Origin of the sequence: Methanolinea mesophila (assembly GCF_017873855.1) — an archaeon.
Classification (GTDB): Archaea; Halobacteriota; Methanomicrobia; order Methanomicrobiales; family Methanospirillaceae; genus Methanolinea_B; species Methanolinea_B mesophila.
In genome coordinates, this window is the sequence record NZ_JAGGKR010000001.1 from 1,092,502 (window position 1) to 1,146,256 (window position 53,755).

The 53,755-nt window shown below is 56.6% G+C and carries 71 protein-coding genes (1 of these 71 cut by a window edge); 37 read left to right on the forward strand and 34 right to left on the reverse strand.

What is annotated here, in order from left to right:
* Both J2741_RS05020 and fhcD read right to left on the reverse strand, forming a co-directional pair.
* Positions 1-849: the 5' portion of a tRNA(Ile2) 2-agmatinylcytidine synthetase gene (locus J2741_RS05020; RefSeq protein WP_342452231.1), read on the reverse strand. Its footprint begins 36 nt before the window's first position; the window shows 849 of its 885 coding nt (coding positions 1-849); the start codon lies at positions 847-849; the stop codon falls past the left edge of the window.
* Between the two features lie 164 nt (positions 850-1,013).
* Positions 1,014-1,898, reverse strand: a complete 885-nt coding sequence (gene fhcD / locus J2741_RS05025; RefSeq protein WP_209673920.1) for a formylmethanofuran--tetrahydromethanopterin N-formyltransferase — start codon at positions 1,896-1,898, stop codon at positions 1,014-1,016.
* 666 nt (positions 1,899-2,564) lie between these two features.
* On the opposite strand from fhcD, the gene J2741_RS05030 reads away from it, so the two are divergent.
* The 30 genes from J2741_RS05030 to J2741_RS05175 all read left to right on the forward strand — a co-directional run bounded on the left by J2741_RS05030 (position 2,565) and on the right by J2741_RS05175 (position 28,870).
* Complete coding sequence (locus J2741_RS05030) at positions 2,565-2,828, forward strand: 4Fe-4S binding protein (RefSeq protein ID WP_209673921.1); 264 nt, start codon at positions 2,565-2,567, stop codon at positions 2,826-2,828.
* Positions 2,829-2,864: 36 nt separating this feature from the next.
* The gene (locus J2741_RS05035; RefSeq protein ID WP_209673922.1) at positions 2,865-4,025 is read left to right on the forward strand and encodes a 4Fe-4S binding protein; all 1,161 of its coding nucleotides are present in this window, start codon (positions 2,865-2,867) and stop codon (positions 4,023-4,025) included.
* A 10-nt stretch (positions 4,026-4,035) separates the two neighbouring features.
* Positions 4,036-4,620, forward strand: coding sequence for a CoB--CoM heterodisulfide reductase subunit C (gene hdrC, locus J2741_RS05040; RefSeq protein ID WP_209673923.1), 585 nt, complete (start codon positions 4,036-4,038; stop codon positions 4,618-4,620).
* Positions 4,621-4,626: 6 nt separating this feature from the next.
* Positions 4,627-5,520: a CoB--CoM heterodisulfide reductase subunit B gene (gene hdrB, locus J2741_RS05045; protein WP_209673924.1), complete on the forward strand. Its 894-nt coding sequence runs from the start codon at positions 4,627-4,629 to the stop codon at positions 5,518-5,520.
* A gap of 12 nt (positions 5,521-5,532) precedes the next feature.
* Positions 5,533-7,626, forward strand: a complete 2,094-nt coding sequence (locus J2741_RS05050) for a CoB--CoM heterodisulfide reductase iron-sulfur subunit A family protein (RefSeq protein WP_209673925.1) — start codon at positions 5,533-5,535, stop codon at positions 7,624-7,626.
* Positions 7,626-8,048: a hydrogenase iron-sulfur subunit gene (locus J2741_RS05055; protein ID WP_209673926.1), complete on the forward strand. Its 423-nt coding sequence runs from the start codon at positions 7,626-7,628 to the stop codon at positions 8,046-8,048. The genes J2741_RS05050 and J2741_RS05055 overlap by 1 nt, the downstream gene beginning before the upstream one ends.
* A 16-nt stretch (positions 8,049-8,064) precedes the next feature.
* On the forward strand, positions 8,065-8,466 hold the full coding sequence (locus tag J2741_RS05060) for a molybdopterin dinucleotide binding domain-containing protein (RefSeq protein ID WP_209673927.1): 402 nt from the start codon (positions 8,065-8,067) through the stop codon (positions 8,464-8,466).
* Positions 8,466-9,785: a formylmethanofuran dehydrogenase subunit B gene (locus J2741_RS05065; RefSeq protein ID WP_209673928.1), complete on the forward strand. Its 1,320-nt coding sequence runs from the start codon at positions 8,466-8,468 to the stop codon at positions 9,783-9,785. The genes J2741_RS05060 and J2741_RS05065 overlap by 1 nt, the downstream gene beginning before the upstream one ends.
* Positions 9,785-11,494, forward strand: a complete 1,710-nt coding sequence (locus tag J2741_RS05070; RefSeq protein WP_209673929.1) for a formylmethanofuran dehydrogenase subunit A — start codon at positions 9,785-9,787, stop codon at positions 11,492-11,494. Before J2741_RS05065 ends, J2741_RS05070 begins: the two co-directional genes overlap by 1 nt.
* Positions 11,495-11,504: 10 nt before the next feature.
* A complete protein-coding gene (locus J2741_RS05075) occupies positions 11,505-12,305 on the forward strand; it encodes a formylmethanofuran dehydrogenase subunit C (RefSeq protein ID WP_209673930.1) in 801 nt (266 codons plus the stop codon).
* A 347-nt stretch (positions 12,306-12,652) separates the two neighbouring features.
* Positions 12,653-13,966, forward strand: coding sequence for a coenzyme-B sulfoethylthiotransferase subunit beta (gene mcrB, locus J2741_RS05080; RefSeq protein WP_209673931.1), 1,314 nt, complete (start codon positions 12,653-12,655; stop codon positions 13,964-13,966).
* Between the two features lie 16 nt (positions 13,967-13,982).
* The gene (mcrD, locus tag J2741_RS05085) at positions 13,983-14,456 is read left to right on the forward strand and encodes a methyl-coenzyme M reductase operon protein D (RefSeq protein ID WP_209673932.1); all 474 of its coding nucleotides are present in this window, start codon (positions 13,983-13,985) and stop codon (positions 14,454-14,456) included.
* 1 nt (position 14,457) lies between these two features.
* The gene (gene mcrC, locus J2741_RS05090; RefSeq protein WP_209673933.1) at positions 14,458-15,084 is read left to right on the forward strand and encodes a methyl-coenzyme M reductase I operon protein C; all 627 of its coding nucleotides are present in this window, start codon (positions 14,458-14,460) and stop codon (positions 15,082-15,084) included.
* 5 nt (positions 15,085-15,089) lie between these two features.
* Positions 15,090-15,854: a coenzyme-B sulfoethylthiotransferase subunit gamma gene (gene mcrG, locus J2741_RS05095; protein ID WP_209673934.1), complete on the forward strand. Its 765-nt coding sequence runs from the start codon at positions 15,090-15,092 to the stop codon at positions 15,852-15,854.
* Between the two features lie 5 nt (positions 15,855-15,859).
* Positions 15,860-17,566, forward strand: a complete 1,707-nt coding sequence (gene mcrA, locus J2741_RS05100; RefSeq protein WP_209673935.1) for a coenzyme-B sulfoethylthiotransferase subunit alpha — start codon at positions 15,860-15,862, stop codon at positions 17,564-17,566.
* A 162-nt stretch (positions 17,567-17,728) separates the two neighbouring features.
* Entirely contained in the window at positions 17,729-18,052 is a 324-nt protein-coding gene (locus J2741_RS05105) for a NifB/NifX family molybdenum-iron cluster-binding protein (RefSeq protein WP_209673936.1), read from the forward strand.
* An 81-nt stretch (positions 18,053-18,133) separates the two neighbouring features.
* Complete coding sequence (locus tag J2741_RS05110) at positions 18,134-19,018, forward strand: nucleotide-binding protein (RefSeq protein ID WP_245249411.1); 885 nt, start codon at positions 18,134-18,136, stop codon at positions 19,016-19,018.
* Entirely contained in the window at positions 19,015-19,884 is an 870-nt protein-coding gene (locus J2741_RS05115; RefSeq protein WP_209673937.1) for an ATP-binding protein, read from the forward strand. The genes J2741_RS05110 and J2741_RS05115 overlap by 4 nt, the downstream gene beginning before the upstream one ends.
* Positions 19,881-20,324, forward strand: a complete 444-nt coding sequence (locus J2741_RS05120; RefSeq protein WP_209673938.1) for a DUF134 domain-containing protein — start codon at positions 19,881-19,883, stop codon at positions 20,322-20,324. The genes J2741_RS05115 and J2741_RS05120 overlap by 4 nt, the downstream gene beginning before the upstream one ends.
* A 317-nt stretch (positions 20,325-20,641) precedes the next feature.
* The gene (locus J2741_RS05125; RefSeq protein ID WP_209673939.1) at positions 20,642-20,998 is read left to right on the forward strand and encodes a NifB/NifX family molybdenum-iron cluster-binding protein; all 357 of its coding nucleotides are present in this window, start codon (positions 20,642-20,644) and stop codon (positions 20,996-20,998) included.
* Positions 20,999-21,013: 15 nt separating this feature from the next.
* Positions 21,014-22,591, forward strand: a complete 1,578-nt coding sequence (gene atwA, locus J2741_RS05130; protein ID WP_209673940.1) for a methyl coenzyme M reductase system, component A2 — start codon at positions 21,014-21,016, stop codon at positions 22,589-22,591.
* A 310-nt stretch (positions 22,592-22,901) separates the two neighbouring features.
* Entirely contained in the window at positions 22,902-23,807 is a 906-nt protein-coding gene (gene mtrE / locus J2741_RS05135) for a tetrahydromethanopterin S-methyltransferase subunit E (protein WP_209673941.1), read from the forward strand.
* The gene (gene mtrD / locus J2741_RS05140) at positions 23,804-24,649 is read left to right on the forward strand and encodes a tetrahydromethanopterin S-methyltransferase subunit D (protein WP_209673942.1); all 846 of its coding nucleotides are present in this window, start codon (positions 23,804-23,806) and stop codon (positions 24,647-24,649) included. The genes mtrE and mtrD overlap by 4 nt, the downstream gene beginning before the upstream one ends.
* Before the next feature lie 10 nt (positions 24,650-24,659).
* Positions 24,660-25,508: a tetrahydromethanopterin S-methyltransferase subunit MtrC gene (mtrC, locus tag J2741_RS05145; protein ID WP_209673943.1), complete on the forward strand. Its 849-nt coding sequence runs from the start codon at positions 24,660-24,662 to the stop codon at positions 25,506-25,508.
* Positions 25,508-25,789: a tetrahydromethanopterin S-methyltransferase subunit MtrB gene (gene mtrB / locus J2741_RS05150; RefSeq protein ID WP_209673944.1), complete on the forward strand. Its 282-nt coding sequence runs from the start codon at positions 25,508-25,510 to the stop codon at positions 25,787-25,789. The genes mtrC and mtrB overlap by 1 nt, the downstream gene beginning before the upstream one ends.
* Positions 25,790-25,799: 10 nt before the next feature.
* Entirely contained in the window at positions 25,800-26,519 is a 720-nt protein-coding gene (mtrA, locus tag J2741_RS05155; protein WP_209673945.1) for a tetrahydromethanopterin S-methyltransferase subunit A, read from the forward strand.
* 7 nt (positions 26,520-26,526) lie between these two features.
* Positions 26,527-26,730 carry a tetrahydromethanopterin S-methyltransferase subunit F gene (locus tag J2741_RS05160; protein WP_209673946.1) on the forward strand — a complete coding sequence of 68 codons (204 nt, stop codon included), beginning with the start codon at positions 26,527-26,529 and terminating at the stop codon, positions 26,728-26,730.
* Positions 26,731-26,739: 9 nt separating this feature from the next.
* Positions 26,740-27,477 (forward strand): tetrahydromethanopterin S-methyltransferase subunit A, encoded by a 738-nt coding sequence (mtrA, locus tag J2741_RS05165; protein ID WP_209673947.1) that lies wholly within the window; start codon positions 26,740-26,742, stop codon positions 27,475-27,477.
* 16 nt (positions 27,478-27,493) lie between these two features.
* Positions 27,494-28,531, forward strand: a complete 1,038-nt coding sequence (mtrH, locus tag J2741_RS05170; RefSeq protein WP_209673948.1) for a tetrahydromethanopterin S-methyltransferase subunit H — start codon at positions 27,494-27,496, stop codon at positions 28,529-28,531.
* An 87-nt stretch (positions 28,532-28,618) separates the two neighbouring features.
* The gene (locus tag J2741_RS05175) at positions 28,619-28,870 is read left to right on the forward strand and encodes a hypothetical protein (protein WP_209673949.1); all 252 of its coding nucleotides are present in this window, start codon (positions 28,619-28,621) and stop codon (positions 28,868-28,870) included.
* A gap of 686 nt (positions 28,871-29,556) precedes the next feature.
* Here J2741_RS05175 and J2741_RS05180 read toward each other — a convergent pair.
* Positions 29,557-29,943, reverse strand: coding sequence for a rubredoxin (locus tag J2741_RS05180; protein ID WP_209673950.1), 387 nt, complete (start codon positions 29,941-29,943; stop codon positions 29,557-29,559).
* A gap of 150 nt (positions 29,944-30,093) precedes the next feature.
* On the opposite strand from J2741_RS05180, the gene J2741_RS05185 reads away from it, so the two are divergent.
* The 5 genes from J2741_RS05185 to J2741_RS05205 all read left to right on the forward strand — a co-directional run bounded on the left by J2741_RS05185 (position 30,094) and on the right by J2741_RS05205 (position 33,788).
* Positions 30,094-30,786: a molybdopterin-dependent oxidoreductase gene (locus tag J2741_RS05185; protein ID WP_209673951.1), complete on the forward strand. Its 693-nt coding sequence runs from the start codon at positions 30,094-30,096 to the stop codon at positions 30,784-30,786.
* Positions 30,783-31,070: a cytochrome b/b6 domain-containing protein gene (locus J2741_RS05190; RefSeq protein ID WP_342452232.1), complete on the forward strand. Its 288-nt coding sequence runs from the start codon at positions 30,783-30,785 to the stop codon at positions 31,068-31,070. The genes J2741_RS05185 and J2741_RS05190 overlap by 4 nt, the downstream gene beginning before the upstream one ends.
* A 30-nt stretch (positions 31,071-31,100) precedes the next feature.
* Entirely contained in the window at positions 31,101-32,462 is a 1,362-nt protein-coding gene (ftsA, locus tag J2741_RS05195) for a coenzyme F390 synthetase (protein WP_209673953.1), read from the forward strand.
* A gap of 265 nt (positions 32,463-32,727) precedes the next feature.
* On the forward strand, positions 32,728-33,315 hold the full coding sequence (locus tag J2741_RS05200) for a MarC family protein (RefSeq protein WP_209673954.1): 588 nt from the start codon (positions 32,728-32,730) through the stop codon (positions 33,313-33,315).
* A gap of 50 nt (positions 33,316-33,365) precedes the next feature.
* A complete protein-coding gene (locus J2741_RS05205; protein ID WP_209673955.1) occupies positions 33,366-33,788 on the forward strand; it encodes a ribonuclease III domain-containing protein in 423 nt (140 codons plus the stop codon).
* A 101-nt stretch (positions 33,789-33,889) separates the two neighbouring features.
* On the opposite strand, the gene speD is transcribed toward J2741_RS05205, so the two are convergent.
* The 4 genes from speD to J2741_RS05225 form a co-directional block, all read right to left on the reverse strand.
* Complete coding sequence (speD, locus tag J2741_RS05210; RefSeq protein WP_342452233.1) at positions 33,890-34,315, reverse strand: S-adenosylmethionine decarboxylase; 426 nt, start codon at positions 34,313-34,315, stop codon at positions 33,890-33,892.
* Positions 34,316-34,601: 286 nt separating this feature from the next.
* Entirely contained in the window at positions 34,602-35,510 is a 909-nt protein-coding gene (locus J2741_RS05215) for a DUF2156 domain-containing protein (RefSeq protein ID WP_209673956.1), read from the reverse strand.
* A 4-nt stretch (positions 35,511-35,514) separates the two neighbouring features.
* Positions 35,515-35,946, reverse strand: a complete 432-nt coding sequence (locus tag J2741_RS05220; RefSeq protein ID WP_209673957.1) for a GNAT family N-acetyltransferase — start codon at positions 35,944-35,946, stop codon at positions 35,515-35,517.
* 39 nt (positions 35,947-35,985) lie between these two features.
* Complete coding sequence (locus J2741_RS05225; protein WP_209673958.1) at positions 35,986-36,522, reverse strand: tetratricopeptide repeat protein; 537 nt, start codon at positions 36,520-36,522, stop codon at positions 35,986-35,988.
* 172 nt (positions 36,523-36,694) lie between these two features.
* On the opposite strand from J2741_RS05225, the gene J2741_RS05230 reads away from it, so the two are divergent.
* Together J2741_RS05230 and J2741_RS12915 are read left to right on the forward strand one after the other, a co-directional pair.
* Complete coding sequence (locus J2741_RS05230; protein WP_209673959.1) at positions 36,695-37,492, forward strand: ATP-binding response regulator; 798 nt, start codon at positions 36,695-36,697, stop codon at positions 37,490-37,492.
* Between the two features lie 798 nt (positions 37,493-38,290).
* Entirely contained in the window at positions 38,291-38,512 is a 222-nt protein-coding gene (locus J2741_RS12915) for a dockerin type I domain-containing protein (RefSeq protein ID WP_245249413.1), read from the forward strand.
* Between the two features lie 75 nt (positions 38,513-38,587).
* Here the strand turns inward: J2741_RS12915 and cmk are convergent, their stop codons facing one another.
* From cmk to J2741_RS05370, 27 genes are all read right to left on the reverse strand, one after another.
* Complete coding sequence (cmk, locus tag J2741_RS05240) at positions 38,588-39,118, reverse strand: (d)CMP kinase (RefSeq protein ID WP_209673961.1); 531 nt, start codon at positions 39,116-39,118, stop codon at positions 38,588-38,590.
* Positions 39,118-39,711, reverse strand: coding sequence for a DUF106 domain-containing protein (locus tag J2741_RS05245; protein ID WP_209673962.1), 594 nt, complete (start codon positions 39,709-39,711; stop codon positions 39,118-39,120). Before J2741_RS05245 ends, cmk begins: the two co-directional genes overlap by 1 nt.
* Positions 39,712-39,714: 3 nt before the next feature.
* Entirely contained in the window at positions 39,715-40,287 is a 573-nt protein-coding gene (locus J2741_RS05250) for an adenylate kinase (protein ID WP_209673963.1), read from the reverse strand.
* A gap of 231 nt (positions 40,288-40,518) precedes the next feature.
* The gene (secY, locus tag J2741_RS05255; RefSeq protein ID WP_209673964.1) at positions 40,519-41,952 is read right to left on the reverse strand and encodes a preprotein translocase subunit SecY; all 1,434 of its coding nucleotides are present in this window, start codon (positions 41,950-41,952) and stop codon (positions 40,519-40,521) included.
* 21 nt (positions 41,953-41,973) lie between these two features.
* Positions 41,974-42,399 carry an uL15m family ribosomal protein gene (locus tag J2741_RS05260; RefSeq protein ID WP_209673965.1) on the reverse strand — a complete coding sequence of 142 codons (426 nt, stop codon included), beginning with the start codon at positions 42,397-42,399 and terminating at the stop codon, positions 41,974-41,976.
* A gap of 4 nt (positions 42,400-42,403) precedes the next feature.
* Positions 42,404-42,865 (reverse strand): 50S ribosomal protein L30, encoded by a 462-nt coding sequence (locus tag J2741_RS05265; RefSeq protein ID WP_209673966.1) that lies wholly within the window; start codon positions 42,863-42,865, stop codon positions 42,404-42,406.
* Positions 42,865-43,482, reverse strand: a complete 618-nt coding sequence (locus J2741_RS05270) for a 30S ribosomal protein S5 (protein ID WP_209673967.1) — start codon at positions 43,480-43,482, stop codon at positions 42,865-42,867. Before J2741_RS05270 ends, J2741_RS05265 begins: the two co-directional genes overlap by 1 nt.
* Before the next feature lies 1 nt (position 43,483).
* Entirely contained in the window at positions 43,484-44,011 is a 528-nt protein-coding gene (locus J2741_RS05275; protein WP_209673968.1) for a 50S ribosomal protein L18, read from the reverse strand.
* Positions 44,012-44,464 carry a 50S ribosomal protein L19e gene (locus tag J2741_RS05280; protein WP_209673969.1) on the reverse strand — a complete coding sequence of 151 codons (453 nt, stop codon included), beginning with the start codon at positions 44,462-44,464 and terminating at the stop codon, positions 44,012-44,014.
* Positions 44,457-44,876, reverse strand: coding sequence for a 50S ribosomal protein L32e (locus J2741_RS05285; RefSeq protein WP_209673970.1), 420 nt, complete (start codon positions 44,874-44,876; stop codon positions 44,457-44,459). The genes J2741_RS05280 and J2741_RS05285 overlap by 8 nt, the downstream gene beginning before the upstream one ends.
* A 6-nt stretch (positions 44,877-44,882) precedes the next feature.
* Positions 44,883-45,407: a 50S ribosomal protein L6 gene (locus J2741_RS05290; protein ID WP_209673971.1), complete on the reverse strand. Its 525-nt coding sequence runs from the start codon at positions 45,405-45,407 to the stop codon at positions 44,883-44,885.
* A 9-nt stretch (positions 45,408-45,416) separates the two neighbouring features.
* On the reverse strand, positions 45,417-45,809 hold the full coding sequence (locus J2741_RS05295) for a 30S ribosomal protein S8 (RefSeq protein WP_209673972.1): 393 nt from the start codon (positions 45,807-45,809) through the stop codon (positions 45,417-45,419).
* Positions 45,810-45,822: 13 nt separating this feature from the next.
* A complete protein-coding gene (locus J2741_RS05300) occupies positions 45,823-45,978 on the reverse strand; it encodes a 30S ribosomal protein S14 (protein WP_209675525.1) in 156 nt (51 codons plus the stop codon).
* The gene (locus J2741_RS05305) at positions 45,978-46,484 is read right to left on the reverse strand and encodes a 50S ribosomal protein L5 (RefSeq protein ID WP_209673973.1); all 507 of its coding nucleotides are present in this window, start codon (positions 46,482-46,484) and stop codon (positions 45,978-45,980) included. The genes J2741_RS05300 and J2741_RS05305 overlap by 1 nt, the downstream gene beginning before the upstream one ends.
* On the reverse strand, positions 46,481-47,206 hold the full coding sequence (locus tag J2741_RS05310; RefSeq protein WP_209673974.1) for a 30S ribosomal protein S4e: 726 nt from the start codon (positions 47,204-47,206) through the stop codon (positions 46,481-46,483). The genes J2741_RS05305 and J2741_RS05310 overlap by 4 nt, the downstream gene beginning before the upstream one ends.
* Positions 47,206-47,571 carry a 50S ribosomal protein L24 gene (gene rplX / locus J2741_RS05315; RefSeq protein WP_209673975.1) on the reverse strand — a complete coding sequence of 122 codons (366 nt, stop codon included), beginning with the start codon at positions 47,569-47,571 and terminating at the stop codon, positions 47,206-47,208. Before rplX ends, J2741_RS05310 begins: the two co-directional genes overlap by 1 nt.
* Positions 47,572-47,581: 10 nt before the next feature.
* Positions 47,582-47,980 carry a 50S ribosomal protein L14 gene (locus J2741_RS05320; protein WP_209673976.1) on the reverse strand — a complete coding sequence of 133 codons (399 nt, stop codon included), beginning with the start codon at positions 47,978-47,980 and terminating at the stop codon, positions 47,582-47,584.
* Positions 47,977-48,303, reverse strand: a complete 327-nt coding sequence (locus tag J2741_RS05325; protein ID WP_209673977.1) for a 30S ribosomal protein S17 — start codon at positions 48,301-48,303, stop codon at positions 47,977-47,979. Before J2741_RS05325 ends, J2741_RS05320 begins: the two co-directional genes overlap by 4 nt.
* The gene (locus J2741_RS05330; RefSeq protein ID WP_209673978.1) at positions 48,303-48,587 is read right to left on the reverse strand and encodes a ribonuclease P protein component 1; all 285 of its coding nucleotides are present in this window, start codon (positions 48,585-48,587) and stop codon (positions 48,303-48,305) included. Before J2741_RS05330 ends, J2741_RS05325 begins: the two co-directional genes overlap by 1 nt.
* Positions 48,584-48,790: a 50S ribosomal protein L29 gene (rpmC, locus tag J2741_RS05335; protein ID WP_209673979.1), complete on the reverse strand. Its 207-nt coding sequence runs from the start codon at positions 48,788-48,790 to the stop codon at positions 48,584-48,586. The genes J2741_RS05330 and rpmC overlap by 4 nt, the downstream gene beginning before the upstream one ends.
* A complete protein-coding gene (locus J2741_RS05340; RefSeq protein WP_209673980.1) occupies positions 48,791-49,507 on the reverse strand; it encodes a 30S ribosomal protein S3 in 717 nt (238 codons plus the stop codon).
* Between the two features lies 1 nt (position 49,508).
* Entirely contained in the window at positions 49,509-49,970 is a 462-nt protein-coding gene (locus J2741_RS05345; RefSeq protein ID WP_209673981.1) for a 50S ribosomal protein L22, read from the reverse strand.
* A 5-nt stretch (positions 49,971-49,975) separates the two neighbouring features.
* Entirely contained in the window at positions 49,976-50,389 is a 414-nt protein-coding gene (locus J2741_RS05350) for a 30S ribosomal protein S19 (RefSeq protein WP_209673982.1), read from the reverse strand.
* Positions 50,390-50,397: 8 nt separating this feature from the next.
* Complete coding sequence (locus tag J2741_RS05355) at positions 50,398-51,114, reverse strand: 50S ribosomal protein L2 (RefSeq protein WP_209673983.1); 717 nt, start codon at positions 51,112-51,114, stop codon at positions 50,398-50,400.
* A gap of 9 nt (positions 51,115-51,123) precedes the next feature.
* On the reverse strand, positions 51,124-51,372 hold the full coding sequence (locus tag J2741_RS05360) for a 50S ribosomal protein L23 (protein WP_209673984.1): 249 nt from the start codon (positions 51,370-51,372) through the stop codon (positions 51,124-51,126).
* A 1-nt stretch (position 51,373) separates the two neighbouring features.
* Entirely contained in the window at positions 51,374-52,120 is a 747-nt protein-coding gene (gene rpl4p / locus J2741_RS05365; RefSeq protein ID WP_209673985.1) for a 50S ribosomal protein L4, read from the reverse strand.
* 7 nt (positions 52,121-52,127) lie between these two features.
* On the reverse strand, positions 52,128-53,141 hold the full coding sequence (locus J2741_RS05370) for a 50S ribosomal protein L3 (RefSeq protein ID WP_209673986.1): 1,014 nt from the start codon (positions 53,139-53,141) through the stop codon (positions 52,128-52,130).
* Between the last annotated feature and the right edge of the window lie 614 nt (positions 53,142-53,755).

Below are 53,755 nucleotides of genomic sequence, written 5' to 3' on the forward strand. Positions count from 1 at the left end.
ACCCCGGTTCGCCCAGAGCACCGCCCCGATCGCCCCTATTCTTCCTTTCCGCTGGAAATCGTCGATGAACCTGATACCAAGCCGCCGGGCCTCCTCCTCCGCATCCGCAAGAGAAAGGAGGTCTGTCTTAACCCTGCGGGCAAAGTCTGTTTCGGGAACCTCGATACCCCGGTACACCGCGATACCTGTATCCCCGGAGAACGTCCGCGCTTCCACATACTCCTTGACACAGGAGAGCAGTTCTTCAACCGCTCCCGGCCTCACCGCAAAGTTCAGTGCGGAAGAGACGCAGTTCGTGGTCTTCTTGGGGGCCTCCGGGTTGAGCTGGACAAGCCGCATATCAAGGAATTCCACGCCCGGGATGCGGCATTCCTTCCCGCAATTGAGGGCTGTCACCCACGTGGCCCCTTTCTCCTTCGTATCGGTGTCATCGATCCCGATGGTCACCTTCTCATAGAGGGGACTCACTATCCTGACCCGGTTCGCCCGGGCCCCGCCTACCGAGAGATCCTCCTCGTCCGGGTATTCCGCCCGGACTACTCCGGGGGCCTGGGGCAGGCAGGCGGCGACACCCACGCCTGCTCCTGCGATCCCGGCCCACGAGGTTATCACCTGATCTCCTTCCACCCCGACCCCTTCGAGGGCCTGGCCCCCTATATCCTTTGAGGCGGCCCCGAACCTTACCGGGTAACTCCCGAGTTTCGCCCGGAGGGTGAGCGTGGATCCTTCGACCCTGCATGACTGGGTGGCTCCCCCTGCTCTGAGACGGTTGGCCGCATCCCATTCCACCGGCCCGCGGGCCGAGCACTGCTCGATTATCTCGGCCACGCCGGCCCGTTCATCAACCATAACAAGAAAACGGCCGCAAAATAGAGTGCCGAAACGTTCCTTTACCTTATCGGGGGTGCAGGTGATCATGATATTTGTCACCGAAAATTTCGTTAACAGGATATTCGGCAATAACTCTATAAAAGAGGATCGATCCGATTAACGGGAGCGGAAAAAAAGGTGATTCAGAGGATCTTGTGCAGGTCGATCTTGTAGGGGCCGAGGGTCCCGCCAAAGTTCCCTGCACTGATGAATTTCACCCCGGGAACGTTGACCGCGGCCTTGATTCCTGCTGCCATGGCATCCGCCACGCACTTCTCGTCCAACCCGTCTATCACGATCTCGTAGAGCGCTTTGACACCGGCAGGAACCTTTGTATCGGGCACCTTCTCCCGGAGGGTTGGGCAGTACTTCTCGTTCGTGCTCGCAGGCATGAACTTGTACTTCTTGGACCCCACCTTCGAGCCGCTGGCCACTACTCCGCCGGGGAAACTGGTAATGACCCCGCACACGTCACGAATCGCGTCGACCGCAGCCTCGGCACCCATGAGGGCGGCCATCTGGTTCTCTCCCATCACGAAGAAGTTTCCTCCGGCTACACCTTTGACGATGCCGAATTCTTCTTCTCCCACGTATTCGCCCTCCATAATGGGGATCACCCAGCACTTCCTGCCGCCGACCTCCTTCTGGTATTCGTACCCGTCCCCGAAGAAATGCAGTTTGACCGCAATCTTCTCTTCCGCGTTCGGAAGACCGTCGAACACCGCGGTGGTCGCCGAAGTGAGGACGCACTCGGCGAGCCGCTCAACGACCTGCTCTTTCAATTTCTTTTTTCCGGCACATATGAGGATGGCCGCACCCGGTCTTCCGTCGGGAGTCGCCTCCGGAGGGAGGAGCCCCTCGATCCCGGCCTCGCATGGACAGCCTATCGCCGACGTCGCGAATCCGGTCGCTTCGGTTGCCGCTTTCAATGCCCATTCTTCCGTCACCGCGGTGATGATGATCCGCGAGATCCAGGTCGGGAACGCCTCTGCATAGGTATCCTCGATTGGTACGCCGTTTATCTCCATGGAACTACCTCGTTTGGAGAAATGTACCCAAAGCAGATAGAATAACTTTTCTAATTGGCTCGCTGGTCAGAATAAGCAGAATAATGAGTTTTATTCGTAAAAATGAGGAAGAATCCCGGAAGACTCCGGATCGACCAGGAAAAGTCCCCGTGCCGAACATTCTACATTGGATGTTATCCGGAATAATGCAGGTGTGAAAACCGGGAGCAGCCTGAATAATTACAGGGGGGTATGTCGCACGATATCCAAAGACTGATTGCGCTCCGGGATCAATTTTTCCATACTCATGGAAACTGCCCCCGGTACCCGGAGATGGTGTGATCCGAAAAACGAGATTTTCTATTTCCAATGTGGCGGAATCCGGAGCATCAAAGGTTTTTGGTGTCACCCACCAATAATCGCATGGTTATTTCCCCCCATTCTGCCTGGAAATAAACCTTTTTATGGTACTATTTAAAAAAAAAGGTTCAATCCGAAGCGCAGTGAATTACGGGGTTTTTTATGAAGTTATAATTAACTTAATTATTAATTAATTATTATGAGTTAACTATCACGGCCAAACTGCACACGTTTGCGGGTGAAAATCAGAAGAGTTTATGTATATCAGTTAACCATTCTTTTTTAGTCGATTTTTTAATCGATCGAGAAGCTGGTGCGTGATAAAAAATGGCATTTGCAGTGCACGTTAACATGGAACGTTGTACCGGCTGCAATAATTGTGTGGTCGCGTGCCCCGTGGATGCACTCGAATTATACACCGTGGATCCTGTCACAAAAGAGAAGATCTACAAGGTGCGCCATGGAAAAGCCATGGTGCTGGACTTCAAATCCGAGCTGTGTGCCGGGTGCGGAGTTTGTGTCGAGGCATGCCCCCATGATGTGATTCGGCTGGAAGGTCGTGGATCAGTGCCATCCGTGGCGAAGGTATGATCAGTTGAACATTTTAGAAGTAAGTGAGGTTACCGCATGACAATGTTTCCAAAATTCTCCAAGAAGCGGGAGGGCGTAAACGTCATCGGAGAGCAGAAGCTCCTCCAGCAGGTCTCAAACCTGATCCTCAATTCCGAAGTCTGTACCGGATGCGGGATCTGTGTGGAGTCCTGTCCTGAGGACGCGATCGTTCTCGGCCTGGTCGGAGCGACCCGCCGGGGTGCAGTGGAATACGCCGCACCCGTGGATATCGACGAGGTAAAGTGCTCCTATTGTGGCGTCTGCGTGGTTATGTGCCCCTTCAATGCTCTTACGCTCAAGATTGACGGCGAAGAGCGCCTGCCCATCGTAGAAAAGGAAGGATTCCCCCAGTATGATATGGTCGCAGACATCGACGACGAAAAGTGCGTCCGCTGCACCATCTGCAACGAGGTCTGCCCGAGAGACGCCATCGTCAGGGACGTCCCCGAGTTCGAGGGATCGAGCGAGACCGGCAAGGAACGCCAGGCCGCCATCCAGACCAAGACCACATTCAAGGTAGACGATGAGAAGTGCACGCTCTGCGGCATATGCGGATCGATCTGCCCCGCGATCACGGTAAAGCACAAAGAGTTTACTGCGGAGTCCGGGAAAGTCGAGGGAGAGGTCGTCTGGGACGAGAGCCGCTGCGACGCGTGCAAGGTGTGCGTCGAGGCATGCCCCGAGGAATGCATCACCGTCGAGCGCGAAATTGTAAGCGACAAGATCGCGGGAGAGGTGGATATCGACCAGAACCTGTGCTGCACCTGTACCTGGTGCTCCCGGAACTGTCCCACCGAGGCAATCACTGTCGAGAAGCTGTTCGAGGGCGACATCGAGTTCGCCGCCAGCAAGTGTCCCGGTGGGTGCTCCACCTGTGTGGATATCTGCCCGGCAAACGCGATCTACCTGCCTTCGGCCAAGCCCGCCAGTGAGATGAAAGGCGTTGTTGAGCCCACCATCGCGGTCAACAAGGACTACTGTATCCTGTGCGGCGCATGTGTCAACGCCTGTCCCGGTGAGGATATCATCAGGCTTTCCAGGACCGGTATCCGGATCAAAGGCGGTGAGACCGACCTCTTCAGGAAGATCAAGGAGAAGCTCTGCACCCCGAGGACTTCCAAGGTCAAGGAAGACACCCAGGGTTCCGTGCAGCTGAAGATGATGGAGAAGGCGTGAGGGATCAGCAATGGCAATAAGAACCAAAGGTTACCCGGATGCCCTTGATAAGAAACTCAGAGACACCCGGCTTTACAGCGAGGACTCCAACCCGGAGTTCACCAAGAAGGTCGAAAAAATCTCGATGACCATTCCCCACATGTGCTACCAGTGCGGTACATGTACGGCCTCATGCCCGTCCGCCCCGCGGAGTTCGTACCGGATCAGGAAGTTCGTCCGGCGTGCCCTGCTCGGTCTGGAAGAAGAGGCCCTTGTTGACCCCGACCTGTGGCTTTGCACCACCTGCTACAGCTGCACGGACCGTTGTCCCCGCGACATTGCGCCAACCGACGTCATCATGGCCATGAGAAACGTGGCTTTCACGAGGGACATCATCCCGGTCAATTTCTTAAAGACCGTGCAGGCCATCTACACCACCGGCCACGGGGTGCCGAACAACGACGTGAACCGGGCAGCCCGCGAGAAACTCGGCCTTCCCAGGGACCCGCCGACCACCCACGGCCACCCCAACTATATAAAGGGAATTCAGTACATGCTGGACTACTTCGAACTGAAGAAGAATGCAGACCGGATTGTAAAAGAGAGAGAAGGGTGAGGATCCATGAAGGAATACGCTTTTTACCTCGGATGTATCGCACCCAACCGTTACCCCGGTGCGGAAGCGGCATCGTACCGTACTTCCGAAAGGCTGGGCATCAAGCTGCTCGATCTTGAAGGAGCCAGCTGCTGTCCCGCACCCGGAGCATTCGGATCGATCGACCTGAACGTCTGGTACGCCATGGCTGCCAGGAACCTCGTGCTCGCCGAGCAGATGAAGAAGGACATCGCCCTGATCTGCAACGGCTGCTACAAGTCGATCTGGGAAGTCAACCACAAGCTTAAGCACAACGACGAACTCCGCGACGGGGTCAACGAGGTGCTGAAGGGCATCGACATGGAGTTCAAGGGGACGATCGATGTATTTCACCTGGCCGAGCTCTACTACGACCCCGAGATCGTCGGGGTCAAGAAGATCCGCGACAGTGTGAAGAACCCCCTTAACGGCACAAGGATCGCGGTGCACTACGGGTGCCACCTGATGAAGCCCAAGAAGGAGCGTCACTTCGGGACCACCGAGCACCCCGTCTGGATCGAAGAGATGGTTGCCGCACTCGGTGCCGAGCCGGTTGAATACAGGAACAAGATGCTCTGCTGCGGTGCCGGAGGCGGTGTGCGTGGGTATGACATCGTGCACTCGCTGGACATCACCAACGAGAAGCTGATCATCCTGCAGGAGGAGAAGGTGGACGCCCTTACCGAAATATGTCCATTCTGCCAGCTGCAGTTTGACCGCGGTCAGATCGAGATAGAGGAGAAATTCGGGGTCAAATACGGGCTGCCGGTTCTCCACTACATGGAACTGCTCGGGCTTGCCCAGGGAATGAGCCCCCAGGAACTTGCGCTGGACCTCCACGCAATCAGCTGCGAACCATTCCTGAAGAAGGTACTGTCCTAGGAGGATTGAACTATGGCAGAGAAGAAGACCAAGAAAGCAACTGCAAAGAAAGAGACCAAGAAGGAGACCACGGCACAGGCGTCGTCATTCGCTCCCGAAAGCAAGACGGCCCGCATCGGGGTTTTTGCCTGCCACTGCGGGACCAATATCGCAGGGTCCATAGATATCGAAGCGGTCCAGAACTATGCAAAGACCCTCCCGAACGTGGCCTTCGTGGACAACTACCAGTACATGTGCTCCACCCCGGGACAGAAGAAGATCGAGGACGCTATCAAGGAACACAACCTCACCGGTGTCGTCGTCGCAGCATGTTCTCCCCGTCTGCACGAACCCACATTCAGGACCGCGACCAAGGAAGGCGGCTTAAACCCCTTCAGGTTCGAGATGGCAAATATCCGGGAGCAGAACTCCTGGGTGCACATGCATGACCGCGAAGGTGCGACCGACAAGGCGAAGGATGCCGTGCGTATCGCCGTTGCCAAGGCAGCGCTGCTCCAGGACCTGATTCCCAAGAAGGTACCGGTGGAGAAGGCCGCGATGGTCGTTGGCGCAGGTGTCGCCGGTATGCAGGCAGCGCTCGACCTGGCAAATGCTGGGATCAAGACCTATCTGATCGAGAAGTCACCCACCATCGGGGGACGCATGTCCCAGCTGGACAAGACCTTCCCCACGCTGGACTGCTCGCAGTGTATTCTTACCCCGAAGATGGTGGATGTGGGCAGGAACCCCAACATCCAGCTGATGACCTGTGCGGAAGTCGAGCAGGTCGAGGGGTATATCGGGAACTTTGACATCACCGTGCGAAGGAAAGCCCGGGGGGTAATGACCCCCGCGGAAGCGGAGGCAAAGGGCATCGTGGGAGGCGGATGCAACGGGTGCGGAGACTGCGAAGCGGTCTGCCCGGTCATCAAGCCGAACCCGTTCGAGATGAACATGAAGCCCCGGAAGGCCATCTATATCTATCACCCGCAGGTCGTCCCGCTGATCTACACCATCGACTGGGACTCCTGTATCAAGTGCGGCCTCTGTGTGACCGCCTGCGGTGAAAAGAAGGCCATTGACCTCGAGATGCAGGACGAGCTCGTCAAGCTGAAAGTGGGGACCGCCATCCTCGCGACCGGGTACGAACTCTTCCCCATCGAGAAGAAGGACGAGTGGGGCTACAAGAAGTACGAGAACGTGGTGACCAGCCTGGAGTTCGAGCGTCTGATCTGCGCATCGGGTCCGACCGGCGGACACCTGGTCAGGCCGAGCGACGGGAAGACCCCGAAGAAGGTCGCATTCCTGCTCTGTGCCGGGTCGCGTGACAATACAGGGATCGGGAAGCCCTACTGCTCCAGGTTCTGCTGTATGTACTCCATCAAGCACGCCCACCAGATCATCGAAAAGATCCCCGGTGTGCAGCCGTATATCTTCTACATGGACATCCGTTCGTTCGGGAAGATGTACGAGGAGTTCTACTACCGTATCCAGGACGAAGGCGCCAAGTTCATCCGTGGCCGTGTCTCCAACGTGCTTGAGGACGCCGATACCAAGAACCTCTACGTCATGGCGGACGACACCCTGCTCGACCGGCCCATGAAACTCGAGGTCGACATGGTCGTCCTCGCGGCCGCAGTCCAGCCTACGGGCGGTGTGGACACCGTGCGCAAGATGTTCGGTGTATCATGCTCCCAGGACGGCTGGATGCTCGAGGCCCACCCCAAGCTGAACCCCTGCGGGACCACCACGGCAGGTGTCTACCTGGCGGGTGTGTGCCAGGGCCCGAAGGATATTCCTGACACGGTCGCCCAGGCCGAAGGAGCGGCATCGGCTGCCAGTATCCCCATCCATATGGGTGAAGTGGAGCTTGAACCCTACTTCGCCCAGTGCATCGAGGAGAAGTGCGCCGGATGCGGGATGTGCGTGAACCTCTGCCCATACTCTGCCCTCTCCCTGGTAGAAGGCGAGGGTGGCAAGAAGGTCATGAAAGTCACCGAAGCAAAGTGCAAGGGTTGCGGGACCTGCGGAGGATTCTGCCCCGGAGGAGCAATCTGGATGCAGCACTTCGCTACCCCGCAGATCGTGGCGCAAATCGATGCGTTCCTCACCGGAGGTGAGGAGTAATGGCAGAAGAATTCCAGCCGAAGATCCTCGGGATCATCTGCAACTGGTGTTCCTATGCCGGGGCCGACCTGGCGGGAAGTGCCCGTACCCAGTACCCCCCTGACATCAGGATTGTCCGTGTAATGTGCACCGGGAGGGTGGACCCCCTGTTCATCCTCAAGGCGTTCACCGACGGGGCGGACGGTGTGCTGGTGTCGGGATGTCACTTCGGGGACTGCCACTACCTGGAAGGCAACTACAAGGCGGCAAAACGCATGTTCATCCTCAAGAGCATGATCAAGAACATCGGGCTCGAGGACAAGAGACTGCGCATGACCTTCGTTTCAGCTTCAGAAGGCGCCAAGTGGGCCAAGGTGGTGGAAGACGTAGTGAAGACCATCCATGAGCTGGGGCCGAACCCCATCACCCAGCTTACCAAATAAGTAAGGGGTGTGTAGGTTGACCAAGTTAGTACTGAACCTGATTAGCGGCCGGACCATTCAGCAGGGCGTCGCCATGGAGCACGGCAAGGAGAAGGAGGAGTACCGCAAGGCCTGCGGCATTATCGAGCTCGATCCTTCCGACCTGAAGAAACTCGGTGCCTGGCGGAACACCAACGTGCGGGTAACCAGCCCGTACGGAACCGTGGTGGTCAAGGCAGTCGAGGCTACTCAGGGACCGCACCCGGGGCTGGGTTATATCCCCATGGGTCCCTGGGCCAACTCAGTCATCGACCCCAATACCTATTCCACGGGCATGCCTACCTTCAAGGGAGTCCCTGTGGAAGTAGATATCGCATTGAACGAGCCGGTTCTCTCTTCCATCGAACTGGTGCAGAAAAAATGCAGGGGTGAGGCCTGATGACCAAGACAGTTACCGATGTGATCTGTCCTTTCTGCGGGACACTGTGCGATGACCTGGAGGTCGAGGTATCCGACGACGGAAAGCAGATCGTAGACGTGTATAATGCGTGTGTGATCGGTGCGGCGAAGTTCCTCCACTCGCAGGCGTCGGACCGGGTGAAACGCCCGCGGATGCAGCAGCCTGACGGGAGTTACAAGGAAGTCTCGTATGACGAGGCCGTGGAATACACCGCGAAGATGCTCGCGAGCTCGAAGAAACCCCTGATGTACGGGTGGAGTTCGACCTCCTGCGAGGCCCAGAGCGTGGGCCACGAGATCGCGGAACAGGTCGGGGCGATCGTGGACAACACCGCGACGGTCTGCCACGGGTCGACGCTTATCGCCGTGCAGGACGTCGGGATCCCGAGCTGCACCCTCGGCGAGGTGAAGAACCGGGCCGACCGGATCATCTTCTGGGGCTGCAACCCGTGCCACGCCCACCCCCGGCACATGTCCCGGTACTCCATCTTCCCCCGCGGGTTCTTCGTGAACAAGGGGCACAAGAACCGCAAGGTCTTTGTGATCGACCCCCGGGTCACGGACACCGCCAAGATGGCGGACTACCATTTCCAGATCGAGCAGGGCAGGGACTACGAACTGCTCTCCGCGCTCCGCGTCGCGCTCCGGAACGAGTGGCTCCCGGACACTGTCGCAGGCATCCCCAAGGAGAAGATCTACGAGGCCGCCGAGGTCCTCAAGTCCGGAAGGTTCGGGATCATCTTCTTCGGGATGGGCGTGACCCAGTCACTCTCCAAGAACCACAACATCGACAACGCCATCATGCTCACCAAGGATTTGAACGAGTTCACGAAGTTCAGCATCATGGCCATGCGGGGTCACTACAACGTCACCGGGTCCGGACAGGTCCTCGGCTGGCAGTTCGGGTTCCCCTACTGCGTCGATCTCTCCCGCGGGTTCGCTCGCTACAACCCCGGTGAGACCAGCTCGAACGACCTCCTCCGCAGGGGCGAGGTCGATGCCGTCTTCGTGCTCGGGTCCGACCCGGGGGCGCACTTCCCCATATCCTCGGTGAAGAAGTTCTCTGAACTTCCCTCCGTCGCCGTCGACCCCCATATCACCCCCACCACCGAGGTCGCCAAACTTCACGTCCCGGTCGCCTTCGTCGGGGTCGAGGTCGGGGGCAACTGCTATCGTATGGATAACGTGCCCATCGAGGCGCGGAAAGTCGTCGATCCCCCGGAGGGTATGCTCACCGACGAGGAGTTCCTCTCACGGGTGAACAAGCGCGTCAAGGAGCTCATGGAGGCGAAGAAATAATGTCGGAATACCTGATCAAGAACGGTTTCGTCTTTGACCCGGTCCAGAAGATCAAGGGTGACAAGGCGGATATCGCGGTGAAGGACGGCAAGATCGTCAAGTCCACCGAGCTCTCATCCAAGGCAAAGACCATCGATGCCAAGGGCAAGACGGTGATGGCCGGGGCAGTTGAGGTTCACGCCCACATCGCCGGCCCCAAGGTGAACGAAGGGCGGAACTACCGGCCAGAAGACAAGTTGTTCACCTACTCCCCGAAGAGCGGCATGAAGCGGATGGCCGGAGGATTTTCCATCCCGACGACCTTCAAGACAGGGTACGAGTACGCCCGGATGGGGTACACCACCTGCATGGAGGCCGCAATGCCTCCGCTCTATGCACGGCACGTGCACGAGGAGATCAAGGACACCCCCATCATCGATGAGGGTGCCTATCCTGTGTTCGGAAACAACTGGTTCGTGATGGAGTACCTGAAGAACAAGGAGATCGAGAACACCGCGGCATACATCGCCTGGCTCCTGAACGTCTCCAAGGGATATGCGGTCAAGATCGTCAACCCCGGTGGCACGGAAGCCTGGGGCTGGGGCCTGAACTGCCTCACCATCCACGACCCGGTGCCCTACTTCGACATCACACCCGCGGAGATCGTAAGCGGTCTGATGGAAGCAAACGAGTACCTCGGTCTCCCCCACTCCATCCACGTGCACCAGAACAGCCTGGGCAACCCGGGTAACTATCCCGTTACCCTGGATACCCTGAAGCTTGCCGAGGGTGTGAAGGCAAAGAACAAGTTCGGACGTGAGACTGTCCTCCACTCGACACACCTGCAGTTCCATTCCTATGGCGGGGACAACTGGCTCAACTTCGAGTCCAAGTCCAAGGAAGTCATGGACTACGTGAACAAACAGAAGAACATCACCGTCGACACCGGGTGCGTGACCCTCGATGAGACCACCACCATGACCGCCGACGGCCCGTTCGAGCACCACCTGACCGAACTGAACCACCTGAAGTGGGCAAACATCGACGTGGAACTGGAGACAGGTTCCGGGGTCGTGCCCTATATCTACAGCCCGAATGTCAAGGTGAGCGGTATCCAGTGGGCAATTGGTCTTGAGATCGCCCTCCTTACCAAGGACCCGATGCGGACGTTCATCACCACCGACCACCCCAATGCAGGACCATTCACCAGGTACCCGCGGATCTTCAAGTGGCTGATGAGCCAGAAAGCACGGGAAGAGCAGATGGCCGCATTCAAATACAGCGACAAGGTCAGGGCGGCAACCATCCTGTCCGAGATGGACAAGGAACTTTCCCTGTACGAGCTGGCCCAGATGACCCGTGCGGGACCCGCGAAGTCTATCGGACTTGCACACCTCTACGGAGGCCTCGCACCGGGCATGGATGCGGATATCGCCATCTACGACCTCAACCCCGAGAAACCGTTCGAGCCGGAAGCGATCGAGCAGGCATTCTCGTCCGCGGCATACGTGATGAAGACCGGAACGCCGGTCGTCATCGACGGGGAGGTCGTTTCCAACGGCAACAAGCGCACCCTCTGGGTGAACGCCAAGGTCAACGAGAACCCGCAGGTCATGCGTGATATCCAGGACAAATTCCTGCGGTATTACAGTGTGAACCAGAACAACTACGACGTGTCGAAGCATTTCGTGCCGAACCCGTACGTGATCGAGGTTGATGCAACACAGTGAGGGGAGCAAGATGGAGACTGTCACACTCACAATGAAGAACCCGCCCGTGCTCATGCTCGAGGCGGATCATATCTCCCCCGATGCATTTGCCGGAAAGACGGCAGCCGAGATCGCGGCGCTTCATGCTTACGAGGGACGCGAGCAGTTCACCCTCGGCAAGTACTTCGATGTTGCCGGCAACGGAGGAAAAACCGCCGCTGAGACCAAGATCGTGGTCAAGGGCGACGTCAGCAGGGTGAAGTATATCGGGATGAAGATGACCGCCGGAGAAGTGGTCGTCGAGAACAATGCCGATATGTACACTGGTGCCTGGATGCAGGGAGGAAAGCTCCTTGTCAAAGGCAGCGTCGATGCCTTCACCGGCATCGGGATGATCGGTGGCGAGCTGACCATCGAGGGCAACGCAGGCAATTACCTCGGCGCAGCGTACCGCGGCGACTGGCGCGGAATGCAGGGCGGAGTAATCCGGGTAAAAGGCAATGCGGGAAGCGATATTGGTACCTTCATGAACGGGGGGACCATCATCGTTGAAGGCAACGCCGACGTCCACGTGGGCACCCACCAGGAAGGCGGAAAGATCATCGTCAAGGGCAACGGAAAGAGCAAGATCGGCGGCCAGATGGTGGAAGGCGAGATCTACGTCTTCGGGACCATCGACGTCATGATGCCGGGCTACAAGTATGTCCAGGACGAGGAGCTTGAAGTCGACGGATACAAGGGCAGATTTGCCCTGTATCATGGAGATCTCGGGGAGCGTCACCCCAAGAGAAAAGGCCAGATCGTTTACGGTAAGCTCTACCAGAAGATCTGACCAAACATTTTTTTGGAAGCGCACCGGATTTTCGAAAATTTACCCTAGTAAAATAACACTCAATAACATCTTTTTTAAAATTCGTAATACTGCGTAAAATAAAGAAACCAGAAATATATGTAATATTTGAATATTCCCCTAAAATTATTTATTATTTTAATAATATTATAATAAAATCATTCCGATTAAAATAGGAATACTTATATCACGGCGATACTGTATATCTGATTGTCCCGTGAGGGGACGTGCAGTAGTGATCAGCATTTATCGACAGTGACTACTATCAGCCATTTCAGCGTTCAGTTACCGTAGTGTATAGTGGCAAAAACTGATTTACGAGGAATATTATGGCGAAATACAAAGATACTATTGACCTCTATGATGATGAGGGTAAGCTGCTCAAGAGCGGCGTAGCGCTGGACAAGATCAGCCCCCTGACCAACAAGGGAGCATTGAAGGTCATCGACCTGACCAAGAGGACCGTGGCGGTCAACCTGGCAGGGATCGACAATGCAATCAAGACCGGTCAGATGGGAGGCAAGAACAACCAGATCCTGGGACGCTCGCTTAAGGTGGACTGCGTCAAGGACTGCGATGCACTCTCTGCAAAGATCAAGTCCATGGTCCAGGTGACCGATGGCGACGACACCAAGATCACCAAGGTCGGCGGCGGCAAGATGCTGCTGGTCGAAGTCCCCAGCGCCCGCCTGAACGCAGCGGCAACCTACGATGCAGCAAGCACCGCAGTTGCAGCGGCGACCACCTACGCACTCATCGAGCAGTACAAGGTTGGCATGTTTGACGGTGCCTACGTCAAGAGCGCAGTCTGGGGTTCCTACCCGGTAACCATGGACATGCAGGGCGGCAACATCGTCTCCATTATGTCCATCCCCCAGAACAACGAAGGTCTCGGGTACGCCCTTCGTAACATCCCCGCGAACCACGCGGCGATGATGACCCACCGGAACGCCATGCAGGCGGCCGCCCTCTCCTCCACCTTCGAACAGGCCGGAGAGTTCGAGATGGGAATGGCCATCGGACCCTTCGAGAGGGCCCAGCTCCTGCTCTACGCCTACCAGGGACTGAACGCGAACAACATCGTGTACGACCTGGTAAAGGCAAACGGCAAGAACGGAACCATCGGTACCGTAGTGCAGAGCCTCGTCGAGAGAGCAATCGAGGACAAGGTCATCAAGGCAGGAAAGAAGGGCAAGAGCGGGTACGTCTTCTACGACACCAAGGACCCCATGCTCTGGAACGCATACGCCGCAGCGGGTACTCTCGCCGCCACCATGGTCAACTGTGGTGCCGGACGGTTCGCCCAGGCAGTCTCCGCAACCCTGCTCTACTTCAACGACCTGCTCGAGCACGAGACCGGCCTGCCCGGTTGTGACTACGGCCGTGTAATGGGTGTGGCTGTCGGGTTCTCCTTCTTCAGCCACTCGATCTATGGTGGCGGTGGCCCCGGTGTGTTCAACGGGAACCACGTCGTGACCCGTCACGCTGCCGGTGTGGGTATCCCCTGTATCGTTGCCGCTTGTGCGCTTGATGCTGGAACCCAGATGTTCGGACCTGAGCAGACCTCCAAGATCTACCAGGACACCTTCGGACAGCTCGACGAGTTCAAGAAGCCTATGCAGGCAGTTGCGAAGGGAATATAAACTCCTCGAGATCTGAATGACCGACGCCACATATCCTCAGGTCAGGATTGTCACGGAACGTTTGATGTATCCGGAGACCGTCGAGCGGTTACTGAACCTGCTTGCGACCACGGAGGGGATCCGGAGGATGCTGTTAAACGGTCCCCGGCTCCCCAGCACCGTCCCCTATGGCCCTGCAAAGGGCCTTCCCAACCCTATCGCGATGAAAAGGGTCATCATGGTTGGAGACCAGGAGGTGGAGCTACAGGTGCAGGTAGGAACCGTGATACTCGAGCTGGAGAACCGCGACGTAATTCCTGTTATCCGTGCTGCATGCGATACTGCCTTTAAGGATTCGATGTCCTATTCGATCCAGGAAGGCAGGTTCATGAAGACGGAGCCGACCCTGAGCGATTATGCAAAATACGGCCCTGACGCAGACAAAATGCTTCTGGGCCTCGTTGATCCGAAAAGCAAGTCCGGTCCTGTAATCCTGCAAGGAACAAAATAACATGCCGATGGGAAGAGTCACCCAGGTTGTCGATTGCCGTGAGGCGATGGGCATGGGGAAAGGAGGAGGTATCGCCCAGCGCGGAACCATCTCCGAATGCCGTTACCCGGACGTGATCGTGGTCGGGATGTCCCCGGGACGCCGCCATGTCACGAAACCGGTCTGCGACATCACCTCAGCGCTCCGGCAGCAGGGTGTGGAGTACAGCATCAGCACGCTGGTCCTGAACGCAGGCAGCGGTGTTCCCCCCGATGCGAAAAATATCGGCGGTGCGGTACTCGGTGCATACTTCGGCCTGACAGATAAGGAAATAGAGCAGATAGAGAGGCATAAGATCGCCATTCTCCACCACGGGAACGTCCGTTCCCACGTGGTGCACAAGGTCAGGTATATCCTTGCGGCCTGTGACGTGAAGGCGATCGTAGTCTCGCAGGCACCGGTAGACTTCGAAGACTTTGCCAGGGAAGGGGTGAAGACCGCCCTGGTCATGCCTCCCCCCGATCGGGTAACCACGAAAGGGACGGTGATGGCGATCGTCAGCGGGGTAACCCGGGGACAGACGCCCACCAGGGAGAAGATGGCAGAAGTCATTCACGCAGTCTTGAGATTGATGAAAAACAAGGAGTGAAAAAAATGGCTTACAAACCACAGTATTGCCCTGGCACCACTGTTGTCGCCGAGAACAGGCGAAAGCAGCTGGACCCCAGCAAGAAGCTGGAGAAGATCCGTGACGTCACGGATGAGGACATCGTTTTGATCATGGGACACCGCGCCCCCGGTGCGGCATACCCGACCGCTCACCCCCCGCTCGCCGAGCAGCAGGAGCCCGCCTGCCCGATCCGCAAGCTGGTGACCCCCACCGACGGCGCCAAGCACGGCGACCGTGTCAGGTACATCCAGTTCGCCGACTCCATGTACAATGCGCCCTGCCAGCCCTACGTCAGGTCCTGGCTCGAGGCATACCGCTACCGTGGTATCGACCCCGGTACCCTGTCCGGCCGTCAGATCATCGAGTGCCGTGAGAGGGACCTTGAGAAATACGCAAAGGAACTGGTCAACACCGAGCTCTTCGACCCCGCACGCACCGGCGTACGTGGCGCGACCGTGCACGGCCACTCCCTCCGTCTCGCAGAGGACGGGATGATGTTCGACATGCTCCAGCGCTGTATTCTCGACAAGAAGTCCGGCGTTGTCAAGTACGTGAAGAACCAGATCGGAGAGCCCCTGGACAAGGAAGTCAAGGTCGGCAAGCCCATGGACGACAAGTGGCTCAAGGGACACACCACCATGTACCACTCCCTGGTCGGAACCGGCTTCCGTGACGATGCAGAATACGTGGAATACATCCAGCGCATCCACTCGCTGAGGACCAAATACGGCTTCATGCCCATGGAGTGATTACGATGGCAAAAGCAAAAATCGAGAGATCCCAGAAGCTCTTCCTCAAGGCCCTGAAAGAGAAGTTCGCAGAGGACCCGCAGAGCACCCAGACTGTCTACGCCCGCGAGGGACTGAAGCAGTCCGCAAGGAAGAGAGAGTTTATCGCCGAGGGTAAGAAGGCAGAGATGTCCCGTGGCATCAGCATGTACGACCCCGTACGCTGCCACCTGGGCGGTATCCCCCTCGGTCAGCGCCAGCTGATGACCTACGAGGTCTCCGGCACCGGCGTCTTCGTAGAGGGTGACGACCTCCACTTCGTCAACAACGCGGCCATGCAGCAGATGTGGGACGACATCCGCCGGACCATCATCGTGAACATGGACCTCGCCCACCAGACCCTGCAGAAGAGGCTGGGCAAGGAAGTGACCCCCGAGACCATCAACGAGTACCTGCACGTGGTCAACCACGCGATGCCCGGTGCCGCGGTGGTTCAGGAGCACATGGTCGAGACCCACCCGGGCCTTGTCGACGACTGTTACGTCAAGGTCTTTACCGGTGACGACGAGATGGCCGACGACCTCGAGCCCCAGTTCGTGGTCAACATCGAGAAGCTCTTCCCGGCAAAGCAGGCAGCAGCCCTGAAGGCCGCGGTCGGCAAGTCCGTGTACCAGGCAATCCACATCCCGACCATCGTCTCCAGGACCTGCGATGGAGGTACTACCTCCCGGTGGTCCGCCATGCAGATCGGTATGTCCTTCATCGGTGCATACCGCATGTGCGCCGGCGAGGCCGCAGTGGCCGACCTGGCATTCGCGGCAAAGCACGCCGGTGTTATCCAGATGGGTGACATCCTGCCCGCACGTCGTGCCCGTGGCCCGAACGAGCCCGGTGGCATCAAGTTCGGTCACTTTGCCGACATGGTCCAGGCCGACAGGAAGTACCCGAACGACCCCGCCAGGGCAACCCTCGAGGTCGTAGGCGCAGGTGCCATGCTCTTTGACCAGATCTGGCTCGGCTCCTACATGTCCGGTGGTGTCGGGTTCACCCAGTATGCAACCGCCGCATACACCGACAACATCCTTGATGACTACACCTACTACGGTATGGACTACATCAAGAGCAAGTACAAAGTCAACTGGCAGAGCCCGAGCGAGAAGGACAAGGTCAAGGCGACCCAGGACGTTGTCAACGACATCGCGACCGAGGTCAACCTCTACGGTATGGAGCAGTACGAACAGTACCCCACCGCCCTGGAAGACCACTTCGGTGGTTCCCAGCGTGCATCCGTGCTCGCAGCGGCATCCGGTATCTCCTGTTCGATTGCAACCGGCAACTCCAACGCCGGTCTGAACGGCTGGTACCTGTCCATGCTCATGCACAAGGAAGGATGGTCACGTCTCGGCTTCTTCGGCTACGACCTGCAGGACCAGTGCGGTTCCACCAACTCGCTCTCCGTCCGGCCCGACGAGGGTGCAGTCGGAGAACTCCGTGGACCCAACTACCCCAACTACGCCATGAACGTGGGACACCAGGGAGAGTACGCTGCAATTTCAGGTGCTGCTCACTACTCACGCGGAGACGCGTGGTCCTTAAACCCGCTAATCAAGATCACCTTCGCCGACCCCTCGCTCAAGTTCGACTTCGCCGAACCCCGCCGCGAGTTCGCAAAGGGTGCAATCCGCGAGTTCATGCCCGCCGGAGAGCGCGCTCTGATCATACCCGCAAGGTAAGACCAGAATATTTCCAAAATTTTTTTTCTCGTTCCCTCGACGTAAAAGAAGCAGGAGATCGACCCCGTCTGTCCATTCCCTCCGTTATACTGGAAGGGCTGTAGATATTCCCTTCCTGCCCGGACCACCATCTTTTTTTCCCATATGCGCATAAATAACCCCATGAAGATCGCGATACCTTCACGGGGAACCTCGCCGGACAGTGCTCCGGACGATCGTTTCGGACGGGCACCCTTTTTTGCGGTGATTGACACGGAATCCGGGGAATTTTCCACCATAGAGAATGCCGCTGCGGATGCTTCCGGCGGGGTTGGCCCGCAGGCGGTCGGGCTGCTCTCGCGGCTGAATATAAAGGTGGTCATAGCCGGGAGGATCGGTGGAAATGCTCTTGTTGCGCTTAAAGAAGCCGGAATAGAAGTAGTTGAACAGGAAATGAACGGCACTGTACGAGGCATCTGCGAGAGTTACAGTTCCAGCCTGAAATAGAGCCGAATGCGATGCCGGAACACTTACGTATGACCTATGGATCAGGGTTCTCCTTAAGTGAAAAATGCAGGTGTCTTTTTCATGCGGAACCGGCAGAAGGTCAATGATCAAATGCGGATCGTTGTGGCAAGCGGGAAAGGAGGGACCGGAAAAACACTGGTCACGGCTAACCTCGCTTTTGTACTCTCACAGAAAATGGCTATAACCCTGGAAGACTGCGACGTTGAAGAGCCTAACCTGCACCTCTATTTCCCCTCTTCCGGTAAAGAGACGGTAGTGACCATCACGGTTCCCGGTATCGACGAGTCCGCATGCACGCTCTGCGGGAAGTGTGGTGAGGCCTGCCGCTACGGTGCAATCACCGCGCTCTCGGACCGGGTGTTGATTTTTCCTGATCTCTGCCATTCCTGCGGGGGATGCGCACTTGCCTGCCCTGCCCTGGCCATAGAAGAGGTCGAACGCCCGATAGGAATGATTAAGGTCTCTTTTCCCCTGCCGGGTCTGAAGCTCATCTCGGGAAGGCTCAATGAAGGGGAGGTACAGACCGTGGCTGTGATCCGGGAGGTAAGGACCAGGTCGGAGGATGACCCGTTGGTGATCGCCGACGCGCCGCCGGGGACCTCCTGCCCCCTGGTGGAAACCCTTGAAGGATGTAATTACTGCCTGCTGGTCACCGAACCGACCCCCTTCGGTCTTCACGACCTCGCCCTGGCTGCCGAAGTTGTTCAGGTCATGGGGGTTCCGGCCGGGATCGTGATCAACAAAAACGATGGAAATGATGGTGATATCGTCGATTTTGCGAAGACGCACTCGTTACCGGTCCTGATGTCGATCCCCCTCGACAGGGAGATCGCACGCGTTCATAACAACGGAGACCTGGTCTGCTTGAAATTCCCGGAATGGCGCGAGCGCTTCGCTGCGCTCGCCCATTGCCTGCTCGGGGAATACGCCGGAGGAGGCGCATGATCCGGCTTGCAGTGGTAAGCGGGAAAGGCGGAACGGGAAAGACCGTAATTTCCGCATCACTGGCCTTGCTTCTCCCCGGAAAAAAGATCCTCGTGGATGCTGACGTGGACGCCTCAAACCTCCCCCTTCTCCTCTCCCCCAAAAAAATCTGGGAGAAGCCCTTTTTTGGAATGGAGAAGGCGCATATCGATCCTGACAGGTGCCTTCAGTGCGGGGCATGCCGGAACTCATGCAGGTCCGGTGCGGTGCGGCTGGATGAAAACCGCTACCGCGTGGAAAACTTCCGCTGTGAAGGATGCGCCGCCTGCACACTGGTTTGCCCGGCGGAAGCGATCACGATGGTACGGCACAGAAGCGGAGTTGTCACCTGCGGGTTAACAGGTGCCGGGCCGCTCGTCTACGCCCACCTTTTTCCCGGTGAAGGGAATTCGGGGCTCCTGGTTCATGAACTCAAAAAAATCGCCTCGCAGCGGGTGGACGGATTCGACCTCATGCTTGTTGACGGACCCCCCGGGACCGGGTGTCCGCTGATCTCTACGGTCAGCGGGACAGACCTCCTGGTCGTGGTGACCGAGCCGAGTGTCTCCGGGGACCATGACTTCCAGAGGGTAATCCGGGTCGCGAACCGGTTCCGGCCCCGGATCAGAGTGGTCATCAACCGCGCCGACCTCAACCCGGACCGGGTCGTATCGATCGAACAATTTTGCCGGGAACAGAATATCCCCGTAATCGGCAGGATCCCTTTTGATGAATCGGTCATCAGATGGGTAAGAGGGGGGGAACCGGCCCCCCTGACGAGCGGTCCGGCATCAGAAGCGATTCATACTATCGCCTCCAACATTGCACAGGAGCTGGGAACACCATGAACGATGACCAGGCTGGCGTACAGGGGCAGGCCCGGAGAGGGAGGCCCAGGATTAAACGGAATATCGAATTTTCAGGGCCGGTCAGGTGTTACGTCCCCCAGTGTAATATCCCGGGCACCACTGAGAACGTGATTCTCATGCCAGAGGAGCTGGAGCTGCTAAGGCTGGTGGACTTCGAAGGGCTCGAGCAGGAGGAGGCCGCCTCTGTCATGGGAATCTCCAGGAGAACTGCATGGCGCGACCTCCATAACGCCCGCCGAAAAGTTGTCGATGCGCTCCTCCATGGAAAACAGATCGAGATGGAGAGTTGTATTCTGAAGGCCCAGAACCTCTGTCCGAGAATGAGAGGGGAGATCTGCCCGAAAGAAGACGGCGAGACCTGCCCGCGGCGCTGGACACAGAAGTTTCCCCCGACTCCGGCATCGCCTGACAATAGGTAAGGCCGCCATTTTTAAATATTTATACGCATATGTGTAATTAAGGCACCCACAATAGCCAGTGCCGGAGGTATACATATGCCAGCATTCAACAGAACCGGCCCCCTAGGAGCGGGGTCACGAACAGGACGCGGATGCGGTGCCTGTGGCGCCCAGGGGCCATTCCGGGAACCCCCGGCAGGACAGCGCAGGGAAAGACTCCCTGAAGAAAACCTCCCGTTCGATAAGGGAAGCGGAGGAAGACATCACAATGGAGTATGCGGATCCGGAGACGGCAGAGGCTGCGGAACGTACTGCCGAAGAGGATCGGGGAGACGCCTATGAAGATCGCAATTGCACGCGATGGATCCTATGTCTCACAGCATTTCGGCCACTGCGAGGGGTATGCCATATACTATGTCAGAGACGGGATCATCTTCAGGCAGGAGGACCTTGAAAACCCGGGACACCAGCCCGGTGTATTACCGGGCTTTCTTGCAGATCATCAGGTGACGCATATTCTTGCGGGCGGCATGGGCCCCCGGGCCATCGACCTGTTCCGTGATAAGGGCATTGAGGTCATCATCGGAGTCTCCGGCCCCGTGGACAGGATAGCCCAGGACCTCATCGCAGGGAGAATCGTGCCCGGCGAGAGCGCCTGCACCCATACGGAAGGTCATACCTGCAATCACGAATGAGGGGTGTTCACCACAATGCCATCCTCTTTTCCTCTGGTTACCGTGCGTGACCTCAGCGTGGAGATCGACGGATCCGTGCTTCTCGACAGGGTCTCCTTCCGGATTTCGGAGGGGGAGATCCTGGGAATCATCGGGAGGAGCGGAGCGGGAAAATCGGTCCTCATGCATCTGCTTCGTGGTGTAGACTTTGCCCCCACCTCGGGGTCGATCGTTTATCACTTCTCCGAATGTCCGGGTTGCGGGAATTTCCAGCCCCGCAGTCTGGCGGGAAAGGAGTGTCCTTCCTGTGGAGGGAAACTCATCTCAATCGATATCGACCTCTGGAATACGGGAAACGATAGTGAAAGGGCGAAGGTCCTGCAAAAGACGGCGATCATGTTCCAGCGCACCTTTGCGCTCTACGGAAATGATCGGGTGATCGAAAATGTCCTCCACGCCCTGGACGATGTAGGATATCCCTCCGAACATGCGGTGCCAAGGGCGGCTGACCTCCTTGACAGCGTGAGACTTGCGCACCGGATGATGCATATCGCCCGGGATCTCTCGGGAGGAGAGAAACAGAGGGTCGTCCTGGCCCGTCAGCTCGCCAAGGAGCCGTTCCTTTTGTTCGCGGACGAACCCACCGGCACTCTCGACCCTGCCACTGCACGTCTCGTTCATGAATTGCTGGTGGATGCAGCGAAAAATACCCGGATGGGAATGGTGATCACCTCCCATTTTTCGGGCGTGATCGAAGAGGTTGCCGGAAGGGCGTTACTGATCGAATGCGGGAAAATCGAAAAGGACGGCACGCCTGCTGAGGTTCTAGCGAAATTCCTGGAAAATACCCGGGACGAGGAAGAGACTGGACGGCCACCGGCCGGTCATGAGATCCTTTCCGCCAGGGATGTGGAGAAACGGTACCTCACCGTGGACCGGGGAGTGATCCGGGCCGTCGACCAGGTCTCTTTCGAAGTGAAAGAACGCGAGATATTCGGAATAATCGGTACCAGTGGTGCCGGGAAAACGACCCTCTCCAGGATCATTTCCGGAATAATCGAGCCGACCGGCGGAGAGATGCTGATCCGGATCGGGGATGAATGGGTGGACATGACCAGGCCGGGGATCACGGAACGCGGCCGAGCCAAGCCCTATATCGGCCTTCTGCACCAGGAATATGACCTTTACCCGCACCGGACCGTGGTGGATAATCTCACGGATGCGATCGGCCTCGACTTCCCGAAAGAGCTCGCGGTACATAAATCCAGGATCAGTCTCTCGATGGCGGGTTTTTCCCCCGATGTCGTAGAGGGGCTGCTGCACAGGTATCCCTCCCAGCTCTCCGAAGGCGAGCGCCACAGGGTCGCCCTTGCCCAGGTGCTGATACGGGAACCGAGGCTAATCGTGCTCGATGAGCCGACCGGTACCATGGATCCCCTCACCAGGGAAGAGGTGAAGGACTCTATCTTAAAAGCGAGGAGCGAAATGGATGAGACCTTCATCATCGTCTCCCACGATATCGGATTTGTCCGGGAGATCTGCGATAGGGTTGCCCTTATGAAGGGAGGGAAGATCGTGTCCTGCGGGACACCTCTCGAGGTCCTGGATCATTAATTATTTTTGAGTTTTTGACGAAGTTTGGTTGCAAATGCACCAATCAGGTTCTTCCTGTTTTGTCCGCAGTTCTGCTTGCCCATTAAACAACTAAACTTTACTTAACTCAAGTTGAGATGTATAATATACGCTAAAATCGTTCCTTTTTTGAATTAAACCGCTAAAAAACGGTTTATAAGCGAAAATTTCGAAACATTTAACTCATCAATCATCGACTGTTAGATGAACCACAAAGGGTTTGTACTCGATGTGAGTGGCAATGCTTGTTGAACACTCTCGTGCACTCTTCAGCACGCAGGGAGGAGGCTAAATGGATAACATTGTATTTGGCATTGGAATTACTGCATTGGCAGGAGCTCTTGCCACAGTGGCCGGTGCTGCGGAAAATACTGAATCTGATATCGGTTCTCAGGGAGACCCCAACTCGCAGGTTCAGCTTGCTCCGCAGATGGGCTATCTGCACCGCATATTCAATAAGGCGGTCGCAGGCGAGCCTCCGGCATGGGGGCTCTGGATTGCCCTTGGGGCCGGGATTTCCTGGGCTTTCATGGCAATGCAGATCAACCCGATCCTTGCAATCGTTCTCGGTTGTATCGTGGCGACCCTCGTTCAGGGGGTTTATGCTACCACGGCATATCTGGGCAGGACTGCAAGTCTCGCTAAGTTTGGACAGCCGGTCTTCGTCGATATATTGAAATCGATGACCACCGTGACCATGGCACACGCGTTCGTGGCGATATTCACGACCGTTACGATGTGTCACCTCATCAATTCCGCACTCGGACACCCGTTCCCTCTGCCCCTTCTGGGCCTGGTCTGGGGTATCGCGCTGGGTGCAGCCGGATCCGCGACCGGTAACCCGTTCTACGGGAAAGAGCGGCAGTATCAGTCACAGAAGTTCGGTGCCGGCGTCCCTATCGCCGCATCGGGTAATATCGTCCGTTACGCAGAAGCTGGTGAGAGGAACTCGCTCGACAACGGCTGGTTCACCGCCAAGCTTGCAGGTCCCGCATCAGGGGTCTGCTTCGGTATGATCGTGTTCCTGGAGATCTGGCGTACCGTTCTGTTCGAACCGATCGCAGCCGGATGGGGTGCGATCGTCGTCGGTATCATCCTTATCCTGATCTTCGCGGTCATCGACCGTTACGCAGAGGTCTGGGCACGGAAGAACTACGGACCCTACACTGCCCCCAAGAAAGAGGAGGCATCCGAATGAGCGCAATTGGTGCAAAACCCGCCGCGGGCGGATCACTTGACCCCAAAGCAGCGATTATCGGTATCATTATCCTGATTATCATCATTGCACTGGCATACGTGCTTGTCGGGGCTTCGTTTGCCTTCATGGCGCTCATCGGTATCATCATCGGAGGTATCCTGATTGGGTTCGGGGTGCACTTTGTGCCGGTCGGCGGAGCGCCGGCCGCGATGGGACAGGCTCCAGGTATCGCCACCGGTGTTGCCATGCTGGCGGCTGGTGCCGGTCTTGCCGGTCTGTTCGGCGGGGCATGGGCCTATGCGGCAGAGACACCCGACCTGGTAGTCTCCGTTGTCACCGGAGCTATCGGCGGCGGACTGATGATGGCTATCACCTGCTTCTTCGTGACCTTCATCTATGTCTACGGCATGGGAATCCCCTGTGCATCCGGTAAGGTCCTGAAAGACCCCCTTACAGGCGACACCCAGCCCGAATATAAGTCCCAGGGTACCGAAGGACACGGTCTTCCGTTCATCTCCTGGGTCGGCGGTGTCGTAGGCGGTCTCTTTGGCGGCGCGGGCGGCACGCTGATCTATATCATGCTCCTCGACGTCTACAAGGGAGCACTGCCCGGTATGATGGACGCACAGGCAGCCCAGATCCTTCCGATTGCAATATCCCTCGCGGGTATCTTCGCGGTCGGTATGTTCCTGGTCAATGCGGTGCTCGCAGCCTACAACATCACCGGGACCATCGAGGGACCGCACGACCCCAAGTTCAAGCGTTTCCCCCGGGACATCATCGCTTCGGCCGTTGCCTCTGCAGTCTGTGGAATTGTCGCGATCATGATCGTCGCAATGTGAGGTGTGAAAAATGACGGTTAAAGTAGAAGTAATCGAAGGCGGCGTTCCCCATACCAAGATCATGATTGGCGGGCTCATCGTCGCGCTGGTGTGCATTTACCTCACCTACGTGAATCAGCTCACCGGGATGCAGGGATTCGCATTCTTCGGGGGCCTGGGTGCGGTTGCAGCTATCATATGGGGCAGCCACACAATCAAACACCTGTGCAGCTACGGTATCGGTACCGGAGTTCCCTCCGCAGGTATGATGGCATTCGGGTCTGGGGTTATCGCCATGCTCTTTGCCACCAAGTTCGGAGTGGCCGCTCCCATAGTCGCGATTATTATCGCCGCTATTATCGGTGCGATCCTCGGTTACCTGGCAAACAACGTGCTCTCGATGCACATTCCGGTAATGATCCAGTCTCTTATCGAGATGGCGATCATCGGGGCGCTGACCCTCATGGGATTCTCCGCGATGATCTCTGGTTCGTTCACGTTCAATGCGCTGACCTCAGGCACGGTGACCATTCTCGGACTTGCGCTTCCCAGCTACCAGGTCTCGCTCATAGGTGGAGGAATTATCGCGAGCATCTTCATGCTCGGAGGTATCGCAATCCAGCACCCGTTCAACGCCTGTCTGGGGCCGAACTGGACTCAGGACAGAATGCTGACGCTCGCTGCGGAATGCGGGTTCCTGTCCATGATCGCCGCGGCAATCATGTCCCTGGCATTGATCGACACTTACGCGGCCCTGATCTCGCTGATCATCGCAGTCATCGGGTGGTATTACACCTATGTCAAGTACCTCGCGCTCTCGAAGCGTGACGCGGCAGGCTGGCTCGACTCCAAGCCGATTCCGGAACTGGAGGGACACTAATGTTCGTCGAAGCACTTCCCGAATACGGGCTGGTCGTCGACCCGATGGTGGGCATTGTTTCCACCGCGGGAGAGTCGATGGCTCCTGTCCTTGAGAAAGTGGGCGAACTGGAGGCCATTTCGGGAGACCTGGTGAACATGCTCTCAGGAGAAGGTAATTTCCTGGCATCGTTCCCCGGCAGGGAGAAGTCACTCGTAGTCGCGGGTAACATGACCGCATTCTGGTACGGAATTGCAATCGGGCTGCTAATCGCAGGAATATTCGTATTCCATCTGATTTGAGGTGAGAAAAATGGCAGAAAAGAAATCACCGGCAAGCGGATGGCCGATCGTCCAGGGAGACTTCCACTCAGGGGATCCCAACAGCCCGGTCGCAGTCGTGACCATGGGGTCTCACCTTGACGAGAAAGGCATCTGCGATGCAGGAGCTGCGATCTGCGGTTCCTGTAAGACCGAGAACCTCGGTCTTGAAAAGGTCATCGCCAATATCATCTCCAACCCGAACATCCGGTTCATGCTCCTCTGCGGTACCGAGGTGAAAGGTCACCTCTCGGGCCAGACCCTCATTGCACTCCACAAGAGCGGAGTCAAGGAAGGCCGTGTCGTGGGAGCCGAAGGCGCAATCCCCTTCATCGAGAACCTCAATGCCGACGCGATCAAGCGCTTCCAGGAGCAGATCGAGGTCGTCAACATCATGGAATCCGAGGATCTCGGCGCTATCAAGGCCAAGATCGCGGAACTCACCGGAAGAGATCCCGGAGCGTTCCCGGCGGATGCCCTGGTCGTGGAGGTCAAGGAAGCGGCAGGTGCGGAAGAAGCGACGGGTGAGGTCAGGCCGTTATCCGGCGAACTGGCGTTGGTCCATGCACGGATGAAAGTAATCGAGAAGATGGTGGTGAATATCGGCTACCGCGACAAGTTTGCGGCAGGCGTATATTCAGGCAAGATCGAAGGGCTCATGATCGGGCTCATCGTCTCGTTTGCCATCATCGGATTCATACTGATGGGGTGATCGGATCATGGCAGAAGAAGGATCAAAATCGGCAGGACCTATCAGAATGGTCGCAATTGAGAACATGGTGGAGAATATCCGCTATAAGGCACAGATATTGGCAAGGACCAACAAGTTCGACTCTGCAATCATGGACTCGGGAATCGTCGGGTTCATCGCAGGGATCGTCGTTGCACTTGTGCTGATCGGTGTGCCCGCCCTGGTGATGTGAGGTACCACAATGGCAGAAAAGAAATCACCGGCAAGCGGATGGCCGATCGTCCAGGGAGACTTCCACTCAGGGGATCCCAACAGCCCGGTCGCAGTCGTGACCATGGGGTCTCACCTTGACGAAAAAGGCATCTGTGACGCGGGAGCTGCGATCTGCGGTTCCTGTAAGACTGAGAACCTCGGTCTGGAGAAGGTCATCGCCAATATCATCTCCAACCCGAACATCCGGTTCATGCTCCTTTGCGGTACCGAGGTGAAAGGTCACCTCTCGGGCCAGACCCTCATCGCACTCCACAAGAGCGGAGTCAAGGAAGGCCGTGTCGTAGGAGCCGAAGGTGCAATCCCCTTCATCGAGAATCTCAGCGGGGACGCAATCAAGCGTTTCCAGGAGCAGATCGAGATTGTCAATATCATGGAATCCGAGGATCTCGGCGCAATCAAAGCCAAGATTCATGAACTCCATGAGAAGGACCCAGGGGCATTCCCGGCCGACGCCATGGTCGTTGAGGTCAAGGAGGCGGCAGGCGGAGTAGAAGTCGCTGCAGCAGGCGTAAATCCCCAGTTCCTGGAGATCGAGAAGCGGCTCGACAAGATCGAGAAGCAGCTTGAGTTCGTTGATGCAGAAGTGGCCCAGAGGGTAGGCCGGAAGATCGGAAGAGATATCGGTATACTCTACGGGCTCGTCGTAGGACTGATCGTATTCGTCATCCTGCTTGTCCTGCTCCCGAAGTTAAGTACGATTATGTAAGGAGGTGTGAAGAAATATGTTCAGGTTTGAAAAAGAACAGCAAGTCTGGGACTTCAATGGCACCATGATTGGTGGCCAGCCGGGTGAGTACCCCACCGTGCTCGGTGCATCTATCTTCTACAACAAGCATGAGGTAGTGCTCGACGACCACACCGGCAAGATTGACAAACCAAAGGCAGAGGCACTCTGGAACCGCTGCCAGGAGCTCTCCGACATGACCGGCATCCCCCATTTCATTCAGATCATCGCTGAATACGGGGTCGCCTTCGAGAGCTACTTCTCCTGGTTTGACAGCATCGACAACAAGACCGCATTCCTCATGGACTCTTCGGCCCCGGTCGCACTTGCGCACGCGTGCAAGTATGTGACCGAGGTCGGACTGGCGAATCGGGCAATCTACAACTCCATCAACGGGTCAATCCCGCCGGAGAACATCGAGGCCCTGAAGAACAGCGACGTGGACGCAGCCATTGTGCTGGCGTTCAACCCCGCCGACCCTTCGGTCGTAGGCAGGGAGAAGACCCTCGTAGAGGGCGGAGTCGCAGGCCAGACAAAGGGAATGATACAGATTGCCGAGGAGTGTGGGATCAAGCGGCCCATTCTCGACACTGCGGCAACTCCCCTCGGGCTCGGCTCGGGCGGGTCATACCGTGAGATCCTCGCCTGCAAGGCGATCCACGGGTACCCCACCGGTGGTGCCTACCACAACATGACCGTCTCCTGGACCTGGCTCAAGCGCTGGAAAGGTTCCAAGAAGAACCCCTCGAAGCTGGCGGAGACCCTGAAAGGTAAGGACCTCTACACCGAGCAGCTCCTGCACCACTACCAGGGCGGCATGGACGGTGTCATCCAGGCGGCATGGTCCGCACCCGATATCGGCTGCAACATGATCGCGAGCACCCTCGGTGCCGACCTTATCATGTACGGTCCTATCGAGAACGTGGAAGCCATGATCACTGCCCAGGCATACACCGACATCGCAGTCCTCGAGGCCACCCGGCAGATGGGAATCGAGTGCAAGGCTGAGAACCACCCAATATTCAAACTCATCTAAAATTTTTTAAAAAACATCAGGTGTGGAACTGCCACTTTCACCCTACGTGGTATCTTTCTTTTTATTTTCGCCCCCCCAGACTGAGGTATGACTCCCGGAGAACCGGCTCCCCGGAGCGTTGCGGAACGGTGGGCCCATGGCGCCAGGGCGCTGCATAACGCCGATAGGAGCTATGCCAACCTGCTCGCAGGTATCCTCACCCGTTCTGGAAAGCCGGCCTCTCCGCTGCCGGAAGATCCCCTTGAGGAGGCACTGTTGTTGCTGTTTTCGGAAGTCGCGAAGAATATTTACCCGGATCAGCCTGAAACACCGGATAGGAGATCCGGAGAACTGGCCTGATTAATCGGACGATTGGTGCCAGTGTAATTCCAGACCGCCACTGTATGCTTTTTGGAAGTGGGGATGAATTCTTTCCGGTTCGCTGCCAGTCCCCCCCTGGAGAAGGGAGGAAGCCGGGCCCGGCAGGTTGGCGAGCAGGAATGGAGATCTGCCGTATCCAGGAGGGCGATGAGGGCAGTGAGAAGAAATGTAGGGACACCCTCAGGCCTGCTCCTCGCAGTCGCAACGCCCCGACGGAATATTCCCTACCGTCTGATGCCCAAGGATCGTTTTTTGCGGATTATTTTTGAGCAATACGAAACAGGATTAACATTTTACCCGGATATCGCGGCGGCGGCGAAGACCCCGGGAACGTCCCGGGGGAAAATGTTAAAAGACCTGAAATAGATGAAAAATTTTTCAATATATACCGTATAATGCAATACGCTAATTCCGCTATCGGTACAAATTGTCAGCATAATTTTTCGGAATGAATGGAGGAATCCTTCCCGACTCACGGAAACAGGGAGTAAAAATCCGGGATACCTCGGAAAGGTTGCCGGAATTGACGCAGAGACTGAACCTTCAGAGGGAAAAATCACTTTTAAATTTCAGGAAGAAGCGATCGTTGGACCGGGTATTACGCGATGAACAAATAGCGACATACTGTTTTCAATGGATGCCACCAAAAAAAGGGATGAGAAAACTCACGGAATGTCAAGAGGATCGAAGCCCTGCTTGTAGACTTTTCCGTACACCTTGGAGATCTTCGGATCAAGGGCACAAATAGGACACGTGTAGTCGTCAGGAAGGTTTTCGAAGGGAGTCCCCGGTTTGATACCCCGGTGCGGCTCCCCTCTTTTCTGATCGTAGACATACCCGCACACGTTGCAGATGTATTTTGTGGGGATCCACTCCTCGAACCCGCCTTTTCCAATCCTCCCTTTTCCCTCCATCCCGCATACCGGGCACAGATAGGTATCGGGCAGGTCTTCGAACTCCGTCCCGGGGGGTATCCCGTTATGCGGCTCACCCCGGAGAGGGGAATAAATGTATCCGCAGATTACGCACTTATAGCGCCTTACGCTGGTCATTCACTTTTCCTCGATCGAACTAGTATACCAGAAGATGACTGATAAAGATATGCGTCACGGAACCACCAGGCCCCCCTGTCCGTGCAGGGTAGGACAAGGGAACATTTATTCCCTTTCCGCTCGACGGGGACGTGAAGGTGTCCGGAAAGCATGGGTCTTTCAAAAGGGGTCGTACTTTTATCAATCCTGCTGATAGTGGTCACCGGCATTTACCTCGTCGACCTCTTCGGATTTCCCGGATCTCCGGGGAGTGGGGAGGTTCCGGTGCTTCCCGCGGTAGAAGTCCGGGAGTACATGGGAGAACGTCTCGATTCGATAGGGGCATTTCGTGAAAATTCGATAAAGGGGCCCCAAAACGTGAATATATCCGCATACCGGCTGGAGGTAAAAGGTCTTGTCAGCCCCCCGCGTTTATACACATACGACGAGCTTATTACAAGGTTTCCCCACTACAGGAAAGTAGTGACACTTCATTGTGTAGAAGGATGGGATGTCACCATCCTGTGGGAAGGAATTCTGGTAAAAGATATTCTCGCTGATTCAGGGGCGGATCCTTCGGCGGCAATGGTTATATTCCGTGCCTATGACGGGTACAGCACCTCCCTCTCCCAGTCATACCTTGATGATCAGAATATCCTGCTCGCGTACAGTATGAACAACGTCACGCTCCCGGCCATTCGCGGGTATCCTTTCCAGCTTGTCGCCGAAGATCGCTGGGGATATAAGTGGATAAAATGGGTCACTTCGATGGAAGTGTCAAACGACCAGAATTTCAGGGGATATTGGGAATCAAGAGGATATTCCAACCTGGGATACCTTAACAGGAGTTTCTTCGGGTTATGACACCACCGACAATTCACACTGAGCAGCCGGTGAGGCGTGGGTCTACTCCGGGAAGAAGGGTAAGAAGGATGGTCGCCTGGCTGCTGTTCCTCATGACGGTTCTTGTACTGCTCACAGGATTCGGGACCGGTGAGGCCGCAATTGTCGGTCAGCTGACAGGGGGCCTGCTCGGGAAAAGCATCGCGGAACGGATTCACATCTATCTCTGGGGGCCGTTCATCATTCTCCTTGTGCTCCACATGAGCCTTTCGCTCTTCCCCGGGAGATGGTGGCGTTCGGGCTGATCGCCAGGAAGACTAAAGGACAGTGGTTGTATGCAGAAAGAATCATTCTTCAATGCACGAATCGAGACTATGTCCCGGGACGAGCTCGACGGGCTCATTGACGAGCGGGTAAGGTACACCGTCCGGTATGCCTCGGAACATTCCCCATTTTACAGGAAATGGTTCTCCCGTCATAATCTCGACCCGGGCTCGATCAGGGAACACGAGGATCTCCTCGAACTTCCTCTCGTATCCGCGACCATGATAAGGAAGAACCAGCCCCCGGAAACTCCGGACTTCGAGTTTCTCTCGGCGGAATGGGACCAGATCTTCACCATCCACGAGACCAGCGGGACCTCGGGGACCCCGAAAAGTTTTTTCCTGACCTGGGACGACTGGATAAGACACGCCGAGAAGTATGCCCGGATATTCGTCTCGCAGGGGTTCGGCCCTGGGGACAGGGTTGTGGTCTGTTCCACCTATGGAATGAATATTGGTGCGAATACCATGACTCTCGCCGCCCGCGACAGTGGCATCACCATCATTCCCACCGGAAAGTGCAGCTTCCCAAGCAGAATCCTGCGTAATTACCGGCCGACAGGAATAGTGGGAAGCATATTCAAACTGCTCCATCTTGCACGCAGAATGAGTAACGAAGGATACAATCCCCGCGATTCCTCAATCGAGCGTTTAATCGTCGGAGGAGAAAGTTTTGCGGAAGAGTCCAGGGCATATCTCTCTGAACTCTGGGGCAGGCCGGTATACAACACCTACGGGAGCACCGAGGGGACCATGTGCGGAGAATGCACCGCTCTTACGGGACTGCACGTGCCCGAAGACCTGGTCCATCTCGACGTGTACGATCCCAGCCTGGAGAAGTTCGTGCCCGACGGCGAATGCGGGAGGGCGGTACTGACCACCCTGATACCGGCAGGAGGCCGCTCCGGCACCCTCCTCCTGAATTACGACACCGAGGATACCACCGTCGTCATCACCAGAGACCCCTGCCCCTGCGGAAGGACCCATATGAGGATCGTGAACCCCCAGCGCGAGGCAGAAACTTACTGGTTACTCGGAACACCTGTAAACAGGGTTGATATCGAGCGCGGGGTCTTCCAGCCGGACAGCATGGAGTATCTCACCGGAGAGTACGAGGCATTCATCTACGGGCGGGCGGACGAAGACGAAGTGACGCTCAGGCTGAGCCTGGAAGCACATGATCCCGATCAGACCGACAAGGTTCTGGTCAAAGACCGGTTCCTCGCAGCTTTTTTTGGATCCAAACCCGATCTAGCCCGGGCATATGGTGAGAATCTCGAGATACTGTTCAATTTTACTCCTCCCGGCGGACTCGAGCTGTACCAGGTCCGGGGAAGGCCGAAGAGGTTCGTAGATCGGCGTGACAATGCCTGAATCAAGAGCAAAATGGGTTATATTTCTCATTTGAACCTAACAATAGTGGCCAAAAGTGAAACTATTTAATCGATATTGTCTAATATTCTATATGCTCTCTGATATGTCACCTGGTTTTTTTTAATGCCGGACACCCCCAGAATCTGGCATCAACCCCCCCTATCCAAAAAAAACAGGTGCGCCATATCAGGAGCATCTTTTTGCAGTTCCGGATAATGTCCGGCGTATTTATCCGTTCAGAGCGCAATTTCATTAGTAATCTCGTATGCAGGACATACTGACCCCCCTGATTTACTCCTTCTCTGCGCTGTTCGTCATTCTCGATCCCTTGTTGAGCGTGCCGATCTTCACTTCGATGACAAAGGACATGCCCGCATCGGAGGTCAATAAACAGGCATTGATCGCGGTAGTGGTAGCGGGGGTGCTCATGTATATATTCCTCTTCTTCAATTTCCTCATCTTTGATACGCTGGGCATCACCCTGCCGAGCTTCCAGGTTGCCGGGGGTATCCTGCTGTTTATACTCGGTATACAGATGGCACTTGGGATCGAGATCGGCCCCTCGCACAGTCATTCCCGGACCGCGGCAGGGGTGGTGATCGGTACCCCCCTTCTTTGCGGACCGGGGGCAATTACTACCGTACTTCTTCTCTCGAGAGACTATGGCACACTGGTCCTCGCGCTGGCAATTGCGCTCGCCCTTCTCGCGACCTGGATAATTTTAAGGTTCTCCGGGATAATCCAGCGGGTGCTCGGTGACTGCATTACCGACATCATGGCCAGGGTGCTCGGGATGCTGGTGGCGGCTATCGCGATAAAGATTATTGCGGACGGGATCACCGGTCTTTTTTAGACGTGAGTTTTTTAGGGAAGATACTCGTATTCTCCTTTCGGAAGTGATGTATGACCATCGAAGACCTTCTGGGATATTTTTTCTATGACCGTGAAGTGCTTGACCGCTCGCTGACCCGTCCGGTTGATAAGAGGATCCTCTGTGACCAGCAGGTACCGGGACTCATTGGGAATGCGGTGCTCTCGGCCGTGCTCCTTGACCTTCTCTACCGCGATGGGATTGATGACGCCGCACGACTGGCCCGGACAAGAGATTCAATCATGAAGAGGGAGATCCTTGCCGCCGTAGCCGAGCAGCTCTCGATATGGTCGTTCATCCGCGAACGTCCCGACGAGATCGAACCGGCGGGGGAGATTAAGAGCGCGATTCTCGCAGACACCCTGCTCGCGATCATCGGAGGTGTGTTTATTGACGGGGGCTACGAAGCCGCGGAACAAAGGATAAAACGCTGGTTCTCTGAATACCTTCCCTGAAAACGGACCTGCTGCTCCCGCAACCGGGCGTCGGGGTACCCCGTCGAGAGTTCCAAGTAAGAACACCCCAAAAAAGGATATAAAAATTCTTTGTTCCCGGATTAATTCCGGAACATGATATTGTAATTCATCGTTTTTGCTCCGAAAAATTTCTTGCAGAATTCTGCAGTCTTTTCCGGGGCATATTCCTTGCAACTGAAAATATCCAGGTATGCCGAATTGGTCTCATTGGCAAAGTGGCCTGATATGAGTGATGTCTCGATCAGCTGGGTCATGGAATATCCTGCTACGCGCTCGTTAGGGCCGAAGTGGATTACAGTGGGGTCCCCGAACCTTTTCATCTCGATCAGGTCGCAGAGCTCGATGATAAATCTGCGAATTGAATCCGGATCGCGAATGGTCTCGGGGTTGCAGTCCTTGAGATCTACACCGGTGCACAAACCCCAACACTTCTCCTTCTTAAACTTCTTGATCACATCTTCGTCCTTCATCTTACGGACCATTACTTCATGTTTCATGTCAAGCATTGTCATACTCCCACTATAGTTCGGTCACGAACTATTTCTTAGAGGTTCGATGTTCCAAATATAAATCTTATTGTTGCAACAACAGCCGGATAATCGATACTTTTGCATATGAAAGGCGCATTCTTGCCAAATCTTGGAAAAATAAGACAAACGATGAGGTATTTTGATTCCGGCCGAATTAAACGTTTTAATTGTGACGCGCGCCAAATTATTCAGGATTTGAAATAAAGCCGTACCAGGCCTTTTTGACCGATCTCAAAATAAGGATATATGGGGGACCATTGCACTAAATACATCTTTTCAGGTCGTCTTTTCGTGCGCAGTATACTTCGACCATGTGATGGGGGTGATACCTGGTCTTGGCCTCCCGCAGTCCCTCCACCCCCATGTCACTCTCCCGGTTGATAAACTCGAACCTGCCCAGAAGTGCGGTGGCGGCTTCTGCATTGATCGCCTTGTAGATCCCCTCGCAGTCAGGAAGGCCTTTTTCGAAATGCACGACGGCAGTGGAGGGACTCAGTTCCTCGTAAAGTGTAATCGCCCCAATCTTGCCCACGACCCGTATGATCAGCCCGGAAAGCCCGAGCTCCTCGTAGTGATCCAGCGCAAAGAAGACCGCATCTTTCTCATAGCCGAGGAAAGGGACGGAATCGCAGTCTTTCCACTCGCACCACTCTACGAGGAAGTCATGCACCTCTCCCAGGGTACCGGGTGAGATCTCCTCGACAACAGGTGAACAATTCCTCCTGAACCGCGAGAGCTGCCTTCGTATGGTGAGGTATTGTTTGCCTGTAAGTCCCGCGAGGTCGTCAGTGCGGTACACGTACTCAAAATAATCGCGATCCGGGGTTAACTCGAGGTCCGGGTAGAGCGTCATTATCCACGCTCTCGTCTCTTCATCGACCAGGACAAGGGGGGTGTCATCCCCCTCCGCTATCGCCAGTCTGATAAGTTCTTTCAGCAACGCGGGGTCTCTCGGGCCTATCGGGGGCCGGAATTTTGTCTCTCCTTCAATCGTGCTCGCCAGTATAATGGCCCCTTTTTTCCGTGCGAATTCGTAATGGGCGTATGAATTCCAGCAGACCATGTTAGTGAATGTATTATCGCTATGGGTCTGCGGATATCGTGCATAATGTGCCCGGAACAGGTCCCGGTCTTCCAGCGTTACGGGTAAAAAATCCTTACGTGTCAGCATTTTTTCAGTCCATCCCAGTATAGCGCATGGGAACGTATCCGGTCATGGGGGAAAAGCCGTTGGGCAGATAAAAATGTTCCGTCCCCGGTTCTGCAATGAGTGCGATCCAGGTGATACCCCGTGCGATACAGGACTCGACAAGCATCTTTACGATTCTCGTCCCGATCCCGAGGCTCCTGAACCCCGGCAGCACTACAAGATCCTGCAGGTACGCATCAGAGATCCCGTCAGAAATGGCCCTTCCCATACCGATAGCCTTGCCTGTTTTTTTGTCAAGCGCAACGATGAATACGAAACTTGAACGTATAAGCCCGGGCAGTTCCCGGGAATCGTACTCTTCCTTCCACCAGCCGGCAGCCCGGTAGAGGTATTCGATCTCGACGGGGTCCCAGGAATCGACATCCCGCAGTTCGAGTTCGTATACTCCCTCTCCCATCTGTCACCGATCCCGTTCCCGATATTTTCAGAGAGTATGTTACCACTTATCAGATATAGGGTCATCTGGAAGTTCGTCCCAGTATTCCGGAGGTATCCGGGCTTTATCCTGACCCTGCAGATAGAATGCCATCCGGTAACAAGAGCGGGCATTGGCCAGATCACCCTTTTTACAGAGGAGATCGCCTTTCAGTATCCATGCTGCGGCGTGGCGGGAATCTTCCGCCAGCGCATGTGATACTTGTCCCCACGCCTGGTCGTACATGCCCATATCGTAAAAGATTCTCCCCCTGCAATACAGCATCCCAGGCCCGTTGTTCTCCAGTGCGTACGCCCGTTCATATGCGGCGAGTGCTTCGCGGTACATACCTGCCGCGACGAGGTGCTCTCCACGGGCATACCAGTCGTCTCCTAAACGGAGTTGGTGCGAACAATCCTTCCCCTTCCTTCCGCGTCCCGATCGGTGGGGAAATAAGATTCCGGCACCCGCTCTCCGGGAGAAGATGAGGCTTAGAATGAGCGCGATACCCACGGTCACCACGAACACAATCCCGATTGGAACCCAGGAAGCATCCATACCTCCCAGTATGCGGAAAGTATCTTCCAATATCTCGTATCCGGTCTCAATACCTGTATCCATAATCATGCACAGCGGTCAAGATCGTTCGGGTGATGGGGGAGCATCGGCTGAGTCAGAATGCCACACTACATAATACTCAACCTTCATATTGATACTGGATAGTATCGGCATGAAGCTGTTAAAAGAGATCCTGATCGTGGAGGACGACGAGATCATCGCCAGCCTGATAGAGAAAATCCTCCGCAAAAAGGACTATCTGGTCACTGGGGTCGCGAAGTCCGGTGAGGACGCACTCACCATGGTGGCCGAGCATTTCCCGGACCTCGTCCTGATGGATATCGGGCTTAAGGGGTCGATCGACGGGATATATGCTGCCCGGTACATCTATAATGTATTCAACACCCCGGTGCTCTTCATCTCCGGCCAGATAAGCGATGAAATCTTTTCCCGGGTCAAATATAGCGACTGTTACGGGTTCATTACCAAGCCGTTCAATGACAAGGCGATGCTGGCGAATGTGGCGATCGCCATTCATAACCATGAGCTAAAGAAAAAACTCCTCAACAGGGAGGAGAATCCCCTGCGCTCGATAATGTCGGTGCTGGATGGGATCCTTATCACCGATAAGAAAGGGCGGATCCTGTTCATGAACCCGTATGCCGAACACCTTATCGGGGTTGACAGGAGAAGTGCGGTATTAAAACCGTTGAACCGCCTGATGATCCTCATGGATATCAGGAAGGGGGAAAAGATCGAGGACCCGGTCAACGAAGTGGTGCGGGAGAGCATGGTCATCGGTATTGAAGGGAATCTCGCACTTGTCACCAGCGCGGGAAGAAGGAAAAATATCACGCTCCGTGCGTACCCGCTCACCGATCACTGGAACGAGATGATCGGGGTATTCATCAGGCTCCATGAGCTCTCTCCCACCGAGAGAAAACTGGCGGATCCCTCCGGACTGGGCTGATCATTGTAAGGATGCGAAACGAGGAGCGTCGGCTGCTTAGATTATTGTTCTTCCCATTCAAGACCCTGTCCTCCGGAGCCGGTTTCCCCATACCACTTTACCTCCTGTTGAAGACCTCATTTCACATTTCATGTAATAAAAATCCTTAAAAAAAGAAAAAGAAAATTTAAAATGGTCTTTCACTGGAAGGTCTCTGGCAACAGGCCCGCTGGATATATATACCGCGAAGGGAAAGGGGAGTATATACTCCCGGCGGGGTTCTGGTGGTGCGGAAACCCGCCCTGTCAAGGTGGCATCTTCATGGCAAACAAGACGTTAAGAGCCCTTGCCGTCGCAATGGCACTGATAATGACCGGATCGTATGGATGCGTCATGGCTGCGGATTCGATCTGCCCGTTCGGACCATCGACTCCCACTGGACCCGTCTCTCCCTTCCCCGCTGACTCCGGGCAGGCCGCTGCCCCGTGTCCTTTCGAACCGACTACTCCTACGGGACCCGTCTCTCCTTTCCCCGCTGACTCCGGGGCGGCCGCTGCCCCGTGTCCTTTCGAACCGACTCCTCCTACGGGACCCGTTTCTCCATTCCCCGCTGACTCCGGGACGGCCGCTGACCCGTGTCCTTTCGAACCGACTCCTCCTACGGGACCCGTTTCTCCATTCCCCGCTGATTCCGGGCAGCCCGCTGACCCGTGTCCTTTCGAACCGACTACTCCTACGGGACCCGTTTCTCCATTCCCCGCTGACTCCGGGCCTGCACTAGTGCCGATCTGCCCATTTGCGGGTACCTCCGGGCAGCCCATGACGTACGGCGTAACGGCAGGCGCCCTGCCGGGCGATCTGGACGGTGACGGATTTTATGAGGACCTGAACGGGAACGGAAGAATCGAATTCCTCGACCTTCTCCTCTTCTTCGACCAGATGGACTGGATCAGTGAGAACGAGCCGGTTGAGGCGTTCGATTATAATAATAACGGGAGGATCGATTTCGTCGATTGTATCGAGTTATTCAACAAGATTTAAGGATTTGATCTTCGCGATTTATCGCGATTTCTTTTCTTTTCTTTTTAAAGTAGAAAAAAGAGAATCTGCAGGATTTCAGGTCCGGATCATCCGGATGGCGGTATCCACAATCGCACCAAGTTCCTCGACGCCCCAGCGCTCGGAGTTCAGGACCATATGGTACGGAGAGAGATCGCAGATATCGATATCATAATAGGTCCGGTACCGCTCCGCTTCGCACTCTTCGCGCTGCCTGGTCAATTTCTTCGCGATATCCAGGTTCTCGATCACATCCCGTGCCAGGATCCTCCTTACCCGGCACTCAAGAGAGGCCGTGAGCCATATCTTCAGCTCGGCTTCCCCGATGAACCATCCCGAAAGCCGCCCTTCGACGATGATGTCATTCATCTGCCCGGCAATCTCCTTCTGGCGTTCATCGATCAGCCGGTCGATGGACGGATCCTCGGAAGCCAGCCTGCCGAACTCCACGAGGTCCATCTCCTTCTCCTTCGCCATCTGGCGAAAGACTTCTCCGGCCGATATGAGTTCGAGTTTATGCTCCGCTGCAAGGTAGCGGGCGAGCGAGGTCGTCCCGCTCCCGGGTAACCCGCTCACCGTGACCCGCATCAGATGCCCCCGATATTCAGGGACTTACGGACGATCTGGCTCAGTGTGAGCGAACATATCATGTACCACAGTATCCAGGCCGGGACGGGTCCGAGCACCATGGCGGAGAGGAGCTGGGTGCCGAAGAACGGCATGGTGATCTCGGCAGGTATTTCAGCCAGCCTGAAGAGAAGCCAGAAAAATATTGGAACCGAGATTACCAGGATGTATGCCATCGGCTTGAACTGCTGTTGGGACATCTCCAGCTGTTCCTTCATCATCCGGTCCCGTTTCGCTTCGAGCTTCTTGATCTTCTTCTCGTCCTGGGAAAGCTGCGCTTCGCGGAACTCCTTTTGGAAGTCCTTCATCTTCGCCTGGACTTCCTGCATGTGTTCATAATCGATGGTATATTTCTGGATCAGCGAAGAGTACAGGGCGGTCACCGTGGAGAGGATGACGATAAGAATATAAAACGGCACTTCCCCGACCAGAGGTCCGAAGAGCGCATCCATGAAGCTTCCCACAGTCTCCCTGATGGCAGGGATGCTGTAGGATATCATCATCACCAGAAGGACCAGGATGGCGATATACCCGCCATAATTTTTCTTTGCCATTGGTCACCTGAGCACGCTTGCCATATCCCCGATGGCCTGCTCGAGCAGATGGTCAGCGTTTGTCACCATCCGGATAGTGCATCCGGTGATCATGGCATAGGATGCCCCGATGGAACGGTTGAACTGTTGATGTTCCGCGATTCCCTTCGAACCTTCCATGTCCCTGGTCCTCGTCTCGTCGCTCAAGCGCCGCATCAGGATCTGGTCCTCGTCTGTCTCGACCAGTACGATGGTATCGGGCATGAGTTCCCGAAGGACCCATTCCGGCAGGCCCGGGAGGTATCCCCGGGGTGTCTTCACCGATGCATGGGTGTCGATAAGCACATTGCCGCTTTCCCTGGCCATAGCCCTGGCGGCCTCCTTCTGGAGCCGTTTCTGGACCTCGCGGTCAAGCTTCCTCATCTCGTCCCTGTCCGAAACCACCCCTTCCTTCTTTGCGACCTCGAACATGTACGTGCCGAAGTTGAGAGACTTGTAGGTCACACCCTCATCTTCGAGCATTTTCAGAGCGCCATTAACCACGGTGGTCTTCCCCACACCGGGGACCCCTGTGACGATCACTCTCCTTCCGGTCATGTCATTTCCTCCTTCCCAAAGATACGCCCAACTATGGACATTCGATTATAAAAAGTCAATTCCAATCGATGTATAACATAAGAATTCAGGAAATATAAATGATCTTATGCGAGCGTGCTGCCTTCGGTAAATCCTTATTCCATCGCCAGCGAACAAAAATGCCGGGGTATTGCGATGTCCCCGCTAAATTCCTGGAAATCGCGTGGAATGATGAAAAAAAGAGAATTGAGGTTATTCTTTCCCGAAGAACGTCCGCATGAACGGGTACATCTCCATGATCTGCTGGCTCGCGATCTCCTCGTAGAGACGATAGGTGATACTCACCGTCAGCAGCAGCCCCGTTCCGCTTACCGCCCCTATAACTCCGAAGAGGTTCGCAGCCACCGAGAGCAGGCCAATGAAGACACCGCCGATAACGGTGACACGGGGGATGTACCGGTCCAGGTACTTCTCCAGTACCTGGGGGTTTCGGCGGTAGCCGGGGATCGACATCCCGCTGCTCTGGATCTGCCGGGCAACGTCTTTAGAGTCGAGACCTGCAGTCTTGATCCAGAAGAGGGCGAATATCGCACCTCCGACCACCATGAAGATCACATCGATGCCCAGGCGGAGGATGATCTCCCAGGGCGCATGCCCGAGATCGGTAATCCACCACATCCAGTCCTGCGGACCGTTGACCGGTGCAAGGTACCACATGAGACCGGAGACCGGGGTCTGTCCGTCGTAGGTCCCGAAGATGGTAATCCCGATGTTGTTCAGGAAAAGCCCTATCATCTGGATGTTCGCCTGGAGGACACGGACGAGGATCATGGGCAACACGCTGGCATAGATCAGTTTTACAGGGAAGCGGGCACGGGCCCCCCTGACCTGGGCGTGGGCCAGGGGGATCTCGATCCTCGTCGACTCGACGTACACGATGATCAGGAAGATCACTATTGTACTGACGAAGGCGAGCATTTCCGTACCCATATACTGGAGGAAGTTCGCACCGTCCGCCAGTACTGCAACGATTCTCGGGAAGAACCCGAAGGGATAGAGATCGTTGACCGGGGCCCAGTTCAGGAACCCGTTGATCAGTGCCTGGGATATCCCGGCAATGATGAAGAGCCCTACTCCCGAACCGATACCCCACTTGGTCACCACCTCGTCGAGGAATACGATCAGCAACCCACCGATGATGAGCTGAATAAAGATGAGTAACGAGACCGCGAAGAGATTCCCGCCAAAGAACATGTTGGCGATCACCGGGTCGGGCTTCATGAAGCCGCCTATCAGGTTGGGTGCGGCTTCGACGATGACCATGACGATGATAAGGATCTTCTGCAGGCCCATGTACATGACCTGGCCCCGGGCATCAGAGGTATCGATATGAAGGATGTCGGCCCCTTTCAACAGCTGCAGTACGATGGATGCAGTCACGATGGGCCCGATACCGAGGGCCACCAGGGACCCGCTCGCCCCTGCGAGAAGAGCCCTGAAATATAAGAAAATATCCTGTGAGCTCGGGTCAAGCCCGAAGAGGGGGATATTGGTCAATGCAAAATAAAGAACCAGGATGCCTGCCGTCCACATCAGCTTGTTCTTGAAATGGACATGCCCCTCCGGTGCCTTCACGGTAGGCATTTTGGCAAGCAATGGCTCCAGTCGGTCCAACAGCTCTCCCATTGTTATTCACCTGAATGGAGGTCAGATGGTCAGTGCCTGACCACCCATCGCCTCGATCTTTGCTTTTGCCTGCTCGGAAAACGACCTGGCAGTGATCTTCATCTTCTGAGTGACTTTTCCGCTGCCAAGTATCTTATCGATACCGATCTGTGCCGCATCGATGGCGATGACATCCCCGTCCCTGGCCGCTTTACCTTCAGCAAGGAGCTTCCCCGACATCTGGTCGAGCAGGCCGACGGAGATTGCATTGACATCATTCCCGGTCTTGTTCACGAAACCATGCTTCCCGTTGTGGACCTCGTCGAGCAGGAGATAATGGGTAAAGCGGTGGTCTCTGTGACCTGCTCTTCCCCTTCCTCCCCTGTTGCCGGCGCCACGCCGGTTCTTGTGGGTCCCGCCCCCGCAGGTGCGTGATCCCCGGTATTTTGATCTCTTATTGACCGGCATCCCCTCACCTCATCTTATACAGGAGAGAGTTGATCTCTGTCCCGTAATAGCCAAGCGCACCACCCTGCGAGAAGGTCCGCTTTACGGTCTTGTAGCCTTTACGCGGGGGGTGCAGCCTGAGCACCGGTTTTAACCCGGGCATATCGGAAAGCCTGCTCTCGCCCGTTGCAAGGGACTGGGCAAAGTCTGCGATATCCTTGTACGCGGAGTTTGCCTTCACGTACTCGTCGGTGAACGGCTCGTCACCCACGATGCGTCCCCTCGTGCGGAGGATCGTCTCCACGGTGGCCGCATCCACCTCGCCATAGGCCACGAAGTCCTTCACCTTGCGGATCATGCCCAGGTACTCCGGCGTATCCGGGACGATCACGCAGTGATTTACATGGTGCAGACGGAGCATCTTCAGCGTGTCCTTGATCTCCCTGCGGGTATTCACCACTCCCCTGACCTGCACGATGGCGTACATTACTGCTGACCCCCGATCCGAATCATGTTGGTGGCCTTCAGTGCATTGAAGGTGGCCTTGGCGAAGTTTATGGTGGTCCTGGTCTGGCCGCGGGAGAAGGTCCAGGTATCCTTGATACCTGCGAGCTCCAGCACTTTCCTGCTGATCTCTCCTGTTACCAGGCCGATACCCTGCGGTGCAGGCTTCAGGGTGACACGGACGCTTCCCGCCGAGCCCTCGACCTGCATGGGGATGGAATGATTGGTCCCGCACCCGCATTCCCAGCTGCCGCATCCTCTCCGTACCTTGATCAGGTTGGTCTTCGCATCGGTGATCGCCTTCCTGATCGCGTCCCCGACCTGGACATCCTTGCCCTGGCCGAAGCCGATATACCCGTTCCGGTTGCCAACCACTACGACGGCGCGGAATTTCACCCGCCGGCCGGAGTCGGTCATGCGCTGGACCATCTGGATGTCCAGCACCTCATCCTCGAGATCGGGAAGGAATGCATCCACGATCTGAGGTTCCTTGATGGGTTTTCCGCTCTCCAGCACCTGGTCGATGCTGGTGAACTCACCAGAGGCGACCATTTTTCCAAGGCCGGTGAGTGGAACCCATTCTTCCCTTTCATATGCCATATTACTCCAGCTCCTTCATAATGGCGTCAATCGTCTGTTCGACATTTTGCACCAGGTTCCCGGCACGTTCCGGAGCGAATTCCGCAATGACCGCCCCTTTCAGGCGGCTCTCGTCCGGAAGGATCTCCTCGCCGTAAGGTAGGTCAAGCCCGGCGTCCACCGCACCCTTCAGGGCGGCGAATACTTTCGCCCCCTTGGTTGCGCGATGAAGTCCGATGTCCAGCACTGCGCCCTCGCATTCCGCATTGAGCGCTTTCACTGCAAAGAGCATCCCGGTAAGGTATGCTGCAGGGGTGCCGGATGTCGATCCGGTATAGCCGTATCTGGCGAGCTCGGAGGAATGGGCCATGATCATGGTCCGGTCCCCGTCGAGTTCCGCGGTTACCAGGTGAATGGTAATGTGCCGGTTTGATTTCCGGACCACCATGCGTGGCCGGTCGGAGACCACCAGCTTGGTCCTCCGGTAGTAATTCGTTCGCCCTTCGCGGCGCCGGCGGAAAGGAACGAAATATCTTGGTCCTGTTGCCATTTACTTCACCTTCCCGGCTTGTAATTCGATCTGGGCTTTAAGATGGGCCACGTTCCTGAACTGTCCTCCCGCCGCCTTGCGATAGAGGATGCGGTACATGTGCCGGTCTATCTGCTGGGAATCCCTCATTTCCGCGAGAGTTTTCCTGATCGCCCTGATCTTCTGTATCCACTGGCGCTTGCTCGGGTTTCTTGCCCCTGCCGCGCCTTTTCTCCTTCCCGGGCCTTTCCGGTGACCGTAAGAGCGCTTTGCGATCTTGGCCCGGGCCCGTCCGCGGCTGTTGCCACGCGGCTGGCGGGCGTCGATCGCGCCCTCGTCGATCAGTGCCCGGACGTCTTCACGTGAGATTGCGTTCTGGATATCCGCGGCGCGTTCGGGATCGAACCATACCCGGTTCATCCCGCATTTCAGGAGCGAGGCCGCGAGCCTTCTCTGGTTGGCCGCGTCAGTCATTCTCTGACACCTCTTCTGTTGCCGCTTCAGCGACCGCGATCTCTTTCCGGTTCAGGACCCTGAGGCCTGCCGAGAGCGCCTGCTGCTGGATCTCCATCCGCTTTCTGTTCCCCACGCTTCCGCCGATCCTGACGGCGAAGGTCGCGGGGTCAAGGCCTTCCAGCTCGCCGGGAGAAAACACCAGTACCTCCCGGTACCCGCTTGGATGCATTCCCCTGATCGCGACCGGGCTGCCGAACCCGGGGGTGGGAAGTGCGCCTTTCGCCTTTTTCTGGCGGCGTTGTTTATTGTGGAGCCCGCGGGGCCTCCTCCAGGAAGCGGAGAGCTGCTCCTTCTTCCCGAAGCCGTCCCTCTTGAACCTGGCTCCTTTTGCCGCCCGTGCCCGAATTAGTCTTCGAATTTCGTCAGCCATTCTTCCTCACCCCTTGGTCACGATATAAATCCCGTCCTGGAAGATACGGGGGTCCCGGTAGCGGATCTTGGTGGCGTGCTCGATATTCGCTGAGCTGATTCCTACCTTCTCCTTGTCGATCCCGGTCAGCACGACCTCGTCGTTGCCGATGTTCGCCTTCACTCCTTCCTGGATCTGGGCGTAGCGAGCCTTCTTCTCACCGAGGAAGTTGACGATCTCGAGGCGGTTGCCCTGGAGTTTGAGCTGGATTGGGAAGTGGCTGTATACCACCTTCATCCGGTACTCGAACCCCTCGGTCACCCCGGTGCACATGTTCTTCGCATGGGCAGCGATGGTTCCCACCATCGCAACCGTTCTCTTCCTGTCGGACTCGGTCGTGATAACGACCTCGTCCCCTTCCACCCTGACGGTGATTGCCGGGAACCTTACGTTCCTCTCAAGCTGGCCCTTGGGCCCCTTGATTTTGAGCATGTTCCCCGCGATCTCGACTGAGACGCCTTTGGGGATTGCAACGGTCCGTTCTACTGTCATCGATCCACCTCAGTAGACGTACCCCAGCAGTTCGCCGCCGATACCTTCCTTCCGGGCCTGCTCGTGAGTGAGCACGCCCCTGGAGGTGGAAAGGATCAGCATGCCGAAGTTCTTCCCGGGGAGGTACTGGACTTCCCAGTATTCAAGCTCAGAATGCTGCACGGAGTAGCGGGGGGTGATCGCTCCGCATTTGTTGATCTTGCCGTTGAGGTGGACCAGGAGCTGTCCGCCCCGGCCGTCCTCAATAAACTCGAAGCCGTTGATGTATCCCCCGTCCTGCATGCAGCGGAACATCGAACCGAGGAGTTTGCTGGCGGGCTCGATGATGCAGCTCGACTTGCCGCCGTCTGCCGCATTCTTCAGGGTACACATCCCATCGGCGATTGTATTTTGTCTTGCCATGACCAGATTCACCTCAGTTCATCTTTTTAAAGCCCATTTTGGGGGCCCATTCACGGAAGCACTGGCGGCAGAACATGATATGGTATCTGCGTACCAGTCCCTGTTTCCGTCCGCACATCTTGCACTCCTGTGCCCCGCGGCCGAATTTCTTCGTTCTCTCTCCGCCCATCATCGCACCTCCACCTTGTACTTCTCGTTTAAGAAGGCGATCGCGTCCTCTGCACCCACCTGCTGTTTCTGGGGCAGTTTCTTCTGCTCGATATGGCGCCGTGTTATCCTGATGCCTCTCCGGGCGAGGACCACGTTGATGTCCATCCCGAAGATCCCAATCTGGGGATCGTACGACATTCCCGGGAAGTCGGTGTGCTCCTCGATCCCGAAGGAGAAATTGCCCATCCTGTCGAACTGGCCCGGGAAAATTCTCCGTTCAACGATGTTGAGCGCAGTTTCAAGGAATCCTGCGGCCTTCGCCCCTCTCAGGGTGACCTTGCACCCGATGGGGCCTCCTTTGCGGATCCCGAACGCGGGCTGGGTCTTCTTGGCAATGCTCTTTACCGGCGTGTTCCCGGTAATGGCCTTCATGATGTCGATGGCGTTGGTGAGCTTCTCTCCGCTTTCACCGACACCCATGTGGACCACTACCTTGTCGACATACACCTGCCGCATCGCGTTCATTCTTCAATCCCCCATTCGGTCAGCGCCGGGGTCTCGCGTCCCACCATGTAGATGTACTCGTCGATGGTGTCGAAGCGGTCCCCGGTGGACTCATCCACGAGGGTGACCCGGTTGGGTACGCTGCCGGCGATCTTATCGATCGTCACGATCCGGGCCACTTTCCCGGAATGCTTTCCACCGATGACCATGGCCATATTGCCCACTGCGAAGGGGAAATGGTCCATGATGGCGAACCGGTTGTTCTCTTCGAGGGAGATGACGACCGAGTCACCGGGTTTGTACTTGTTGTCCGCGAGGATGTTCGCACCCGACCGGAGGTTGAGCTGGACTTTGCCGCCGGGAACAATGGTCTTGTTCCGGATCTTGGCAAGCCTGCTCTTCGCCGACTCGGAATCGATCTCGATGGTCTTGTGCCGGCCCTTCTTGTCGCGAAGGATACGGTAATATTTACCGATTGCGGGAATTGCGATGATATCGAAGATCCCGATTCCCATCTTCGGGTCCCTGCAGGGCTTGCCGTTGATGATGACGTCCCGCTGCCCGAGGATCTGCTTGACCTCCTTCATGTTCCGGGCCAGACCCATCTGGTCGCGGAGCCAGACCGCAACGGGCAATGCATTCGCGTTGTGGGGCCCGGGTGCGGTCTTGGTGATGAACTTGGTGGCCTTCTTGGGCACGTGCCATGCATCGGGGGCGACGAGCCGCTTGAGATGTTCTGACATTATGCACGCTCCCCGAGGTTCTGTGCTCTCTTCGGGTCCTTGAGGTTCAGTTTGGTGATCTTGACGTTGGAGGGGTCTATCGGCCGGGGAACTTCCGTTCCGTCCGCCTTATTGACCGAGACTCCCTGTACGACGATGCGGGACTTCCCCACGTCGACCAGGTCTACCACACCCTCGGTTCCTTTCGACGAACCTCTGAGTACTTTCACCGTGTCTCCCTTCACTACCCTGGCGCTTCGCGTGCGGTACTGCTCGCGAAGCGTGGAGTCCAGGGGGGCGGAAAGGAATTTGCCTTTCATGTGCAGAGGGGCCTGGTAACGGGCCTTTCTCTGCTTCCTTGGCTGACTGCTCTCGATTCTTACCATACTTTCCGCCTCACACGATGATGGTCGCAAGGGTACCGAGCTTGGGAAACCGTTCGGCCACTTCCCTGGCGACCGGCCCCTTAATCTCGGTCCCTCGCGGCTCGTTCCGCTCATCTACCACGACGACCGCATTGTCCTCGAAGGAGACCCTCATACCGTTCGGCCGGCGGAATTCTTTCTTCTGCCGGATTACGACCGCGCGCACAAGTTTTCTGCGCATATCGGGGGTTCCTTTCTTCACGCTCACTGTCGCAAGATCGCCCATGCCCAGCTTGGGCTGCCTGCGGCGTACGCCGTGATACCCGAAGACGGAGACTACCTCCACTTCGCGGGCGCCGGTGTTGTCCACACAGGCCATCCGGGTCCCGGTCTCGAGAGCCCGGGGGATGGTTGACTGCTTCGCCTTCATGAGGCCTGCACCTCCACAACCACGAACGTGGTGGTCTTGGAGAGAGGGCGGCACTCGGCGATCTTTACCATGTCGCCGACCTTCGCCTGGATGCAGGGGGTGTTGTGTGCATGGTATTTGGAACTCCTCTTCTCGTAACGGTTGTATTTCCGCACGTAGTGGAAGTAGTCCCGCTGCACTACTACCGTCCCCATCATCCGGTCGCTCACGACTTTACCGGTGATCACCTGGCCGCGCACCGGTAAAGTGCCGTGAAACGGACAATTTACGTCTTCGCACGCCTGCTCCGGCGCCTTGACGTTTAATCCGATGTTAGTTGCCATTATTTACCTCTGGTTTTCAGCTGCAAGTTGATCCGTTTTTCAGGTGCCATGACCAGCACGGAGCCTTCTATCTCCACCAGGACCCCATCGGGGAGCTTCAGCAGGAAAACGGTTCCTTTCTTCTGGATCCGCCTCGTTCCTGATTCTCCCGCGATGACCAGCATGTTCCTGGTCTCATCGACGATCCGGCCCGAAATCCCTGTTACACAGGGGTTGCTGGCTCCCGTTACCAGAACATCAAGCCCGATGAGTTCGTGCCGGTGGATGTTCTGGGGGGAGATCATGCCTCCCGAAACCTCCTGTTCTTCTCGGTCATCATGCGGGCGATGGTCCGCCGGAGTTCCCGGATCCTTCCGGGGTTCTCGGTGGCGCCTCCCGCGCTGACCTTCCCGTTGTGCTGGATGAGCTCCATGCGGAGCTTCTCCATCTGTTCCTGCAGCTCCACGTCAGAGAGCTGCTGGACGTCTTTTGCGCGAAATATTGCCATTTAGCGCTCCTCCAGGTATTCTTCCTCGGGGATTGGCGAGTTGTCCAGGTCAATATCCTCGTCAACGTCCTCGCCCACGGGGGTGACGACAATCTCCGGGCTCGGTTTTTGTTTCTCCTTCGGGAGGTCTTTGATCTCGAAGTGGTCGGGAAGTACGGAACCCGGCGGGATAATCTTTACCTGCACCCCGATGACTCCCAGTTTCTTTACCGCCACCGCGAAGCCCTTCTCCACGATCGTGTTGACCGGTTCCCCGGAGTGCTTGATGTACCCCTGGGTGAACTTCTGGGTCCTCGCCCGTGCACCGGTGAGTTTCCCGGCGATGATGACTTCACAGCCGAGCGCACCCGACTCCATTACCCTGCGGATGATGCTCTGCCCGGCCTTCCTGAAGTACCAACCGCGCTCGAGCGCATTCGCAAGCCTTTCGGCCATGATTTGGGCGTTGAATGACGGGTTCGGGACCTGCTGCACCTCGATCTGGGGAGACTCCACGGCAAAGTCGGTCGCAAGGTCCTGGGTCAGCTGCCTGACGACCTTTCCGCCCTTCCCGATCACGATACCCGGCTTTTCTGCAAAGATGGTCACCTGGGTCCCGAGCGGGGTGCGCTGGAGGTCCATGCCCCCGAAACCGGCCCGTTTCAGTTCCTTCAGGAGGTGGCGTTCGACAAGGGCTTTCTTGACGCTTTCGGCCACGAATTTCCTCTCTACTGCCATATCACTGCACCTCCCGTGCGACTATCTCGATGTTCACCGTTTCCCGTGCCTTGGGGGTTGCCCTGCCCATCGCCCTGGGGAAGAACGCCTTCATCCCCCGGCCGCGGTTGGCGGATGCATGGATGATCTCCAGGTTCTCGGGGTCGAGGCCCAGGTATTCGGCATTCTTCTCCACCGACTGGAGGAGCTTGATATACGCCATCGACGCTTTCCGGGGGTATCTCCCTGCGTCCCATCCCGAGAGGCCCTTCTTGTGGGAGACGTTCCGGTTGAACCTCCGGAACGGGATGGCCTTCTTCTGCGCCACAACCTGGTTCAGGTACTCGATCGACTCCCTGGTGCGCCTGTTCCTGATGAACCGGGCGATCTCGATCGCATGTTTGGGGGAGATGGGGAGCTCGTTTGCTTTTCCCCGGGCTAAGTTGTCCCCCTCGAATACTTTGGAATATGCTACTCTCGCCATGGTCATCACTTCAGGGGCACGTACTTGCTCGACCTGGTAGCCCCGATACCGGCAGACCCGTGTGCAACTTTCCTCCTGGTGAGCGCGAACTCGCCGAGATAGTGGAAGACCGCCTCGGGCTGGATCTCGACCTTCATGAACTCCTTGCCATTGTAGATCTCGACCTCTCTTCCCACCATCTCCGGGAGAATGAGCATGCTCCGGATATGGGTCCTGATCTTGTGTTCGCCTTCCCTGAACTGGGAAAGCAGCTGCTCTTCATTCCGGGAGAAACCCCGGATCATCTTTCGGCGGGCCCGGCTCGGCATTACGGCCATAAGTTCTTCCCTGCCCATATTGCGCAGGTCTTCAAGCCTGAACCCGTGATAGGTGAATTCCTCACGCCGTCGCGGCAGTCTCTTCTGTGTCTTCTTCGCCATAAGCCACCCTACCTCTTGCCTCGCCCGGTCTTACGGGCCGCAACATGCCCGACAACCCTTCCGGGGGATGTCCCCCTGGCAACAGTCTTAGGCCTGCCCGGATGCTGGTGACCTCCCCCGCCGAACGGGTGGTCGATCACGTTCATGGCCACTCCACGGACTCGTGGCCAGTTGGATGCGGTGTTGCGCATCTTGTGGTACTTGTTCCCGGCCTTCACGAAGGGTTTCTCTCCGCGCCCTCCGCCGGCTACAATCCCGATAGTTGCCCTGCAGCGGGCGTTGAACCACTTGGTCTGGCCGCTCGGCATCTGCACACCGACGCGGTCGCCGGTCTTGTCGACGACCACTGCCTGGACCCCGCTGGCACGGACGAATTTTCCTCCGTCATTGGGCCTGGCCTCGATATTGCAGATATACGCCCCGGTGGGGATTGCACCGAGCGGAAGGGTGTTCCCGTTCTTTACCTCTGACCCGGGCCCCCAGGAGACCTGGTCCGAAAGTCCGATCCCTTCGGTGACCAGCATGTATATCTTCTGTCCGTCCTCGAGCCGGACAAGGGCAATCGGGGTGTGACGGGCCGGGTCGTGCTCGATGTCGATCACCGTACCCTTCACCATCTCGTCCCCGCTCCCTACGTGTCTGAGTGCGGCCTTGTACCGGTGGGAAGGAGCCCTGTACGTTGGACCTCCTTTACCCCTGCTTTGTGTTGTAATTCTATGTCCCATGGCTCACACCTACATTATGCCCAGCCGGCTGAGAACCTCTTCAGCGGCCTTTTCGTTCGTAAAGCTGATGATCGCCTTTTTCTCTCCCTTCGCGGTCATGACGGTCCTGACGCTCTTGACTTCCTGGCCGAAGGACCGCGTGATCTCCTTTGCGATCTGGCTCTTGGTCGCTTCCTTGTCGACCAGGAACTGGAGTTTATTCTGGGATTCGAGCATCATCATCGCTTTTTCCGTAACAAACGGATATTTCAGGACCATTTCACTTCCCTCCCAGTTTCAGAAGCGCACTTTCCGTCCAGATCGTCAGGCGTCCTGCCTGGGTTCCGGGCGCAAGGTGCTCGGTATTCAACTGGCCGACGGTGACCGCATCCACTCCCGCCAGATTCTTCGCGGCCCGGAGCGGCTGGTCTGCGGTGACGATCAGCAGGCTCTTCCGCTGCTTGAATCTCCGGCCACGGAGCTTGCCCCTCCCGGCACGGACCTTGCGGCTGACCTTGGAACGTTCCACATCGGCAAAGACTCCTGCCGCGGTCAGGGCGTTGATCACTTCGGTTGTCTTGGAGAGCTCTTCGAAACGGTCTTCGAAGATTACCGGCACCTGACCCTCATAGCGGTGACCCCTGGCCTGGATCAGGTCTTCCCTGATGCTTGCCGCCACTGCGGAACGGAGCGCCTTCTGCTTCTCCTTCTTGTTGATATTCCGGATGAGGACCTTCTCCACCTTCGGGGGGTGGGCCTGTCGTCCTCCCTTTGCCTGGGGGACTTTCGCCGCCCGGGAGCTGTTCTTCAACCTGGGGACGTGCGAAACGCCTCTTCCGCTCCCCCACCCTACCGCGGAATGGTTAATCCCGGCATAAGGGTAGGTTCCGTGTGGCTGGCGCCTGGTGCTCTGGAGTGCCAGCACGGCCTTCTTGATCAGGTCGGGGCGGTATTCTTCCGAGAACACCTCAGGGAGCTCCATTTCCTTCGCAACCGACCCGTCCAGTGCTCGTACCTGTACATTCATTGCATCCTCACCCCTGCTTGCTCTGCATGCTCACGTACTCGATCGTGGGCTGCCGTGCGACGTGTTCACCCTGCCGGACTCCGGGCCTGATCCTGATAAGCCGCTTGATCGGTCCGGGAATGGATCCCTTTACCAGCACGTAGGAGTTACGCACAAGTCCGTAGTTGATGAAACCGCCGGCGGGGGTGATCTCGTCACCATTCTCTCCGACTTTCAGGATGCGCTTGTTGAACTCCGTTCTCTGCTGGTAACCCATCTGTCCCGTCTGGGGGACCTGCCACCGGATGTGGTGGGGGGTCCAGGGACCGAGCGTGCCGACGTGGCGTTTCTTACCGCCGCGGGAGTGCTTCCGCTTGCGGACCGCAACTCCCCAGCGTTTTACAGGGCCCTGGGTCCCCTTGCCGGTCGTGACCGCGGTGATGTCCGCGTAGGTTCCCGTCTGGATCGTGTTGCCAAAGGATACCTCGTTCCCGAGCACCCCCAGTGCAAACTCGAACTGCTGGTCAACGGTCCCACCGCCGACGCGTATCTCCATCAGATCGGGGACCTTCTTGGGAACCCCTGTGATCTTCTCCGGCTGGGTGTGCATCAGGGCATAGACCTCTGCGACCTTTCCGGCTGATAACGCATCCGTGATTGCCTGCTTTGCCTTCGCGCTGTCGTATTTCCGGGGCATGCAGATACGTCCCGCAAGCGCCGGGTCGAGGTTGTCGGCCCACAGTTCGGTCAGCGGGTGTTTTCCATAGGTGTCGCGGGAATACACACGGATCGCGGCAACCTTCATGGCGGGAATCTCCACCACGGTCACGGGGACCATGATATCTTTCCCTTCCGTGGGGCTGTTCTTGTGATCATCGACCATGATCACGTGGGTCATCCCCACCTTGTACCCTGCAAAGCCCTGAAGCATCGGGGCCCCGGAAATCTCCTGCCAGGACTGGTACTTCGGCACCTGGCTTTTGGCTCGTTTCCGGGGGCTGAATGCAAGGGATCCCCTTCGTGGCCTGTTTATTTTCGGCATGTTCCAATCATCCTTCTGATTGCTCGTCCGGATCCGCCGGGATATCATATATCCCCGGATCCTGTCTTTTCGAACTACCGGAACGAATGTTCCGGCTGAACCGAGCGTGAGTGGTCCCCGGTCGGGGGTCGAGCGACCCGCGAAGAACGAAAATGAAAGCGCGGGGTCCTTATCGGACCCGGGCTGCCGCACGGGACAGCCAGGGTCTTCTCCCCGCATGCTCCATTCCGATTCCTTCCATGGAATCTTCTGGTCAATTATGCCAGACTACCGGTCTCGCGAATAGATCCTGATTTATCACGCGTATTTCCTCTCGGAAACGCGGGCTCGTACCGTGAAGGTTTACGTCCACCCTTGCGTGATGTCAGATCCACCATGTCAGCCCGTTGTGAGTATGTCCCACAACTCCGTCTCGGCAGCCTCCTCCCAAGAGGAGGCTGTGCCGCTATGAAACCCGGGTCGGAGGTGCTGTCCCGCGCAGGTGCTTCCAGGAAGGAAATTCATCCATTTCTCCTTCCGAAGAAGCATCGGGGCGATACAGGATATCCCACGTAACCCCGGCCTCATATAGGCTTCCATAGAAATAGACGATATTTAAATATAAACCTATGTAA

Bases quoted from the DNA above. Each gene is read 5' to 3' on its own strand.
- mcrB (WP_209673931.1), top strand. From the start codon at position 12,653: ATGGCGAAATACAAAGATACTATTGACCTCTATGATGATGAGGGTAAG.
- J2741_RS05300 (WP_209675525.1), bottom strand. From the start codon at position 45,978: ATGGGCGGAGAGAGAACGAAGAAATTCGGCCGCGGGGCACAGGAGTGC.
- J2741_RS05065 (WP_209673928.1), top strand. From the start codon at position 8,466: ATGACCAAGACAGTTACCGATGTGATCTGTCCTTTCTGCGGGACACTG.
- J2741_RS05250 (WP_209673963.1), bottom strand. From the start codon at position 40,287: ATGACCGGAAGGAGAGTGATCGTCACAGGGGTCCCCGGTGTGGGGAAG.
- J2741_RS05115 (WP_209673937.1), top strand. From the start codon at position 19,015: ATGATCCGGCTTGCAGTGGTAAGCGGGAAAGGCGGAACGGGAAAGACC.
- J2741_RS05160 (WP_209673946.1), top strand. From the start codon at position 26,527: ATGGCAGAAGAAGGATCAAAATCGGCAGGACCTATCAGAATGGTCGCA.
- ftsA (WP_209673953.1), top strand. From the start codon at position 31,101: ATGCAGAAAGAATCATTCTTCAATGCACGAATCGAGACTATGTCCCGG.
- J2741_RS05285 (WP_209673970.1), bottom strand. From the start codon at position 44,876: ATGGCTGACGAAATTCGAAGACTAATTCGGGCACGGGCGGCAAAAGGA.
- J2741_RS05355 (WP_209673983.1), bottom strand. From the start codon at position 51,114: ATGGGACATAGAATTACAACACAAAGCAGGGGTAAAGGAGGTCCAACG.
- mtrH (WP_209673948.1), top strand. From the start codon at position 27,494: ATGTTCAGGTTTGAAAAAGAACAGCAAGTCTGGGACTTCAATGGCACC.
- J2741_RS05350 (WP_209673982.1), bottom strand. From the start codon at position 50,389: ATGGCGAAGAAGACACAGAAGAGACTGCCGCGACGGCGTGAGGAATTC.
- J2741_RS05330 (WP_209673978.1), bottom strand. From the start codon at position 48,587: ATGATCTCCCCCCAGAACATCCACCGGCACGAACTCATCGGGCTTGAT.
- hdrC (WP_209673923.1), top strand. From the start codon at position 4,036: ATGGCAATAAGAACCAAAGGTTACCCGGATGCCCTTGATAAGAAACTC.
- J2741_RS05185 (WP_209673951.1), top strand. From the start codon at position 30,094: ATGGGTCTTTCAAAAGGGGTCGTACTTTTATCAATCCTGCTGATAGTG.
- J2741_RS05320 (WP_209673976.1), bottom strand. From the start codon at position 47,980: ATGAAGGCGAAGCAGTCAACCATCCCCCGGGCTCTCGAGACCGGGACC.
- hdrB (WP_209673924.1), top strand. From the start codon at position 4,627: ATGAAGGAATACGCTTTTTACCTCGGATGTATCGCACCCAACCGTTAC.
- J2741_RS05270 (WP_209673967.1), bottom strand. From the start codon at position 43,482: ATGGCATATGAAAGGGAAGAATGGGTTCCACTCACCGGCCTTGGAAAA.
- atwA (WP_209673940.1), top strand. From the start codon at position 21,014: ATGCCATCCTCTTTTCCTCTGGTTACCGTGCGTGACCTCAGCGTGGAG.
- J2741_RS05075 (WP_209673930.1), top strand. From the start codon at position 11,505: ATGGAGACTGTCACACTCACAATGAAGAACCCGCCCGTGCTCATGCTC.
- J2741_RS05110 (WP_245249411.1), top strand. From the start codon at position 18,134: ATGCGGAACCGGCAGAAGGTCAATGATCAAATGCGGATCGTTGTGGCA.
- J2741_RS05035 (WP_209673922.1), top strand. From the start codon at position 2,865: ATGACAATGTTTCCAAAATTCTCCAAGAAGCGGGAGGGCGTAAACGTC.
- rplX (WP_209673975.1), bottom strand. From the start codon at position 47,571: ATGGTAAGAATCGAGAGCAGTCAGCCAAGGAAGCAGAGAAAGGCCCGT.
- J2741_RS05200 (WP_209673954.1), top strand. From the start codon at position 32,728: ATGCAGGACATACTGACCCCCCTGATTTACTCCTTCTCTGCGCTGTTC.
- fhcD (WP_209673920.1), bottom strand. From the start codon at position 1,898: ATGGAGATAAACGGCGTACCAATCGAGGATACCTATGCAGAGGCGTTC.
- mtrA (WP_209673947.1), top strand. From the start codon at position 26,740: ATGGCAGAAAAGAAATCACCGGCAAGCGGATGGCCGATCGTCCAGGGA.
- J2741_RS05260 (WP_209673965.1), bottom strand. From the start codon at position 42,399: ATGCCGGTCAATAAGAGATCAAAATACCGGGGATCACGCACCTGCGGG.
- speD (WP_342452233.1), bottom strand. From the start codon at position 34,315: ATGCTTGACATGAAACATGAAGTAATGGTCCGTAAGATGAAGGACGAA.
- J2741_RS05055 (WP_209673926.1), top strand. From the start codon at position 7,626: ATGGCAGAAGAATTCCAGCCGAAGATCCTCGGGATCATCTGCAACTGG.
- J2741_RS05215 (WP_209673956.1), bottom strand. From the start codon at position 35,510: ATGCTGACACGTAAGGATTTTTTACCCGTAACGCTGGAAGACCGGGAC.
- mcrG (WP_209673934.1), top strand. From the start codon at position 15,090: ATGGCTTACAAACCACAGTATTGCCCTGGCACCACTGTTGTCGCCGAG.
- J2741_RS05370 (WP_209673986.1), bottom strand. From the start codon at position 53,141: ATGCCGAAAATAAACAGGCCACGAAGGGGATCCCTTGCATTCAGCCCC.
- mtrE (WP_209673941.1), top strand. From the start codon at position 22,902: ATGGATAACATTGTATTTGGCATTGGAATTACTGCATTGGCAGGAGCT.
- J2741_RS05290 (WP_209673971.1), bottom strand. From the start codon at position 45,407: ATGACAGTAGAACGGACCGTTGCAATCCCCAAAGGCGTCTCAGTCGAG.
- J2741_RS05050 (WP_209673925.1), top strand. From the start codon at position 5,533: ATGGCAGAGAAGAAGACCAAGAAAGCAACTGCAAAGAAAGAGACCAAG.
- J2741_RS05305 (WP_209673973.1), bottom strand. From the start codon at position 46,484: ATGAACGCGATGCGGCAGGTGTATGTCGACAAGGTAGTGGTCCACATG.
- J2741_RS05190 (WP_342452232.1), top strand. From the start codon at position 30,783: ATGACACCACCGACAATTCACACTGAGCAGCCGGTGAGGCGTGGGTCT.
- J2741_RS05325 (WP_209673977.1), bottom strand. From the start codon at position 48,303: ATGGCAACTAACATCGGATTAAACGTCAAGGCGCCGGAGCAGGCGTGC.
- mtrC (WP_209673943.1), top strand. From the start codon at position 24,660: ATGACGGTTAAAGTAGAAGTAATCGAAGGCGGCGTTCCCCATACCAAG.
- mtrB (WP_209673944.1), top strand. From the start codon at position 25,508: ATGTTCGTCGAAGCACTTCCCGAATACGGGCTGGTCGTCGACCCGATG.
- J2741_RS05220 (WP_209673957.1), bottom strand. From the start codon at position 35,946: ATGGGAGAGGGAGTATACGAACTCGAACTGCGGGATGTCGATTCCTGG.
- J2741_RS05245 (WP_209673962.1), bottom strand. From the start codon at position 39,711: ATGGCAAAGAAAAATTATGGCGGGTATATCGCCATCCTGGTCCTTCTG.
- J2741_RS05120 (WP_209673938.1), top strand. From the start codon at position 19,881: ATGAACGATGACCAGGCTGGCGTACAGGGGCAGGCCCGGAGAGGGAGG.
- rpl4p (WP_209673985.1), bottom strand. From the start codon at position 52,120: ATGAATGTACAGGTACGAGCACTGGACGGGTCGGTTGCGAAGGAAATG.
- J2741_RS05295 (WP_209673972.1), bottom strand. From the start codon at position 45,809: ATGGCAAGACAAAATACAATCGCCGATGGGATGTGTACCCTGAAGAAT.
- J2741_RS05230 (WP_209673959.1), top strand. From the start codon at position 36,695: ATGAAGCTGTTAAAAGAGATCCTGATCGTGGAGGACGACGAGATCATC.
- secY (WP_209673964.1), bottom strand. From the start codon at position 41,952: ATGGGAGAGCTGTTGGACCGACTGGAGCCATTGCTTGCCAAAATGCCT.
- J2741_RS05030 (WP_209673921.1), top strand. From the start codon at position 2,565: ATGGCATTTGCAGTGCACGTTAACATGGAACGTTGTACCGGCTGCAAT.
- rpmC (WP_209673979.1), bottom strand. From the start codon at position 48,790: ATGGCAATATTTCGCGCAAAAGACGTCCAGCAGCTCTCTGACGTGGAG.
- J2741_RS05310 (WP_209673974.1), bottom strand. From the start codon at position 47,206: ATGTCAGAACATCTCAAGCGGCTCGTCGCCCCCGATGCATGGCACGTG.
- mcrA (WP_209673935.1), top strand. From the start codon at position 15,860: ATGGCAAAAGCAAAAATCGAGAGATCCCAGAAGCTCTTCCTCAAGGCC.
- cmk (WP_209673961.1), bottom strand. From the start codon at position 39,118: ATGCGGGTCACGGTGAGCGGGTTACCCGGGAGCGGGACGACCTCGCTC.
- mcrD (WP_209673932.1), top strand. From the start codon at position 13,983: ATGACCGACGCCACATATCCTCAGGTCAGGATTGTCACGGAACGTTTG.
- mtrA (WP_209673945.1), top strand. From the start codon at position 25,800: ATGGCAGAAAAGAAATCACCGGCAAGCGGATGGCCGATCGTCCAGGGA.
- J2741_RS05180 (WP_209673950.1), bottom strand. From the start codon at position 29,943: ATGACCAGCGTAAGGCGCTATAAGTGCGTAATCTGCGGATACATTTAT.
- J2741_RS05275 (WP_209673968.1), bottom strand. From the start codon at position 44,011: ATGGCAACAGGACCAAGATATTTCGTTCCTTTCCGCCGGCGCCGCGAA.
- J2741_RS05175 (WP_209673949.1), top strand. From the start codon at position 28,619: ATGACTCCCGGAGAACCGGCTCCCCGGAGCGTTGCGGAACGGTGGGCC.
- mtrD (WP_209673942.1), top strand. From the start codon at position 23,804: ATGAGCGCAATTGGTGCAAAACCCGCCGCGGGCGGATCACTTGACCCC.
- J2741_RS05280 (WP_209673969.1), bottom strand. From the start codon at position 44,464: ATGACTGACGCGGCCAACCAGAGAAGGCTCGCGGCCTCGCTCCTGAAA.
- J2741_RS05340 (WP_209673980.1), bottom strand. From the start codon at position 49,507: ATGGCAGTAGAGAGGAAATTCGTGGCCGAAAGCGTCAAGAAAGCCCTT.
- J2741_RS05345 (WP_209673981.1), bottom strand. From the start codon at position 49,970: ATGGCGAGAGTAGCATATTCCAAAGTATTCGAGGGGGACAACTTAGCC.
- J2741_RS12915 (WP_245249413.1), top strand. From the start codon at position 38,291: ATGACGTACGGCGTAACGGCAGGCGCCCTGCCGGGCGATCTGGACGGT.
- J2741_RS05265 (WP_209673966.1), bottom strand. From the start codon at position 42,865: ATGTACGCCATCGTGCAGGTCAGGGGAGTGGTGAATACCCGCAGGGAG.
- J2741_RS05125 (WP_209673939.1), top strand. From the start codon at position 20,642: ATGAAGATCGCAATTGCACGCGATGGATCCTATGTCTCACAGCATTTC.
- mcrC (WP_209673933.1), top strand. From the start codon at position 14,458: ATGCCGATGGGAAGAGTCACCCAGGTTGTCGATTGCCGTGAGGCGATG.
- J2741_RS05205 (WP_209673955.1), top strand. From the start codon at position 33,366: ATGACCATCGAAGACCTTCTGGGATATTTTTTCTATGACCGTGAAGTG.
- J2741_RS05360 (WP_209673984.1), bottom strand. From the start codon at position 51,372: ATGGTCCTGAAATATCCGTTTGTTACGGAAAAAGCGATGATGATGCTC.
- J2741_RS05105 (WP_209673936.1), top strand. From the start codon at position 17,729: ATGAAGATCGCGATACCTTCACGGGGAACCTCGCCGGACAGTGCTCCG.
- J2741_RS05070 (WP_209673929.1), top strand. From the start codon at position 9,785: ATGTCGGAATACCTGATCAAGAACGGTTTCGTCTTTGACCCGGTCCAG.
- J2741_RS05225 (WP_209673958.1), bottom strand. From the start codon at position 36,522: ATGGATGCTTCCTGGGTTCCAATCGGGATTGTGTTCGTGGTGACCGTG.